Genomic DNA, 57,671 nt, shown 5'->3' with positions numbered 1-57,671 from the left:
CGCGGTGTTGGCGATCAGGCACAGGCCGGCGGCGTACAGCGGGTTGAAGCCCAGGCCCACCAGCAGGGCGGCGGTGATCGCCACTGGCGCGCCAAAGCCGGCAGCCCCTTCAAGGAAGGCACCGAAGCAGAAACCGATCAGCAGCACCTGCAGGCGCTGGTCGTCGGTGATCGACAGCACCGAGCTGCGGATGATTTCGAACTGGCCACTTTTCACGGTCAGTTTGTAGAGGAATACAGCGGCGACAATGATCCAGGCGATGGGCCACAGACCGTAGGCAAATCCATAGCCAGCGGCAGCGAAGGCCATGTCGGCGGGCATCTTGAAGGCGAAGATCGCCACCAGGATCGACAGGGCCAGGGTGATACTCCCGGCGACGTGTCCTTTGAGACGGAACACGGCCAGAGCCAGGAAGAAGAACACGATCGGGATAACGGCGGCGAGGGCGGACAGGCCGAGGCTGCCAAGCGGGCTATAGAGCTGTTGCCAGGTTTGCATAATGGGGTGGCCCCTAATTGTTGTTGGTCAGGCACTGCTAGCGTCTTGGTTAATTGGTAAGACCAATTTACAATCGCTGTTGGCTAGGGTAAAAGCCTTGTGCTCGGTGTGTCAATTTGCCGCCCTAAAACTTTTGTCGAATGCGCTATGGCGCGGGCATCTGATCGGTGCAAATGGCCGTGTTCTGACAGGTGTTGGCGCGCCATGAATAGGCCAGAATAGAGCCCCCCGGCGAAGGGTCGGGAGGGTGGAGAGTGAGTTATGGGGTTTGATCAGATACGCCAGCGCCGTTTGTCCGACGATATCGTCGAGCGTCTGGAAGGGATGATTCTTGAAGGCACCTTGACGGCCGGCGAGCGGCTGCCGGCCGAGCGCGCCCTGGCCGAGCAGTTTGGTGTCTCCCGGCCCTCACTGCGCGAGGCGATCCAGAAGCTCACGGCCAAGGGGCTGCTGATCAGCCGCCAGGGTGGCGGCAACTATGTGGTGGAATCCCTGGGCTCGACCTTCAGCGATCCTCTGCTGCACCTGTTGGAAAACAACACCGATGCCCAGCGCGACCTGCTGGAGTTCCGGCATACGCTGGAAGCGTCCTGCGCCTATTACGCGGCGCTGCGGGCGACGGCAGTGGATCGTGAGCGGCTGACTCAAGCCTTCGAGGAGTTGCAGGATTGTTATTCCCGCTCCGACGATGTCAGTCGTGCCGAGGAGGGTGCGGCGGATGCCAAGTTCCACTTGGCGATTGCCGAGGCCAGCCACAACGCCGTGCTGCTGCACACCATTCGCGGGCTGTTCGACCTGCTCAAGCGCAACGTGGTGACCAACATCGGCGGCATGTACAAGCAGCGTACGGAAACCCGCGACATGCTGATCAGCCAGCACCGCGACCTGTACCAGGCAATTATCGAAGGGCGGGCCGAAGAGGCGCGGGAAATCTCCAGCCGGCACATTCTCTATGTGCAGGAAGTGCTCGAAGAAGTGCGTCAGGAAGTGCAGCGAGTGGCGCGGGCCGAACGGCGCAAGGGCATGTAATGCAAATCGCCGGCAAGCCGGCTCCTACCTGGGTGTTGTAGGAGCCGGCTTGCCGGCGAAAACGACCTCAAGGCAGGAAGATCAGTCTTCCTTGCCCTTGGTGCGCACCGCACGCTGCAGTTCGCGATCGGAATCGCGCTCGCGTTCGGTATGACGCTTGTCGTATTCCTTCTTGCCCTTGCCCAGTGCGATCTCACACTTGACCAGGTGCTTGCTCCAGTAGAGCGAAAGGCATACGCAGGCATAACCCTTCTGTTGCACGGCGGCAAACAGCTTTTCCAGCTCGCGCTGGTTGAGCAGCAGCTTGCGCGAGCGCGTAGGGTCGGCAATGACGTGGGTGCTGGCGGTGGTCAATGGCGTGAAGTGGCTGCCGAGCAACCAGGCTTCACCATCCTTGAGCAGCACATAACTGTCCACCAGCTGTGCCTTGCCTGCACGCAGACTCTTTACTTCCCAGCCGGCCAGGACCATGCCAGCCTCGAACCGATGTTCGATGAAGTAATCGTGACGCGCCTTTTTATTTTGCGCGATGGTCCCTGTTGGGTGTTTCTTCTGTTTAGCCATAGGGGCGGCATTATAGGGAGTTGCGCGCGCGTCGGCTACGGTGACGCAGCGTGCTTGAGCAGGTTGATTGAATCCCGGACAATGCGCGCTCTTTTTTTTCGGTTGGGCGTGTTAACGATGTCGACAGACAGGGTCTCTGTCCACGGCGGCTGGGCAAGCCGCTGGGTCTTTATACTCGCTGCAACTGGTTCGGCCGTGGGCCTGGGGAGTATCTGGAAATTCCCCTACATGGTCGGCGTCTATGGTGGTGGTGCCTTTGTCCTGGTGTTTCTGGCGTGTATTGCGCTGATCGGGTTGCCGGTGATGCTGGCAGAAACCCTGATTGGCCGCCGCGCGCGGCAAAGCCCGGCGAATGCCCTGAAGGTGCTGGCCCTGGAGGCCGGGCATTCGGCCAGGTGGTCCTGGGGCGCCTTTGCCGGAATGATCACGGCGCTGCTGATTCTCTCCTTCTATAGCGTGGTGGGTGGTTGGTCCCTGGACTACATCATCGACATGGGGCGCGGCGATTTTCAGGGTGTCACGGCGGATCAGGTCGGCGCCTATTTTTCCGCGGTGACGGCCGACCCCTGGCGCCTGACCCTGTGGCACACGCTGTTCATGCTGTTGTCGGCGCTGGTGATTGCCAAGGGTGTGGTGGCCGGGCTTGAGCGCAGCCTGCGGGTCATGATGCCGCTGCTGTTCGTGATGCTGCTGGTGCTGCTGGGCTACAGCATGACCACCGGGCACTTCATGCGGGGCCTGCACTTCATGTTCGACTTCAGCCTGGAGCGTTTGCTCGACGGGCTGTTGCCAGCCATGGGGCACGCGTTCTTTTCCCTCAGCGTGGGAGTGGGCTCGATCATGATCTACGGCGCCTACATGCCCAAGCATTCGTCCCTTGCCGGCACCGTGGTCGGGGTGGCGCTGCTGGATACCTTCGTTTCGCTGGTGGCTGGGATGGCCCTGTTCCCCATTGTATTTGCCGCCGGGCTGAACCCCAGCGAAGGGCCGGGGCTGATGTTCATCAGCCTGCCGTTTGCCTTCGGGAATGTGGCGTTCGGCCAGCTTATGGGCGTAGTGTTCTTTATCCTGGTGGCGATCGCTGCCTGGAGTTCGGCCATTTCCTTGTTGGAGCCGATGGTGGCTTATCTCGTCGAGAGGACTAAAATCCGCCGCGGCTGGGTGACATTCTGGCTGGCGTTCAGTTGCTGGTTCGTGGGATTGGGAACGGTGTTCTCTTTCAACATCTGGCAACAGGCCAAATTTTTCGTGAACGAAGGCGGCGTTTTTCATCTCTACCAATGGGGCGCGGCCGGCGGTCTGGACTTCTTTGGTGTGATCGACTTTTTCACCTCGCGGATCATGTTGCCTCTTGGCGGTTTGTGCTTCGTGGTATTTGCAGGTTGGGTGATGGGCCGTGAGGCAGTTCGTGATGAGCTGTCGTTACGTAGCCCGCTGTTGTTCGCTCTGGCCTTGTTTTTGATGCGCTATGTGGCGCCCGTCGGCATTCTTGTGGTGTTTGCCGCCCAGTTGTGGAAATGAAGCTCACATGACGACCCATATTCAACGTTCGGCCCTTCTGCCCTATCCGGCGCAGTTCCTTTACGACCTGGTCAATGACGTGGCCCGGTACCCGGAGTTTCTGCCCTGGTGCTCGTCGGCCGAGGTGCTGGAAAGCAGCGAAGAGCGGATGCGCGCGAGCCTGGCGGTGGCCAAGGGCGGCATGAGCCAGCGCTTCGTTACCTGCAACAATCTGGTGCCGGGGCAGTCGATCGAGATGAATCTGGAGGAGGGGCCATTCAATCAGTTGCATGGCGTGTGGGTGTTCAAGCCGCTGGGCGAGAAGGCCTGCAAGATCAGCCTTGATCTGTCTTTCGATTATGCGGGGCCTTTGGTTCGAGCGACCTTGGGGCCGCTGTTCAACCAGGCGGCGAATACCCTGGTGGACGCTTTCTGCCAGCGGGCCAAGCAGTTGCATGGCTGAGCCGATGATTTCGATTGAGGTGGCCTACGCGGCTGTCGATCGCCAGGCGTTGATCAGTGTGCAGGTGCCCCAGGGGTCGACGCTGCGTGCAGCCTTGCAGGCTTCAGCCATCGGGCAGCAGTTTCCCGAACTGGATCTGGCGGCTTGTCCGGTGGGGATCTTCGGCAAGCAGGTCAGTGACCCTGAACAGCATGTGATTCAGGCGGGGGATCGGATTGAGGTCTATCGCCCATTGCTGGCCGATCCGAAAGAGGTTCGGCGTCTGCGGGCGGCGAAAGCGGCCGAGGCACGCAAGCGCGAATCGTGATTGATGGTGACAGGCAATAAAAAGCCCGGGCATGCCCGGGCTTTTTTATTTCGCCACAAATTATTCCGGCGAAGTATCCAGTGGTTCAGGCGTAGGAACTGGCACGGTTTTCACGCCATCCACGTCCTTCTGGATCTGGTCGAGCAGCGAGCCAGGCTTGGCTGGTTTCTCGGCTTTTGGTTTCTCGACGTTCTCGGCAGGCGCTGTCACGGTGTTGGCGCTGTCCTTGCCCAGCAGGGCTTCGTCGCGGCTTACACCTGGCATGAAGTCACCGGCCAAGCTGACCAACTGGTCGTTGCCGTTGAAGATCAGGCTCACGCGTTCCTGTTGGCGTTCACCACCACCAGGCTGCAGGCTGTAGAGATAATCCCAGCGATCGGCATGGAACGTGTCGGTCAACAGAGGGTTGCCCATGATAAACCGTACTTGCCGTCGGGTCATTCCGGGGCGCAACTGGTCTATCATGTCCTGCGTGACGACATTGCCCTGCTGGATGTCGATTTTGTAAACCCCGGGGAATGAACAACCGGCGAGTGCGAGCAGTCCCACGAAGGTGAAACTGGTTAGCAAGAGCTTGGTGTTTTGCATCGGTGGGCGACTTCCACTATCTTGGCTGGGACAACGTAAACCCCGATCATACCCGCATTAAGAGAAGCTGCGAAGCAGCATCGGCGAGAAAGCTGACCATGGTTGAAAATAGCGAACTACGTAAAGCCGGCCTCAAAGTGACTCTGCCACGAGTCAAAATTCTACAAATGCTCGATTCCACCGAGCAGCGGCACATGAGCGCTGAGGATGTCTACAAGGCGCTGATGGAAGCTGGTGAGGATGTGGGTCTGGCCACGGTTTACCGTGTACTGACTCAATTCGAAGCAGCCGGACTGGTGGTACGCCATAATTTTGATGGCGGTCACGCTGTATTCGAGCTGGCGGATGGCGGTCACCACGACCATATGGTCAACGTGGAGTCTGGTGAAGTGATCGAATTCTTCGACGAAGAAATCGAAAAGCTTCAGAAGGCGATTGTCGAAAAGCACGGTTTCGAGTTGGTGGATCACAATCTTGTGCTGTACGTGCGCAAGAAGAAGTAAGCCCCTCACGCGGCGTTTATCGTCGTGAAACGATCGAAGGCGACCCTAGGGTCGCCTTCGTGTTTTGTGCCTATATAAAAGAAGCGCTGAAGGTTCAGGCCTTGGCGGTCACCACCATTTTCTTGGCGTGGGCCAGAGACTCCTTGGTCAGGTCGATGCCGCCGAGCATCCGCGCCACCTCCTCGACCCTCTCATTCTTGCCCAGCTTGGATACTGCGGTATGAGTGGCATCGCTGCCGCGCACCTTGTGCACGAACAGATGCTGATGCCCCTGGGCGGCGACTTGCGGCAGGTGTGTCACGGTCAATACCTGGCCGCGTTCGCCGAGGCGGCGCAGCAGCTGGCCGACGATCTCGGCTGTCGGGCCGCCAATCCCCACGTCGACTTCGTCGAATACCAATGTGGGAACCCGCGAGGTCTGCGCGGTGATGACCTGGATCGCCAGGCTGATACGTGACAGCTCACCGCCGGACGCGACTTTCGCCAGGGCCTTGAGGGGTTGCCCAGGGTTGGCACTGACCAGCAGTTCCACCTGCTCCAGGCCGTTGGGCAGCAGTTCATCGCTGCTGTTGGCGCGCAGCTCGATGGTGAAGCGCCCTCCGGGCATGCCCAGGCGCTGGATCTCCTGCTCCACTGCGCTGGCCAGGCTGGTCGCGGCCTGCTGGCGCAACTGGCTCAGTTCCTGGGCTTTTTCCTGATAATGACGAGCGAAGGATTGCAGCTCTTCGCCCAGCCGTTCGATGGATTCGTCATTGGCGTCCAGAGTCTCTATTTCATCCAGCAGGGTTTGCTGCATGGCGGCGAGTTCGAAGGGCTGGATGCGATGCTTGCGCGCCAGGGTATAGATGGCGTCGAGGCGTTCTTCGAGTTGTTGCAGGCGTGCCGGATCAGCGTCGAAGTGGTCAAGGAAACGATTCAACTCGCCCACGGCTTCTTCGACCTGGATCTGCGCGCTGGCCAGCAGGTTGGTGGCCTCGCCCAGGGAACCCGAGGAGTTGCCGATGCTCGACAGGCGGTTGAGGCTGACAGTCAGGGCGTTCAGGACATTGCCTGAATCACTTTCGCTGCATTGCTCCACCACCTGGCGGCAGATGCCCAGCAGGGTTTCGGCATTGGTCAGGTTCTTGTGCTCCTGCTCCAGCTGCTCGAGTTCATTTTCCCCGAGCCCCAGGTTTTCCAGTTCTTCGAGCTGGTAGCTGAGCAGTTGATGGCGAGCGCGCTGCTCGTCGCCGGAGTTGGACAGGCGCTCCAGCTCCTGGCGGGTCTGGCGCCAGCGCTGCGCAGCCAGTTGCACCTGGCGCGCCAGGTCGGTTGCGCCGGCGTACTCATCCAGCAGGCGCCTATGGGTATCGGTCTTGAGCAGCGACTGGTGTTCATGCTGGCTGTGGATATCGATCAGCAGTTCGCCCAGGGCTTTCAAGTCTCCGAGCGGGCAGGGCGTACCGTTGATATAGCCGCGGGAACGTCCTTCTGCCGTGATGACCCGACGCAGGATGCACGGGCCGTCGGTGTCCAGGTCACGCTCGGCCAGCCAGGCGTGGGCCTCGGGGATATCCGCCAGATCGAAGGTGGCGAGGATATCGGCCTTGTCGGCTCCGGGGCGTACCACGCCGCTGTCGGCACGATCACCCAGGGTCAGGCCGAGCGCGTCGAGCATGATCGACTTGCCGGCACCGGTCTCGCCGGTAATGACGCTCATCCCGCGATCGAGTTCCAGATCCAGGTGTTCGACGATGGCGTAATTGTGTACGGACAGGTGCACCAGCATTAAGGCCGCTCCCAAACTAGATGTCTGGTTATTTATACAGTGTTTTGTTTCGGGCTGACAATGCTTTCCCTTAGCTCGATTTGCTTGGTCGTTCTGGCTTTTTAGTGCGCTCGGTAATGTCCACATACAGGATTTATCGGGTCGGAACGACTTTTGCTGTGGCTGCGGACTTGAACCTTGAAAATGCGACCCCATATAGCTGGGCAGAAGAGTGAGCCCGGCTCACAGACGATATTGAAAGGAGAATTTCATGGCTGACGAACAGACGCTGGATACGCAAAATCTAGACGCCAATCAGGCTCCCGAGGCATCGGGTGATGACCTGGCGGCTCGTGTACAAGTGCTCGAAGAGCAACTGGCTGGCGCGCAGGATCAGGCTTTGCGTGTTGCTGCCGATCTGCAGAACGTCCGCCGCCGCGCCGAGCAGGACGTGGAGAAAGCTCACAAATTCGCGCTGGAGAAGTTTGCCGGCGACCTGCTGCCGGTGATCGACAGCCTGGAGCGTGGCCTGGAGCTGTCCAACCCGGACGACGAAAGCATCCGCCCGATGCGTGAAGGCATCGAGCTGACCTTGAAGATGTTCCACGACACCCTCAAGCGTTATCAGCTGGAAGCCATCGATCCACACGGCGAACCCTTCAACGCTGAACAGCATCAGGCCATGGCCATGCAGGAAAGCGCGGATGTCGAGCCGAACAGTGTTCTGAAAGTGTTCCAGAAGGGCTACCAGCTCAACGGTCGCCTGCTGCGCCCGGCCATGGTCGTGGTCAGCAAGGCCCCTGCACCGGTTTCGCCTTCGATTGACGAAAAGGCTTGAAAACGGCTGTAGAGCCCCCATTTATCAGTCAAGCGTTTAAGTGCTACCGCAGTTTGCCACCACAGCTGCGGCATCCAAATCCAAAGTTTCGGGAGAGTTAACATGGGCAAGATTATCGGTATTGACTTGGGGACCACCAACTCGTGCGTCTCCATTCTTGAAAACGGCAACGTAAAAGTTATCGAAAACGCTGAAGGCGCGCGTACCACGCCGTCCATCATCGCGTACGCCAACGATGGCGAAATCCTGGTAGGTCAGTCGGCCAAGCGTCAGGCTGTCACCAACCCGCACAACACCTTGTACGCAGTAAAGCGTCTGATCGGTCGTCGCTTCGACGAAGAAGTTGTGCAGAAAGACATCCAGATGGTCCCTTACAAGATCGTCAAGGCTGACAACAACGACGCCTGGGTTGAAGTGAACGGCCAGAAAATGGCTCCGCCACAGATCTCGGCTGAAATCCTCAAGAAAATGAAGAAGACCGCCGAAGACTACCTCGGCGAAGCCGTGACCGAAGCGGTCATCACTGTTCCGGCCTACTTCAACGACAGCCAGCGCCAGGCGACCAAAGACGCCGGCCGCATCGCAGGCCTGGACGTCAAACGTATCATCAACGAACCAACCGCAGCCGCTCTGGCCTACGGTATGGACAAGGCCAAGGGCGATCACACCGTGATCGTTTACGACCTGGGTGGTGGTACTTTCGACGTTTCGGTGATCGAAATCGCTGAAGTCGATGGCGAGCACCAGTTCGAAGTGCTGGCCACCAACGGTGACACCTTCCTCGGTGGTGAAGACTTCGACATCCGCTTGATCGACTACCTGGTTGATGAGTTCAAGAAAGAAAGCGGCATGAACCTCAAGGGTGACCCGCTGGCCATGCAGCGCCTGAAAGAAGCTGCCGAGAAAGCCAAGATCGAGCTGTCCTCGAGCCAGCAGACCGACGTCAACCTGCCGTACATCACTGCAGATGCCACCGGTCCTAAGCACCTGAACGTGAAGATCTCCCGCGCCAAGCTGGAGTCGCTGGTTGAAGACCTGGTTCAGCGCACCATCGAGCCTTGCCGTATCGCGCTCAAAGACGCCGGTATCGACGTGGGTTCGATCAACGACGTGATCCTGGTCGGCGGCCAGACCCGTATGCCGCTGGTACAGAAGACCGTAACCGACTTCTTCGGTAAGGAAGCGCGCAAGGACGTCAACCCGGACGAAGCTGTTGCCATGGGTGCTGCCATCCAGGGTGCGGTACTGGCCGGCGACGTGAAAGACGTACTGCTGCTGGACGTCAGCCCGCTGACCCTGGGTATCGAAACCATGGGTGGCGTGATGACCGCGCTGATCGAGAAAAACACCACGATTCCTACCAAGAAATCCCAAGTGTTCTCGACTGCCGACGACAACCAGGGCGCAGTGACCATTCACGTACTGCAGGGCGAGCGCAAGCAAGCCGCGCAGAACAAGTCCCTGGGCAAGTTCGACCTGGCCGACATTCCACCAGCTCCACGTGGCGTGCCGCAGATCGAAGTGACCTTCGACATCGACGCCAACGGCATCCTGCACGTAGGTGCGAAGGACAAGGCTACCGGCAAGACTCAGTCGATCGTGATCAAGGCCAACTCGGGTCTGTCGGATGAAGAGATCCAGCAGATGATCCGTGACGCTGAAGCCAACTCGGAAGAGGATCGCAAGTTCGAAGAGCTGGCCACCGCCCGTAACCAGGGTGATGCGCTGGTGCATTCGACTCGCAAGATGGTGGCTGACGCCGGTGACAAAGTGACCGCGGAAGAGAAAACCGCAATCGAAGCTGCCGTGGTTGCCCTGGAAGCTGCCGTCAAGGGCGACGACAAGGCCGCCATTGACGCCAAGGTTGAAGAGCTGTCGAAAGTCTCGGCCCCGGTTGCCCAGAAGATGTACGCCGAACAGGCCCAGCCTGCAGAAGGCGCGGCACCGCACGCCGAGTCCGCTGAAAAAGCCGACGATGTCGTCGATGCCGAGTTCGAAGAAGTAAAAGACCACAAGTAATGGCTTGTTGGTCGGCCGGTTGACTGCCTTTGGGCGGTGACTGGTAGGATGTCGCCGCGCGGGAGCTTGCTCCCGCGTTGGCGTGTCTGGAGTCAGCGAAATTTTGACGGCGTACAAGCTCCGTTTGTGCGCTGGCGGTCGGGTCGGAGAAGCTCCTGCTTTCCGGCTGTGATGACCGCAATGGTCGGCCCGCAACCGGGTTGGCTTTCCAAGACCAGGATCGTTGAATTGACGTGAGTTGGGTCCGGGCCTGTATTGGGGCTCAGCGAGTTTGGCAGAGCTCAGGAGGGTTTGCCGGACGTCCTTAAGAGTGCAAAGACTTATGGCAAAGCGTGACTATTACGAAGTGTTGGGTGTGGAGCGTGGCTCCAGCGATGCGGAGCTGAAAAAGGCTTACCGTCGCTTGGCGATGAAGCATCACCCGGATCGTAATCCCGGCGACAAAGCGTCGGAAGACATGTTCAAGGAGGCCAACGAGGCCTACGAAGTACTGTCCGATTCCAGCAAGCGTGCCGCGTATGACCAGTACGGCCACGCTGGTGTCGACCCGAGCATGGGTGGCGGGGGTGCCGGCTTCGGCGGGCAGAACTTCTCCGATATCTTCGGTGACGTGTTCAGTGATTTCTTCGGTGGCGGTCGCGGCGGTTCCCGTGGCGGTGCGCAGCGCGGCAGCGACCTGCGTTACACCCTGGAGTTGAACCTGGAAGAAGCGGTGCGTGGCACCACGGTGAATATCCGTGTGCCGACACTGGTCAACTGCAAGCCATGCGATGGTTCGGGCGCCAAGAAAGGGTCTTCCCCTGTCACTTGTCCGACCTGTGGCGGTATTGGTCAGGTGCGCATGCAGCAGGGCTTCTTCTCGGTGCAGCAGACCTGCCCGCGCTGCCATGGCCAGGGCAAGATCATTTCCGATCCGTGCGATTCCTGCCACGGCGAAGGTCGGGTCGAAGAGTACAAGACGCTGTCGGTGAAAGTGCCGGCAGGTGTCGATACCGGCGACCGTATTCGCCTGTCCGGCGAAGGCGAGGCGGGGACCCAGGGTGGCCCGACTGGCGACCTGTATGTGGTGATCAATGTGCGTGAGCACGCGATCTTCCAGCGCGACGGCAAGCACCTGTTCTGTGAGGTGCCCATCAGCTTCGTAGATGCGGCGTTGGGTGGCGAGCTGGAGATTCCGACCCTGGATGGTCGGGTCAAGCTGAAGATTCCCGAAGGAACTCAGACCGGCAAGCAGTTCCGGATTCGTGGCAAGGGCGTTGCTCCCGTGCGTGGCGGCGGTGCCGGCGACCTGATGTGCCGGGTTGCGGTGGAGACGCCAGTGAACCTGAGTCGTCGTCAGCGCGAGCTGCTGGAAGAGTTGCGTGGTTCGCTGGACGACGACAATTCTCACTCGCCGAAAACCACCGGCTGGTTCGAGGGCGTCAAGCGCTTCTTCGGCGACCTGTAAGGAGTAACGCATGCGACGTATAGCAGTGATGGGCGCCGCGGGGCGCATGGGCAAGACCCTGGTCGAGGCCGTGCAACTGCGTTCGCCGCTCTCCGGGCTGACCGCGGCGATCGTGCGTCCGGGCAGTTCTCTGGTGGGGGCGGATGCGGGTGAGCTGGCATCCCTGGGGCGTCTTGGCGTGCCGATGTCCGACAGTCTGGAGAAGGTGGTTGATGAGTTCGATGTGCTGATCGACTTCACCTTGCCGGAAGTGATGCTCAAGAACCTGGCGTTCTGCCGCAAGGCAGGCAAGGCCATGGTGATCGGTACCACCGGCCTGGGTGCCAGGGAAAAGCAATTGCTGGCCGAGGCGGGCAAGGAGATTCCGATCGTCTTCGCTGCCAACTTCAGTGTTGGGGTCAACCTGTCGCTGAAGCTGCTGGATATGGCGGCTCGGGTGCTGGGTGACGATGCGGATATCGAGATCATCGAGGCGCATCACCGACACAAGATCGATGCGCCATCGGGCACCGCCCTGCGCATGGGTGAGGTGATCGCCAGCGCCCTGGGGCGTGATCTGCAGCAGGTCGCGGTTTATGGTCGTGAAGGCCATACAGGCGCCCGTGAGCGTGAAACCATCGGCTTCGCCACGGTTCGTGGTGGCGATGTGGTGGGGGATCACACCGTGCTGTTTGCCACAGAGGGCGAGCGCCTGGAGATTACCCACAAGGCCTCCAGTCGCATGACCTTCGCCAAGGGAGCGGTGCGTGCCGCGCTGTGGCTGGACGGGCGCGAGGCTGGTCTTTACGACATGCAGGATGTGCTGGATCTGCGTTGAGATGCATCTGATGCAGGGTTGAAGCGCGATGCTTGGACCCTGCTTCAAACCGCCAAGCGATGACCTGTCGCATTCCTCTGCCTTTAAGGCTCATTAGCGGTGGACCAAAAAAGCCTTTTTCTGTAAGCTACAGCTTTAGTGTGTCCACTAAAAGCGCGCAGATAATTCGACGAAGAAGCGGGGTGACGTGTCTATACGTCATTCCGCTTTTTTGCAACCTGCGATCGCCCTTTCAGGCTCTATTTACGGGAGGTCTTCTTGACTAAGCCAGCCATACTCGCCCTTGCTGATGGCAGCATTTTTCGCGGCGAAGCCATTGGAGCCGACGGTCAAACCGTTGGTGAGGTGGTGTTCAACACCGCAATGACCGGCTATCAGGAAATCCTTACCGATCCTTCCTACGCCCAACAGATCGTTACCCTGACTTACCCTCACATCGGCAACACCGGCACCACGCCGGAAGATGCCGAGTCCGACCGTGTGTGGTCGGCCGGCCTGGTCATCCGTGACCTGCCGCTGGTAGCCAGCAACTGGCGTAACACTCTGTCCCTGTCCGATTACCTGAAAGCCAACAGCGTGGTGGCGATCGCCGGTATCGACACCCGTCGCCTGACCCGCATCCTGCGTGAGAAAGGTGCACAGAACGGCTGCATCATGGCCGGTGACAACATTTCCGAAGAAGCGGCGATCGCTGCAGCGCGCGGCTTCCCTGGCCTCAAAGGCATGGACCTGGCGAAAGTCGTCAGCACCAAGGAAAGCTACGAGTGGCGTTCGACTGTCTGGGATCTGAAGACCGACAGCCACGCCACCATCGAGGCTTCCGAGCTGCCGTATCACGTGGTTGCCTACGACTACGGGGTCAAGCTGAATATCCTGCGCATGCTGGTGGAGCGCGGTTGCCGCGTCACCGTGGTGCCTGCCCAGACCCCGGCAAGCGATGTGCTGGCTCTCAAGCCTGACGGTGTGTTCCTGTCCAACGGCCCAGGTGACCCCGAGCCTTGCGACTACGCCATCAAGGCGATCAAGGAAATCCTCGAAACCGAGATTCCGGTGTTCGGCATCTGCCTGGGTCACCAACTGCTGGCCCTGGCCTCTGGTGCCAAGACCCTGAAAATGGGCCACGGCCACCACGGCGCCAACCACCCGGTGCAGGACCTGGACAGCGGCGTGGTCATGATCACCAGCCAGAACCACGGTTTTGCGGTGGATGAAGCCACGCTGCCGGGCAACGTCCGGGCGATCCACAAGTCGCTGTTCGACGGCACCCTGCAGGGTATCGAGCGCACCGACAAGAGCGCGTTCAGCTTCCAGGGCCACCCGGAAGCCAGCCCGGGCCCGAACGATGTGGCGCCGCTGTTCGACCGCTTCATCAACGAGATGGCCAAGCGACGCTAAACGCTCGCCTTGAAAGTGTAGCGAGCAGCGCTTGAGGGCGGCCCCGGCAAATCCGGCGGAACCCCTCAGGCGCCTCAGAGAATGTTCAAGACGGCTTGCCGACTGACCTGCGGATTTGAGTGACAACCCATGCCAAAACGTACAGACATTAAAAGCATCCTGATTCTTGGCGCTGGCCCGATCGTGATCGGCCAGGCCTGCGAATTCGACTACTCCGGCGCCCAGGCTTGCAAGGCCCTGCGCGAAGAGGGCTACCGGGTCATCCTGGTGAACTCCAACCCGGCCACCATCATGACCGACCCGGCCATGGCCGACGCCACCTACATCGAGCCGATCAAGTGGCAGACCGTTGCCAAGATCATCGAGAAAGAGCGTCCGGACGCGCTGCTGCCGACCATGGGCGGCCAGACTGCGCTGAACTGCGCCCTGGACCTGGAACGTGAAGGCGTCCTGGAGAAGTTCGGCGTAGAGATGATCGGCGCCAACGCCGACACCATCGACAAGGCTGAAGACCGTTCGCGCTTCGACGCTGCCATGAAGTCAATCGGCCTGGCGTGCCCGCGCTCCGGTATTGCCCACAGCATGGAAGAGGCCAATGCGGTCCTCGACAAGCTGGGCTTCCCTTGCATCATCCGTCCATCCTTCACCATGGGTGGCACCGGTGGTGGCATCGCCTACAACCGTGAAGAGTTCGAAGAGATCTGCGCCCGCGGTTTGGACCTGTCGCCGACCAAGGAACTGCTGATCGACGAATCCCTGATCGGCTGGAAAGAGTACGAGATGGAGGTGGTCCGCGATAAGAAGGACAACTGCATCATCGTCTGCTCCATCGAGAACTTCGACCCGATGGGCGTGCACACCGGTGACTCCATCACCGTGGCTCCGGCGCAGACCCTGACCGACAAGGAATACCAGATCCTGCGTAACGCCTCCCTGGCGGTGCTGCGCGAGATCGGTGTGGAAACTGGCGGTTCCAACGTGCAGTTCGGTATCTGCCCGAACACAGGCCGCATGGTCGTGATCGAGATGAACCCGCGGGTGTCCCGTTCCTCGGCGCTGGCTTCGAAAGCCACCGGTTTCCCGATCGCCAAGGTCGCGGCCAAGCTGGCTGTCGGCTACACCCTGGACGAGCTGTCCAACGATATTACCGGCGGCAAGACCCCGGCGTCCTTCGAGCCGTCCATCGACTACGTCGTGACCAAGCTGCCACGCTTCGCCTTCGAGAAGTTCTCCAAGGCCGACGCGCGCCTGACCACCCAGATGAAGTCGGTGGGTGAGGTCATGGCCATCGGTCGGACCTTCCAGGAATCCCTGCAGAAAGCCCTGCGCGGTCTGGAAGTGGGCGTTTGCGGCCTGGATCCCAAGCTCGACCTGAGCAATCCGGAAAGCATGAACGTGCTCAAGCGCGAGTTGACCGTGCCCGGCGCCGAGCGTATCTGGTACGTGGCTGATGCCTTCCGTGCCGGCATGACCGTTGAGCAGATCTTCGGCATGAACATGATCGATCCTTGGTTCCTGGTGCAGATCGAAGACCTGATCAAGGAAGAAGAGAAGGTCAAGACCCTGGGCCTGTCGGCCATCGACCGCGACCTGATGTTCCGCCTCAAGCGCAAAGGCTTCTCCGACCAGCGTCTGGCCAAGTTGCTGGGCGTGACCGAGAAGAACCTGCGCACACATCGTCAGAAGCTGGAAGTGTTCCCGGTCTACAAGCGCGTCGACACCTGCGCCGCCGAGTTCGCCACCGACACTGCGTACCTGTACTCGACTTATGAAGAAGAGTGCGAAGCCGCACCTTCGACCCGCGACAAGATCATGATCCTGGGTGGCGGTCCAAACCGTATCGGCCAGGGCATCGAGTTCGACTACTGCTGCGTACACGCCGCCCTGGCGCTGCGCGACGATGGTTACGAAACCATCATGGTCAACTGCAACCCGGAAACCGTTTCCACCGACTACGACACTTCGGATCGCCTGTACTTCGAGCCAGTGACCCTGGAAGACGTGCTGGAAATCGTCCGTGTCGAGAAGCCAAAAGGCGTGATCGTGCAGTACGGCGGCCAGACTCCGCTGAAACTGGCTCGTGCCCTGGAAGCCGCCGGCGTGCCGATCATCGGCACCAGCCCAGACGCTATCGACCGCGCCGAAGACCGTGAGCGCTTCCAGCAGATGGTCGAACGCCTGAACCTGCGTCAGCCACCAAACGCTACCGTGCGCAGCGAAGACGAAGCGATTCGTGCCGCCGCCAAGATCGGTTACCCGCTGGTGGTGCGTCCGTCCTACGTGCTGGGCGGCCGGGCGATGGAAATCGTCTACGAGGAAGATGAACTCAAGCGCTACTTGCGCGAAGCGGTGCAAGTGTCCAACGACAGCCCGGTGCTGCTGGATCACTTCCTCAACTGCGCCATTGAAATGGACGTGGATGCGGTCTGCGACGGCACCGACGTAGTGATCGGCGCCATCATGCAGCACATCGAGCAGGCTGGCGTTCACTCCGGTGACTCTGCGTGCTCGCTGCCGCCGTACTCGCTGCCGGCGCACATCCAGGACGAGATGCGCGAACAGGTCAAGAAAATGGCCCTGGAACTGGGTGTGGTTGGCCTGATGAACGTGCAGCTGGCCCTGCAGGGCGATCAGATCTACGTCATCGAAGTGAACCCGCGTGCTTCCCGGACCGTGCCGTTCGTTTCCAAGTGCATCGGTGTCTCCCTGGCGATGATCGCTGCTCGTGTGATGGCCGGTAAGACCCTGAAAGAGCTGGGCTTCACCAAGGAAATCATTCCGAATTTCTACAGCGTCAAGGAAGCGGTATTCCCGTTTGCCAAGTTCCCGGGCGTCGACCCGATCCTCGGCCCAGAGATGAAGTCCACCGGCGAGGTGATGGGCGTGGGCGACACCTTCGGCGAAGCCTTTGCCAAGGCCCAGATGGGTGCCAGCGAAGTGCTGCCGACCGGCGGTACTGCGTTCATCAGCGTGCGCGACGATGACAAGCCTCTGGTTGCAGGCGTGGCCCGTGATCTGATCAACTTGGGCTTCGAAGTGGTCGCTACTGCGGGCACCGCCAAGCTGATCGAGGCGGCCGGTCTGAAGGTGCGTCGTGTGAACAAGGTGACTGAAGGTCGTCCGCATGTGGTCGATATGATCAAGAACGACGAAGTCACTCTGATCATCAACACCACTGAAGGCCGTCAGTCGATTGCTGACTCTTATTCCATTCGTCGTAACGCCTTGCAGCACAAGATCTACTGCACCACCACCATTGCTGCTGGCGAAGCTATCTGTGAAGCGTTGAAGTTCGGTCCGGAAAAGACCGTGCGTCGCTTGCAGGATCTACACGCAGGATTGAAGGCATGAATAAATACCCAATGACCGTCCAGGGCGCGCGCGCCCTGGAAGAAGAGCATGCTCACCTGACCAAGGTCGTGCGTCCGAAGCTCAGCCAGGACATCGGTACGGCCCGCGAGTTGGGTGACCTGAAGGAAAACGCCGAATACCATGCCGCTCGCGAACAGCAGGGCATGGTAGAAGCGCGGATCCGCGATATTGAAGGCCGCCTGCAGAACTCGGTGGTCATCGATGTCACGACCATTCCTCATACCGGCAAGGTGATCTTTGGCACCACGGTAGAAATCGCCAACGTCGAAACTGACGAAAGCGTCACCTACCAGATCGTGGGTGAGGATGAGGCTGACATCAAACTCGGTAAAATTTCCGTCGGCTCGCCGATCGCTCGCGCCTTGATTGCCAAGGAAGAGGGTGATGTGGTGGCGGTCAAAACGCCTGGTGGCGTTATCGAGTACGAGATTGTCGAAGTCCGTCACATCTGAAAGAAGGCGCCCGCTGCACGCGGGCGCCATGCTTTGGCAGCTGGCCCAGATGTTGTGGGTCGGCGGCTTGTGGTTGTTGCATCTCGGCTTGCTGCCCGCCCTGGGGCAGATTGGCCTTGCCCCCTTGCTGATCGAAGAAATCTCGTCGCTGCTCAGTGCGTTGCTGGTAGGTTTTTCGGCGGCGTGCCTGGTCCTGCAGATACTGGTATTGATCCAGTCCGAAGGGCTGAGGAGCTTGTGGCGGGATATTCGGGGGCAACTGCTATTGATGGCGATGTATGCGTGTGCGATGTATTTCGTCGTACGCATCTTGTTGCCTGAAGCTCAGCGCTGGCAGTTGTTCAGCTATCTGGTCCTGGGTTTTTCCGGGCTGGTACTGGTGTTGCAGCCAGTGCCGGGATGGGGTGGCAGGGTGCGCCAGGCACACCCTTGACCCGAGTCGACGTCAGTGGAAACGATGGACGTTCGACAATTGCTTGTTTACCTTGGCGTTCTTGCGGTAGATCAGCGCCATCTTGCCGATGACCTGCACCAGATCCGCTTTGCCGGCCTTGCACAATTGGGCAATGGCTTCCAGGCGCGACTCGCGCTCGAGGATGTTGAGCTTGATCTTGATCAGCTCGTGATCGCTCAAGGCGCGTTCAAGTTCGGCTAATACACCTTCGGTCAAACCGTTGTCAGCCACAGTCAATACTGGTTTCAGATGGTGGCCAATGGATTTGTACTGTTTCTTCTGCTCTTGAGTGAGCGGCATAATCTGACCCCTGCGTCTGATCTTGTAAAAAGCGGCGGCCAGTTTACCCGAGCGAGTCCGGGACCGCCCAGTTAATCACGACCCGTTTTATTTTGAGGTGGCCCGTGGCCCGTTCCAAAACTAGCCATAACTGGCTGAAAGAGCACTTCAACGACCCATTCGTCAAAATGGCGCAAAAAGATGGGTACCGTTCCCGTGCCAGCTACAAACTGCTGGAGATCCAGGAAAAGGACCGCCTTATCCGTCCTGGCATGAGTGTGATCGACCTGGGGGCCGCCCCGGGTGGCTGGTCGCAGGTGACCAGTCGTCTGATTGGTGGCCAGGGGCGCCTGATTGCCTCGGACATCCTGGAAATGGACAGCATTCCCGATGTGACCTTTATTCAAGGGGACTTCACTGAGGATGCAGTACTGGCGCAGATCCTCGAGGCGGTCGGAAATTCTGAAGTTGACCTTGTGATTTCCGATATGGCCCCCAATATGAGTGGGTTAGCAGCCGTGGATATGCCGCGAGCGATGTTCCTGTGTGAGTTGGCGCTGGATCTTGCTGGTCGGGTCTTGCGTCCAGGTGGTGATTTTCTGATCAAGATCTTCCAGGGTGAAGGCTTCGATGAGTACCACAAGAGCGTGCGGCAGATGTTCGAGAAAGTGCAGATGCGCAAACCGTCATCATCTCGTGACCGTTCTCGGGAGCAATACTTGCTGGGTCGCGGCTTCCGTGGTCGTAGTGAGTAAGTAAGAGTTTTGACTGGGGTGATAGGATTTTCGTATTTCGCCCCGTCAGATTAAGCGCATATTGTGTAGTCTAAGTTTCACATAGGGTTACAGACAGCGCCTGCCAGAGCTGTAGGTAATGTAGTAAGTTAGGCCGGTGAATATCATGCGAAGCGCGCGCCAGTAGCGGAGCTTGCTTCAGAGGGTAGTTAATTGAACGACATGGCAAAGAATCTGATCCTGTGGTTGATCATCGCCGCCGTCTTGGTGACGGTGATGAACAACTTCTCCAGCCCTAACGAGCCGCAGACCCTCAACTATTCCGACTTCATCCAGCAAGTTAAGGATGGCAAGGTCGAGCGCGTAGCGGTTGATGGCTACGTGATTACCGGCAAGCGCAACGATGGCGACAGCTTCAAGACCATTCGTCCTGCCATTCAGGACAATGGCCTGATCGGCGACCTGGTGGACAACCACGTGGTGGTCGAAGGCAAGCAGCCTGAACAGCAAAGCATCTGGACTCAACTGCTGGTGGCCAGCTTCCCGATCCTGGTGATCATCGCGGTGTTCATGTTCTTCATGCGCCAGATGCAGGGTGGTGCCGGAGGCAAGGGCGGGCCGATGAGTTTCGGCAAGAGCAAGGCGCGCTTGCTGTCTGAAGATCAGGTGAAAACTACCTTGGCTGACGTTGCCGGTTGCGACGAGGCCAAGGAAGAAGTAGGTGAGTTGGTTGAATTCCTCCGTGACCCAGGCAAGTTCCAGCGTCTGGGCGGTCGTATTCCTCGCGGCGTGTTGATGGTGGGCCCACCAGGTACCGGTAAGACGTTGCTGGCCAAAGCCATCGCTGGTGAAGCCAAGGTGCCTTTCTTCACCATTTCCGGTTCCGACTTCGTCGAGATGTTCGTCGGGGTGGGTGCCAGCCGCGTCCGTGACATGTTCGAGCAAGCCAAGAAGCATGCTCCTTGCATCATCTTCATCGACGAGATCGACGCCGTCGGTCGTCACCGTGGCGCCGGCATGGGCGGCGGTCATGATGAGCGTGAGCAGACCCTCAACCAGTTGCTGGTTGAGATGGATGGCTTCGAAATGAACGACGGCATTATCGTGATCGCCGCGACCAACCGTCCTGACGTACTGGACCCGGCCTTGCTGCGTCCGGGCCGTTTCGACCGTCAGGTCGTGGTTGGCCTGCCGGACATTCGCGGTCGCGAACAGATTCTCAAGGTGCACATGCGTAAAGTGCCAATGGGCGACGACGTTGCACCTGCGGTAATCGCCCGCGGTACCCCGGGTTTCTCCGGTGCCGACCTGGCGAACCTGGTCAACGAGGCCTCGCTGTTTGCGGCGCGTACCGGCAAGCGCATCGTTGAAATGAAGGAATTCGAACTGGCCAAGGACAAGATCATGATGGGCGCGGAGCGCAAATCCATGGTCATGTCCGAAAAAGAGAAGCAGAACACGGCTTATCACGAAGCTGGCCACGCCATTGTTGGTCGTGTCGTGCCCGAGCATGACCCGGTCTACAAGGTGTCGATCATTCCTCGCGGCCGGGCCTTGGGTGTCACCATGTTCCTGCCGGAAGAAGATCGCTACAGCCTCTCCAAGCGTGCCCTGATCAGCCAGATCTGCTCGCTCTACGGCGGTCGTATCGCTGAAGAAATGACCCTTGGCTTCGACGGCGTGACCACCGGCGCCTCCAACGACATCATGCGTGCCAGCCAGATCGCGCGGAACATGGTGACCAAATGGGGTCTTTCCGAGAAGCTTGGTCCGCTGATGTATGCCGAAGAAGAGGGTGAGGTGTTCCTGGGGCGCAGCGCGGGTAGCCAGCATGCGAGCCTGTCTGCGGAAACGGCGAAACTGATCGACTCCGAGGTGCGTAGCATCATCGATCAGTGCTACGGCACCGCCAAGCAGATCCTGACGGACAACCGCGACAAGCTGGACGCCATGGCAGACGCCCTGATGAAGTACGAAACCATCGACGCTGATCAGATCGACGACATCATGGCAGGGCGTACTCCACGCGAACCTCGTGATTGGGAGGGAGGCTCGGGTACTCCTCCTCCAGTAGTGCAGAATGAGCGTCCGGAAACACCCATTGGCGGCCCAGCAGCCGACCACTAAGGTTTTAAATGACTTCTGTTCCTTCCTCCACCCGGTTGCCTTGCGGCAACCGGGTTCTTGATTTGGCCCGTGCGCATGTCATGGGCATCTTGAATGTAACTCCCGACTCCTTCTCTGATGGTGGCCGCTTCAGCCAGCTTGATCTGGCTTTGCAGCATGCCGAGGCCATGGTTGCGGCCGGTGCTACGCTGATTGATGTCGGTGGCGAATCCACTCGCCCGGGTGCCCGTGCGGTATCGCCGCTGGAGGAGTTGGAGCGAGTCGCGCCTGTGGTCGAGCGCATCCACCGTGAGTTGGATGTGATCATTTCTGTTGATACCTCGACGCCGGCGGTGATGCGTGAAACCGCTCGCCTCGGCGCAGGGCTGATCAATGACGTTCGTTCATTGCGCCGGGAGGGGGCCCTGGATGCGGCGGCGGCCACTGGCTTGCCGGTATGTCTGATGCACATGCTGGGTGAGCCCGGTGATATGCAGGACAACCCGCATTATCAGGACGTGACCCGAGAGGTTGCCGAGTTCCTGGTTGAGCGCATGGCCCAGTGTGCGTCAGTGGGCATCGGTCCAGAGCGGATTGTGCTCGATCCGGGCTTTGGCTTTGCCAAGACCCTGCAACACAACCTGAGCCTGTTCAAGCATATGGATGCCTTGCATGCCCTTGGGCGCCCGTTGTTGGTTGGGGTGTCGCGCAAGAGCATGATTGGCCAGGCCTTGAATCGCCCCGTAGGTGAGCGATTGCACGGCAGTCTGGCACTAGCGGCCCTGGCAGTGTCCAAGGGCGCGAAAATTATCCGTGTCCATGATGTCGCCGAGACCGTGGATGTGGTGCGAATGATTGCGGCAGTGGAATCCGCCGAATAAGAATGATGGAGTACTTATGACTAAAAAATACTTTGGCACCGACGGCATCCGCGGCCGTGTAGGCGAATTCCCTATCACTCCTGATTTCATGCTAAAGCTCGGCTGGGCCGCTGGCATGGCTTTTCGCAGCATGGGCGCCTGCCGCGTGCTGGTGGGCAAGGACACGCGTATCTCCGGGTACATGTTCGAGTCTGCACTGGAGGCCGGGTTGTCTGCAGCTGGTGCCGATGTGATGCTCCTGGGGCCGATGCCGACTCCGGCCATTGCTTACCTGACGCGTACCTTCCATGCGGAGGCGGGCATCGTTATCAGTGCCTCGCACAATCCCCATGATGACAACGGCATCAAGTTCTTCTCGGGCGAAGGCACCAAGCTGCCTGACGAGGTCGAGCTGATGATCGAGGAGTTGCTGGATGCGCCGATGACCGTGGTCGAGTCGAGCAAGCTCGGCAAGGTGTCGCGGATCAACGACGCTTCAGGGCGTTATATCGAATTCTGCAAAAGCAGCGTGCCTTCCAGCACCAGCTTCGCTGGTTTGAAAGTTGTTCTCGACTGCGCTCATGGTGCGACCTACAAGGTGGCACCAAGCGTGTTCCGCGAGTTGGGCGCGCAGGTCACTGTGCTGTCCGCGCAGCCCAATGGTTTGAACATCAACGAGAACTGCGGCTCGACCCACATGGGCCAATTGCAGGCGGCTGTCCTGGCCGAGCATGCGGACCTGGGTATTGCCTTTGATGGCGACGGTGACCGGGTGCTGATGGTCGATCAGACTGGCGCGATCGTGGATGGTGACGAGTTGCTGTTCATCATCGCTCGCGACCTGCATGAGCGTGACAAGCTGCAAGGCGGCGTGGTCGGAACGCTCATGAGCAACCTGGGGCTGGAGCTGGCCCTGGCGGACTTGGGCATCCCCTTTGTCCGGGCCAACGTCGGTGACCGCTATGTGATCGCCGAGCTGCTGGAGCGCAATTGGCTGGTAGGTGGCGAAAACTCCGGGCACATCGTGTGCTTCCGTCATGCTACTACCGGGGATGCGATCATTGCCGCGCTGCAGGTGCTGATGGCGCTCAAGGCTCGTGGTGAAAGCCTGGCCCAGTCCCGTCAGGGGCTGCGCAAGTGTCCTCAGGTGCTGGTCAATGTGCGCTTTGGCGGCGGTGAGAACCCGGTCGAGCATCCTGCGGTGAAAGAGGCTTGCGAGCGTGTCACGGCCGCTATGGCTGGGCGTGGTCGGGTTCTGTTGCGCAAGTCGGGTACTGAGCCTCTGGTGCGCGTGATGGTTGAAGGCGACGACGAAGCTCAGGTTCGCGCTTACGCCGAAGAGCTGGCGAAACTGGTTGCTGAAGTTTCTGCCTGATTTCGGCTTGCCAGTGTTGTTTTGGTTGGGTAACATCTGCGCCCACTTTGACCGACGAGGTACAGCATGCGTCGCCCTATGGTAGCTGGTAACTGGAAGATGCACGGTACCCGCGCCAGCGTCGCTGAGCTGATCAACGGCCTTCGTCATCTGGCCTTGCCAAGCGGTGTTGATGTCGCGGTATTCCCGCCTTGCTTGTATATCAATCAAGTGATTGATGGCTTGAAGGGTAAGTCGATTCAGGTCGGCGCGCAGAACTCTGCGGTGGAATCCATGCAAGGTGCATTGACGGGCGAGATCGCCCCGAGTCAGTTGGTGGATGCAGGTTGTTCCCTGGTGCTGGTTGGTCACTCCGAGCGCCGCCTGATCATGGGTGAGCGTGACGCGACTCTCAATCGCAAGTTCGCAGCGGCGCAGGCCTGTGGCTTGAAGCCGGTTCTGTGTGTAGGGGAGACCCTCGAGCAGCGCGAAGCCGGGAAGACTCTAGAGGTTGTCGGGCGTCAGCTGGGCAGCATCATCGAAGAGTTGGGTGTTGGTGCGTTCGCCAATGCTGTTATCGCTTACGAGCCGGTCTGGGCCATTGGTACCGGGCTGACTGCGACACCGCAACAGGCGCAGGATGTGCACGCAGCTATCCGCGCGCAGTTGGCGGCAGAAAATTCTGAAGTGGCACGAGGTGTGCGGCTTCTATACGGCGGCAGCGTGAAGGCGGCCAATGCGGTCGAACTGTTCGGCATGCCGGATATCGATGGGGGGCTCATTGGTGGAGCTTCCCTGAATGCAGATGAGTTCGGTGCGATCTGTCGCGCCGCGGGAAACTGAAAAAATGCTGGAAACAGTCGTAGTCGTTTTTCATCTGCTGGGTGCCCTGGGCGTAGTTGCTCTGGTTTTGCTGCAGCAGGGTAAAGGTGCGGATGCTGGCGCGTCTTTCGGTGCAGGTGCTTCAAATACTGTGTTCGGAAGCCAAGGTTCCTCTACCTTTCTTAGTAAGTTTACTGCTATACTTGCCGCCGGTTTCTTCATAACCAGCTTGGGGTTAGGTTACTTTGCTAAAGAGAAAGCTCACCAGCTGACTCAAGTAGGTTTGCCAGATCCAGCAGTGCTTGAAGTACCAAAGCAAAAACCGGCTTCTGATGATGTCCCGGTGCTCCAAGAGCAAAAGTCGGCCAACAGCGCGACTGACGTACCTCCAGCTCCAGAGCAGAAGTAAGAAGAGTTTCACGCAGTAACGTAGTCTATGCCGAGGTGGTGGAATTGGTAGACACGCAACCTTGAGGTGGTTGTGCCCATAGGGTGTAGGGGTTCGAGTCCCCTTCTCGGTACCAATTATCAGGAGAGCCCGCTGTTGCGGGCTTTCTTGTAGGTGGAAGGTTACATTGACCCAAAAAGGGATCAGTCGTATACTTCCGCCCCAGCTTTGTCGCGGGGTGGAGCAGTCTGGTAGCTCGTCGGGCTCATAACCCGAAGGTCGTCGGTTCAAATCCGGCCCCCGCAACCAGTTTTAGCGGAGCCCCTTTTCAGGGGCTTTTTGTTAGCTGGACACTTTACAACGCCGCTATTCAACGGCGTTTCCGGGATGGGCGCTTCGCCCATTTTTTATTTGCACAAGCATGCACGAGGGGGTTCAGGTGTCGAGCAAGCTAGAACAGTTGCAGGCCTTGTTGGCCCCGGTGGTCGTGGCCCTTGGCTATGAATGCTGGGGTATTGAGTTTTCGGCTCAGGGTCGCCACTCATTGTTGCGCGTTTATATCGATAAAGAAGGCGGCGTGCTGGTGGACGATTGCGCCATCGTCAGCCGTCAGATCAGTGGTGTTCTCGACGTAGAAGATCCGATCTCCGTTGAATACACCCTTGAAGTTTCCTCTCCTGGCATGGAACGCCCACTGTTCACTCTTGAACAGTTTGCCAAGTATGTCGGTGAGCAAGTGAAGATCAAACTGCGCTCGCCCTTCGAAGGTCGGCGTAATTTTCAGGGCCTTCTCCGCGGGGTGGAGGAACAGGATGTCGTGGTGCAAGTGGATGACCATGAGTTCCTGTTGCCGATCGATATGATCGACAAGGCCAACATAATTCCCAGTTTTGACTGAGACGCGGATCCCGCGGATCCAATGGCTTGCGAAAGGCGAGGCGTACGATGAGCAAAGAAGTACTGCTGGTTGTTGAGTCGGTATCCAATGAAAAGGGTGTACCGGCAAGCGTAATTTTTGAAGCGCTGGAGCTGGCCCTGGCCACTGCTACCAAGAAGCGTTTTGAGGACGAAGTAGACCTGCGTGTGGAAATCAATCGCCACACCGGTTCCTACGAAACTTTCCGTCGCTGGACGGTGGTCGAAGAGGCCGACCTGGATGATCCAGCGGTCGAGACCTGGTTGAGCAAGGCTCGCGAAACCCATCCCGACGCCAAAGTCGGTGATGTGATCGAAGAAAAGATCGAATCCATCGAGTTCGGCCGCATCGCTGCCCAGACCGCCAAGCAGGTCATCGTGCAGAAGGTTCGCGAAGCCGAGCGCGCACAGGTAGTTGATGCCTATCGCGAGCGCCTGGGGGAAATCATCTCCGGCACCGTGAAAAAAGTGACACGTGACAACGTGATCGTCGACCTGGGTAACAACGCCGAGGCGTTGCTGGCCCGTGAAGACATCATCTCCCGTGAGACTTTCCGGGTTGGCGTGCGCCTGCGCGCGCTGCTCAAGGAAATCCGCACCGAGAACCGCGGCCCGCAGCTGATCCTGTCGCGTACCGCGCCGGAAATGCTGATCGAGCTGTTCCGTATCGAAGTGCCGGAAATTGCCGAAGGCCTGATCGAAGTAATGGCCGCCTCCCGTGATCCGGGTTCGCGGGCCAAGATCGCAGTTCGCTCCAAGGACAAGCGCATCGACCCGCAGGGCGCGTGCATTGGTATGCGCGGTTCGCGCGTCCAGGCCGTTTCCGGTGAGTTGGGTGGCGAGCGTGTGGATATCGTTCTGTGGGATGAGAACCCGGCGCAGTTCGTGATCAACGCCATGTCGCCGGCCGAAGTCGCGGCAATTATCGTCGACGAAGATGCCCATGCCATGGACATCGCCGTTGGCGCAGACAATCTGGCTCAAGCCATCGGTCGTGGTGGTCAGAACGTGCGTCTGGCCAGCCAACTGACTGGCTGGACCCTGAACGTGATGACCGAATCGGACATCCAGGCCAAGCAGCAAGCAGAAACCGGCGACATCCTGCGCAATTTCATCGACGAGCTGGAAGTCGATGAAGAACTGGCACAGGTTCTGGTTGATGAAGGCTTCACCAGCCTGGAAGAGATTGCCTACGTACCGCTGGAAGAAATGCTCAACATCGACGGCTTTGACGAAGACATCGTCAACGAGCTTCGCGCTCGGGCCAAGGATCGCTTGTTGACTAAAGCCATCGCTACTGAGGAAAAGCTGGCAGACGCCCATCCGGCCGAAGACCTGCTCTCGCTTGAGGGTATGGACAAGGATTTGGCGATGGAACTGGCGGTGCGCGGCGTAATTACCCGCGAAGACCTGGCCGAGCAGTCTATTGACGACCTGCTCGACATCGACGGCATTGACGATGATCGTGCCGGCAAGTTGATCATGGCCGCCCGAGCCCACTGGTTCGAGTAATTAGGCGCGGCCTGAGGAGAGAAGTGCATGACGCAAGTCACGGTGAAACAACTGGCCGATGAGGTCAAAACACCGGTAGAGCGCCTGCTGCAGCAGATGCGTGAGGCAGGTCTGCCGCACACCGCCGCCGAGGAACATGTGAGCGACAGTGAGAAGCAGTCGTTGCTGACTCACCTGAAAAGCAGCCACAAGGCGAAAGTGGAAGAACCACGCAAAATTACTTTGCAGCGCAAGACCACCAGCACCCTGCGGGTTGCTGGCAGCAAGAGCATCAGCGTTGAAGTGCGCAAGAAGAAAGTCTTCGTACAGCGCAGCCCGGAAGAAATCGAAGCCGAGCGTCAACGCGAACTGGAAGAACGTCGCGCAGTAGAAAATGCTGCTCGTCAGAAGGCTGAAGAAGAAGCCAAGCGTCGCGCCGAAGAAGAAGCGCGTCGCCAGCCTGCTCCGGTTGCCGAGCCGGTTGCTGCGCAAGCAGCAGCTCCTGCTCCAGCGCCTGTAGTCGAGCCTGTGCAGGAAGCTCCGGTGGCCACTGCGGCTCCAGCAGCTGACGCGCGCAAGAAAGACGAACAGCGCCGTCCGGACAAGACCCGCAACGACGACAACCGTCGTGGCGGCGATGGCGAGCGCAAAAATGCTCCGCATCGTGCTTCGGTCAAGGAAAAGGCGCCAGCTCCGCGCGTTGCCCCACGTACCACCGACGAAGAAAGCGATGGCTTCCGTCGTGGTGGTCGCGGCAAGGCCAAGCTGAAGAAGCGCAATGCTCACGGTTTCCAGAGCCCAACCGGGCCAGTGGTACGTGACGTGCAGATCGGCGAGACCATCACTGTGGGCGAACTGGCCCAGCAGATGTCGGTCAAGGCTGCCGAAGTCATCAAGTTCATGTTCAAGCTGGGTACTCCAGCCACCATCAACCAGGTTCTGGACCAGGAAACTGCCCAGCTGGTTGCTGAAGAACTGGGCCACAAAGTGACCCTGGTCAGCGATACCGCCCTGGAAGATTCCCTGGCCGAGTCCCTGAAGTTCGAAGGTGAAGCGGTTGCCCGTGCGCCGGTCGTGACCGTAATGGGCCACGTTGACCACGGTAAGACCTCGTTGCTGGACTACATCCGTCGCGCCAAAGTGGCCGCGGGCGAGGCCGGCGGCATCACCCAGCACATCGGTGCCTACCACGTAGAAACCGAGCGCGGCATGGTCACCTTCCTCGACACCCCTGGTCACGCCGCGTTTACCGCCATGCGTGCCCGTGGTGCCAAGGCCACCGACATCGTGATCCTGGTGGTTGCAGCGGACGACGGCGTGATGCCGCAGACCGTTGAAGCCGTTCAGCACGCACAAGCTGCCGGCGTTCCGCTGGTGGTTGCGGTGAACAAGATCGACAAGCCGGGCGCCGACCTGGACCGTATCCGCAGTGAGCTTTCGGTTCACGGCGTGACGTCGGAAGACTGGGGTGGTGATACTCCATTCGTACCGGTCTCCGCGAAAATGGGTACCGGTGTCGACGACCTGCTGGAAGCTGTTCTGCTGCAGGCCGAAGTCCTAGAACTCAAGGCGACTCCTTCGGCCCCGGGCCGTGGTGTCGTGGTCGAGTCCCGCCTCGACAAGGGCCGCGGCCCGGTAGCTACCGTGCTGGTTCAGGACGGTACGCTGCGTCAAGGCGACATGGTGCTGGTCGGCTCGAACTATGGCCGCGTGCGCGCCATGCTCGACGAGAACGGCAAGCCAATCAAGGAAGCCGGTCCTTCCATTCCGGTCGAGATCCTCGGCCTGGACGGTACTCCGGACGCTGGCGACGAGATGAGCGTGGTTGCCGACGAGAAGAAAGCCCGTGAAGTGGCGCTGTTCCGTCAAGGCAAGTTCCGCGAGGTCAAGCTGGCCCGTGCTCACGCCGGCAAGCTGGAAAACATCTTCGAAAGCATGGGCCAGGAAGAGAAGAAGACGCTCAACATCGTCCTCAAATCCGACGTCCGTGGTTCGCTGGAAGCTCTGCAAGGCGCTCTGAACGGCCTGGGCAACGACGAAGTGCAAGTGCGCGTAGTGGGTGGCGGCGTCGGTGGTATCACCGAAAGCGACGCCAACCTGGCACTGGCCTCCAACGCTGTACTGTTCGGCTTCAACGTGCGTGCCGATGCCGGCGCACGGAAGATCGTCGAGCAGGAAGGTCTGGATATGCGTTACTACAACGTGATCTACGACATCATCGAAGACGTCAAGAAAGCCCTGACCGGTATGCTGGGCAGCGACGTTCGGGAGAACATCCTGGGTGTTGCCGAAGTTCGCGACGTGTTCCGCTCGCCGAAGTTTGGCGCGATCGCCGGTTGCATGGTCATCGAAGGTGTCGTGCACCGTAACCGTCCAATCCGCGTACTGCGTGAAGACATCGTTATCTTCGAAGGCGAGCTGGAATCCCTGCGCCGCTTCAAGGATGACGCCTCTGAAGTACGTGCCGGCATGGAATGCGGTATCGGCGTGAAGAGCTACAACGACGTCAAAGTCGGCGACAAGATCGAAGTCTTCGAGAAGGTCCAGGTTGCTCGCAGCCTCTGACTCGCGCACTTCAAGAGCCCTGATGGCCGCTCGCATGCAAATGCACGGCGCCCTCGGCGGCCTCTAAACGCAACGCCCGGTCTGGCTTCTGCCAGGCCGGGCGTTTGCCGCTTTCAGACCACACGGGTTTCACCGTGAGGCAGTAACAGGTAACAAGACATGGCAAAAGAATACAGCCGTACCCAACGTATCGGTGATCAGATGCAGCGCGAACTGGCGCAACTGATCCGTCGTGAAGTCAAGGATCCACGCGTCGGACTGGTGACCATCACCGCCGTGGAAGTCAGCCGCGACGTCGGCCACGCGAAGATCTTCATCACCGTGATGGGCCAGGAAAACGCCGAGCAGATCGCCCAGAGCATCAAGGTGCTGAACTCGGCGGCAGGTTTCCTGCGCATGCAATTGGCCAAGGAAATGAAGCTGCGCAGCGTGCCGCAACTGCACTTCCATTACGACGAGAGCGTGGCCCGCGGGGCGCACCTGTCGGCCCTGATCGAGCGTGCCGTGGCTGAAGACAGCCAGCATGGCGACGCGCCTGCCCCTGAAGACGCCAAGGAGTAAGCGGTGGCTCAGGTCAAGCGTATCCGTCGTAACGTCAGCGGCATCATCCTCCTGGACAAGCCGCTGGGCTTCACCTCCAACGCGGCGCTGCAGAAGGTCCGTTGGCTGCTCAACGCCGAGAAGGCCGGCCACACCGGTAGCCTCGACCCCCTGGCCACCGGCGTTTTGCCGCTGTGCTTTGGCGAGGCCACCAAGTTCTCGCAATACCTGCTCGATTCCGACAAGGGTTACGAAACCCTGGCTCAGTTGGGCAAGACCACCACCACCGCGGACGCTGAAGGCGAAGTTTTGCAGACCCGCGAAGTGACCGTTGGTCGTGCCGATATCGAGGCGGTATTGCCGGAGTTTCGTGGCGAAATCAAGCAGATACCGCCGATGTACTCGGCCCTCAAGCGCGATGGCCAGCCACTCTACAAACTGGCTCGTGCAGGGGAAGTGGTGGAGCGTGAACCGCGTTCTGTTACTATTGCGCGCTTGGAATTGCTCGCCTTCGAAGGTGACACTGCTCGCCTGGCGGTGGACTGCAGCAAAGGCACCTATATCCGCACCCTGGTGGAAGATATCGGTGAAAAGCTCGGCTGTGGTGCCTACGTTGCAGAACTGCGACGGACCCAGGCCGGACCTTTCAGCCTGGCCCAGACGGTCACCCTGGAAGAGCTTGAAGCAGTGCACGCCGAAGGCGGCAACGAAGCGGTAGACCGCTTCCTGATGCCATCGGACAGCGGTCTGCTGGATTGGCCGCTGCTGCAGTTCTCGGAGCACAGCGCGTTCTACTGGCTCAACGGCCAGCCGGTACGTGCCCCGGATGCACCGAAGTTCGGCATGGTGCGGGTACAGGATCACAACGGTCGCTTCATCGGTATCGGTGAAGTGAGCGAAGACGGGCGCATCGCGCCGCGTCGACTGATTCGGTCAGAATGACCGGACGAGGGTGGCTGTTAACAGGCACGGTCACTACTCATTTATAGATACAGGGATTTGTCCCTGGCCTGTTGAAACTGTTCTTGAACAGTTTCCTGATATAAGGATTGCCCACATGGCACTCAGCGTTGAAGAAAAAGCTCAGATCGTAACCGACTACCAGCAAGCTGTTGGTGACACTGGTTCGCCAGAAGTGCAAGTTGCACTGCTGACCGCCAACATCAACAAACTGCAAGGTCACTTCAAAGCCAACGGTAAAGACCACCACTCCCGTCGTGGCCTGATCCGCATGGTAAACCAGCGTCGTAAGCTGCTGGACTACCTGAAAGGCAAGGACCTGAGCCGTTACAGCACCCTGATCGGTCGTCTGGGTCTGCGTCGCTAATCAGCGATTGCGCTATGAGGTTGGTTGTTTGCCATGCGTCAGCGGTTTTTCCGCCGGCGTATGGCAGGCTTCCAGCCTCAAGTTTTATCTGCTGCACTGTTTTACCTGGACAATAAAGGCTGGGCCGATTCCCCGCATTGCCCAAGAATTTCGCAAGAAGCAAGTTTCCCCAAGAGCCACAAAGAAGGTAGGACACCGTGAACCCGGTAATCAAAAAATTCCAGTTCGGTCAGTCGACCGTAACCCTCGAGACTGGCCGTATCGCCCGTCAGGCCTCCGGCGCAGTATTGGTCACCGTTGACGACGACGTCAGCGTATTGGTGACCGTGGTTGGCGCCAAGCAAGCCGATCCAGGCAAGGGCTTCTTCCCTCTGTCTGTTCACTACCAGGAAAAGACTTACGCTGCCGGTAAGATCCCTGGCGGTTTCTTCAAGCGCGAAGGCCGTCCTTCCGAGAAAGAAACCCTGACCTCGCGTCTGATCGACCGTCCGATCCGCCCTCTGTTCCCAGAAGGCTTCATGAACGAAGTGCAGGTTGTCTGCACCGTGGTTTCCACCAGCAAGAAGACCGATCCGGACATCGCTGCGATGATCGGTACCTCGGCTGCCCTGGCGATCTCCGGCATTCCTTTCGACGGCCCGATCGGCGCCGCTCGTGTGGCTTTCCACGAAAGCACCGGCTACCTGCTGAACCCGACCTACGAGCAACTGGCTGCTTCGAGCCTGGACATGGTCGTGGCCGGTACCGAAGAAGCCGTACTGATGGTTGAATCGGAAGCCAAAGAGCTGACCGAAGACCAGATGCTGGGCGCTGTACTGTTCGCCCACGACGAATTCCAGTCGGTGATCAAGGCTGTCAAAGAGCTGGCCGCCGAAGCTGCCAAGCCTACCTGGGACTGGGCTGCTGCCCCAGAAGCCACCGAACTGCTGGGCGCTATCCGTGCCGAGTTCGGCGAAGCCATCTCCCAGGCTTACACCATCACCGTCAAGGCCGACCGTTACGCTCGCCTGGGCGAGCTGAAAGACCAGGTCGTCGCCAAGCTCTCCGGTGAAGAAGGCCAGCCTTCGGCGTCCGACGTCAAAGCCGCTTTCGGCGAGATCGAATACCGCACCGTTCGCGAAAACATCGTCAACGGCAAGCCGCGTATCGACGGCCGCGACACCCGCACCGTACGTCCGCTGAACATCGAAGTCGGCGTACTGCCCAAGACTCACGGTTCGGCCCTGTTCACCCGTGGCGAAACCCAGGCCCTGGTGGTTGCGACCCTGGGTACTGCCCGTGACGCACAGCTGCTGGACACCCTGGAAGGCGAAAAGAAAGACCCCTTCATGCTGCACTACAACTTCCCTCCGTTCTCGGTGGGCGAGTGTGGTCGCATGGGCGGCGCTGGTCGTCGTGAAATCGGTCACGGCCGTCTGGCCCGTCGTTCGGTCCAGGCCATGCTGCCAGCCGCCGACGTGTTCCCTTACACCATCCGCGTAGTATCGGAAATCACCGAGTCCAACGGTTCCAGCTCCATGGCTTCCGTGTGCGGTGCTTCCCTGGCGCTGATGGACGCTGGTGTACCAATGAAGGCGCCGGTTGCCGGTATCGCCATGGGCCTGGTCAAGGAAGGCGAGAAGTTCGCAGTCCTGACCGACATCCTGGGTGACGAAGACCACCTGGGCGACATGGACTTCAAGGTAGCCGGTACCGCCAAAGGCGTCACCGCGCTGCAGATGGACATCAAGATCAAGGGCATCACCGAAGAGATCATGGAGATCGCCCTGGGCCAGGCCCTGGAAGCTCGCCTGAACATCCTCGGTCAGATGAACCAGATCATCGGTCAGTCCCGTACCGAGCTGTCGGCCAACGCTCCGACCATGATCGCGATGAAGATCGACACCGACAAGATCCGTGACGTCATCGGTAAAGGCGGCGCCACCATCCGCGCGATCTGTGAAGAAACCAAGGCTTCGATCGACATCGAAGACGACGGCTCGATCAAGATCTTCGGCGAAACCAAGGAAGCTGCAGAGGCCGCGCGTCAGCGCGTTCTGGGCATCACCGCGGAAGCCGAGATCGGCAAGATCTACGTCGGCAAGGTTGAGCGCATCGTCGACTTCGGCGCTTTCGTCAACATCCTGCCGGGCAAGGACGGTCTGGTGCACATCTCCATGCTGAGCGACGCTCGCGTTGAGAAAGTCACCGACATCCTGAAAGAAGGCCAGGAAGTGGAAGTGCTGGTACTGGACGTGGACAACCGCGGCCGTATCAAGCTGTCCATCAAAGACGTGGCAGCAGCCAAGGCTTCGGGCGTTTAATCCCCCTTTAGCCTCACGCTGAACAAGCAGACGCCCCGACTGGTTCGGGGCGTTTTGCTATCTGCAATAAAAGCCGCTCGGTTGCCGGCCCGGGGCGCTGGTGCTAGGTTTTAGCCCACGCCGGTGTAGCTCAGTCGGTAGAGCAGCGCACTCGTAACGCGAAGGTCGCAGGTTCGATTCCTGTCTCCGGCACCACATTTCGGGTTGAGAGCAGTTTATGGCTGTCTAAACCCACCCTCCCAACAAAGTTCGCCAGGCTTTGAATAAGCGCCCTTGAAAGGCGGGAAACTACGGAGCACCCGCAAAAGTGTGCTGTGGAAGTTTCAGAGGTTCCCGGTGCTATTCAATTGGCGCTCCTATAGTTGTTTGTGGACGTGCGCCTCATTGTTTATGCGGATTTAGCAGCCAGAGAGACTTCTATCAACGAAGACTTTCCACGCCTGTACTCAGCATCCTGTACCGAGTTTTAAGCGGTTTGCTCGGGGTTATCTGGTTTCGGTGTTTTTGTGTCTGGACGAGGTTAGTGCCCAGTTGTTCACACCTGTGCGGGTCATGAACCGGGTGGTAGCAGCCAGGGGCATTGCGCATAATGACGCCCGAAAATCATGGAGTGACCGGTGTGAAGAAGTGGAAGCTGGCTTTGGCCGGCATAGTGTCGCTGTCCCTTGCAGCCTGTGAGAAAGGACCCTCTTATGAGTTTGAGGGGGAATATTTTGCCGCTGAAGGCGAAGACTGCACGACACCAACGAATACCAAAGACCTGGAGCAATATTTCTTAAGAATAACCAAGCAGGTACAGGGTGGAAGTGTGTTGTATTCCGCTGAGTTTCCTGCTGCTTCAAGGGCACGGCTGCCTGTTGTCAGCGCGCAAAGCGTTTCACCAGGCGATGATAATGAACTGACTTTCAATTTCACTGAGACCAAGGTGCCGGAGAGTCGTCCAGAGAGTCCGACATTGAATTTCGTAGTCACTGTCATCCCTAATCAAAACAAGGAAGGGTATCTATGGCTGACTAGAGCCGGGATCCTCATAGCCAAGGATGGAGAAGTAAAGGAGTTCGATATTCTCGATAATCTAAGAAGGCTTATCGATGTCGGGCAGACAGGAGCTTGCTTGAGAAAAGGAACAGCTACGGCTGTGGGGTCCTAGCTCCGTAACCTGGTGAAACACCGGCATGAAATATCGCTGCGGCTGCATTTGCGAAATCTCGTTCTCTGAGGGTTCTGCCGGGCTGGCGTCTGCCGATGGCTTGGAAAACCCGGAGTTTTTCTCCAATGGGTGCATCAGGTCATATAAATCGTGGACCAAAGGTCCTATATTCGGTCCCTGTCTGAGTACCAGCATGCTGTTTTCAGATGATCCAGAATGGTTCTGAAGGCCAGATAAATCGAAGTTCACAACGGTTTTTTGCGGCAGAGAGATCCCAACGATCCAGATCCATCTTCCATTCCCACGATCAGAGAGAACGAGATGATTCCTAAAGAGGCAAGAATCGACGTAGCGCTTGAAAGGTACCTGGCTGCCACGCCTTCCTTGCAAGAGGAAATCAGCGCCCTGAGCCCGGAAGAGCAGAAGCAGCAGGCGCAGTGGGCGTTCGAGGACGAGGCGGAATCCCGCGGCATAGAGCCATGGGAACTGGTGCTCGATCTGGTGGCAGAAACACCGGAGGAACTGAAGGCCATGCGCCTGGAGGTGCATCAGGAAGTTGCTGAAGCGCTGGGCATGGACCTGGAGGACTATCTGCAGCTCAACGAGATCGACGGTTGAGCACGACGCCAGCCTGAACCAGGCTGGCGTTTTTCATGGCTCAGAGGCTCAAGCGCATGGACAGGTCCAGCGCTTTCACGTCCTTGGTCATGGCACCGATGGAAATGTAATCCACCCCGGTCTCGGCGATCGGGCGCAAGGTGCTTTCGTTGATCCCGCCACTGGCTTCCAGCTTGGACTTGCCGGCGTTCAGGCGCACGGCCTCGCGCATGTCGTCCAGGCTCAGTTCGTCGAGCATGATGATGTCGGCCCCGGCGGCCAGGGCCTCCTTCAGTTCCTCCAGGCTTTCCACTTCCACTTCCACCGGCTTGCCCGGGGCGATCCTGTGGGCGGCGCTGATGGCCTGGGCGATACCGCCGCAGGCAGCGATATGGTTTTCCTTGATCAGGAAGGCGTCATACAGGCCGATGCGGTGGTTGTGGCAACCGCCGCAGGTGACCGCGTACTTCTGTGCCAGGCGCAGCCCCGGCAGGGTCTTGCGGGTATCCAGCAGCTTGACCTGGGTATCGGCGACAAAGTCCGCCAGGTACCGCGCGCGGGTGGCCACGCCGGACAGCAGTTGCAGAAAGTTCAGGGCACTGCGCTCGCCGGTGAGCAGCGAGCGGGCTGGGCCTTCGAGGTGGAAAAGCACCTGGTTGGGCACCACCCGCTCACCGTCGGCCACTTGCCAGTGCACAGCGACCCGCGGGTCCAGCTGGCGAAAGACCGCATCGACCCAGGCGGTGCCGGCGACTACTGCGGCTTCGCGGGTAATGATGGTGGCCTTGGCCAGACGTTCGGCCGGGATCAGTTGCGCGGTGATGTCGCCGCTGCCGATGTCTTCCAGCAACGCACGGCGCACGTTGGCTTCGATTTCGGCGGTCAGGTCGGCGAGGCGTAGATTCGGCATAACGGGCTCCACAAACAAAGTGCGCCGATTATAGGGCCAGGGGATCAGCGAACCCAAGGTGGCAAATGCCTGCAAGGCATTGGCGAACCTGTCCTGGATGGCTTTGTCTGATGAATAGGAGTGACTTTTCTTGAGTCGCTAGGGGTTATTTCGGAGGAGGCCACAGAGTCTGCTGGCGCAAGAGGGGACTTTTACAAGATAATATGACTTGTAATTGACGTCATAGCTTTGACGTGTCTTTGGCTTCCCCCTAAATGAAGTGCAGTGGAGTGCATGCGCCTCCGCTGAGAGCCGGCTGTGAGCGTCGTCGGCTTGACTGAATCTTGATCTCGAACCGAAGAAACACCTTTCCAGGAGGCTTGGATGCACAACGACGGGAATGTAGTGCCTTTGCACAAGGCCGCTACAGATCAGGCGACCGCTTCGCCGCTTGCCCGCCTGCCTGTGATTCTGCTTCAGGTCCGAGACAAGGCCGCCCAGCAATTGCGCCACGGCTTGCAGGAACTGTTCGATAACGCTGATGACACCCTGTTCGAAATGGCCGATCGGGCCCGCAACAACGTCGAGCAAAACACCCTCTTCGAAGCCATGCGCGACCTGCGGCTGAAGCGCAAGAGCATCGAGCGCGGTTTCCTGGAGGCGTTCTTCCAGGCTTTTGCCTGCCTGGTGCAGTATGACCCGGCCCTGGCCATTCCCCATGCCGTGGTCTACGACCCATCACTGGATCCGTCCCACGATGACCTGGAAAAGACCGTCGCGGTGGATGCCATGGTGGCCAAGGTGCTCAACCGTGATGGCTTCGCCCTGGGGCAGTTGACGGAGCGCCTGAGTGTGCTGCTGGGACGGCGCCTGGTGGATGGGGACAACCCCCTGGGGCCGGCGCTGCTCTGCGAGTATTTCCTCCAGGCCGGGCGCAGCCTGGGGGTGGAAATCAAGGTCAAGCTGATCATCCTCAAGTTGTTCGAGCGTTATGTGCTCAGCGATGCCGAACAACTCTATGCCGAAGCCAACCAACTGCTGATCGCCACCGGGATCCTGCCGGAACTGATGCCTGCTCCGGCCCGCCGGGCGGCCGATCGAGCCCAGGCCGAGGCCCGTGCGTCAGCGACCGAGGGGGGCACGGCGAAATCCAGCCAGTCGCAGCTCGACGAGAGCGTGCAGGAAGTTTTCGCCGCCCTGCAGACCCTGCTGTTTCATGTGCGTGGCAGCGTGGCGCCGACCCTGGAAGCCAGCGCCGAAACCCAGCCGATTTCCACCCGCGACCTCATGCGCCTGCTATCGCACCTGCAGCAATACGTGCCGGCGCCCAGCGCCCAGGACGATTTCGACCTGCGCAACCAGTTGGAACAATTGCTCACCCGGGTCAGCGTCAAGAGCGGCAAATCCCGGGTGGTGGATGTGGCCGATGAAGACGTGATCAACCTGATCGCCATGCTCTTCGAATGCATTCTCGATGACCGCAACCTGCCGGACTCGCTCAAGGCGCTGATTGGCCGCCTGCAGATTCCCATGCTCAAGGTGGCGGTGCTGGACAAGAGTTTCTTCAGCCGCGGCAATCACCCGGCCCGGCGCCTGCTCAATGAGATCGCCGCTGCAGCCATGGGCTGGGGCGGTTGCGATGACCACCAGCGCGACAGTCTGTACCTGCGGATCGAGCAAGTGGTGCAACGCCTGCTCAGCGAGTTCAGCGATGACCCGGCGATCTTCTCCGAGCTGCTGGCGGACTTCCTGGCCTTCACTGCCGACGAGCGGCGTCGCGCCGAGTTGCTGGAGCAGCGTACCCGTGACGCCGAGGAAGGGCGGGCCAGAGCCGAGCTGGCCCGGCGCCGGGTAGAGCAGGCCCTGAATGACGCCCTGCTGGGCAAGGTGTTGCCGCAGAAGGTGGTGGATTTTGTCCGCGAAGCCTGGAGCCAGGTGATGCTGCTCAGTTGCCTCAAGCACGGCGACGACTCGCCAGAGTGGCAAACTGCGGAGCAGACCCTGCTGGAGCTGATCTGGAGCGTGCAGCGCCATGAACAGCCGGATACTGCCATGCGCTTGCTGGCGCTGGTGCCGGGGTTGCTCAAGGGCCTGCGCGAGGGTTTGAGCGCGGCGGCTTTCGATCCTTTCGCTACCAGCGAGTTCTTCAGCCAGCTGGAGCTCCTGCACTTGCAGGCATTCGAGCGCGAGGCTCAGGCCCCGCAACTGCAGGGTGCCGTCCTGGAAGCAGACCCTGCACACATGATCGTGGTGGCCGAAGAGATTGTCCTGCCCAGTGCTGAAGAGGGCCCGCTGGAAGTCGCGCCGCTGGCGTTGCCGGCCAACGACCCCAGCGTGCAATGGGTGGACCAACTGCGGCTTGGGGCCTGGGTCGAATTCCTGGAGGACGAGGACAACACCCTGCGCTGCAAACTGGCGGCGATTGTTCCCCATCCGGTGGCCAAATACGTGTTCGTCAACCGCACCGGCATGAAGGTGCTGGAGCGTACGCGCATGGGCCTGGCCCTGGAGTTCCAGCGTGGCGCAGTGCGCGCCCTGGATGACACCCTGCTGTTCGACCGCGCCCTGGAATCGGTGATCGGCAACCTGCAGCGACTCAATCACGGCAAGTGATCGCAACCCGAGGGGATAACGCGGCATACTGGGCCACCCAAGGCTTTAGTTGAAGGAATCGGTATGCGGCTGGACCCTGCCACGGGGTGGTGTCATGGCGTACGGCATTGCCCGTCACCCAATTTCAATGAACGTCCGGCGGGCGAGATTTCCCTGCTGGTGATTCACAACATCAGCCTGCCGCCGGGGCAGTTCGGCACCGGCAAGGTGCAGGAATTCTTCCAGAATCGCCTTGATGTCACAGAGCATCCCTATTTTGCCGGGATCGCCGATCTGCGTGTTTCTGCGCATTTTCTGATTGAGCGTGACGGCGCCGTCACCCAATTCGTTTCCTGCCTGGATCGGGCCTGGCATGCCGGTGTCTCGAGTTTCCAGGGGCGTGAGACGTGCAACGACTTTTCCCTGGGCATCGAACTGGAAGGCACCGATGATCAGCCTTTCAGCGATGCTCAATATCACTCGTTGATCAGCCTGAGCAGGCAACTGCGGCGGGCCTTCAGCGACATCACGCCACAACGGATCTGCGGGCATAGCGACATCGCGCCCGGGCGCAAGACCGACCCGGGCCCGGGATTCGACTGGGTACGCTTTCGTGCCGCCTTGGAGAAGGGGGAAGGACAATGAGTTTTCTGGTGTTGCTGTTGGCGGTGTGGATCGAGAAGTTCTCGGCCCTGCGCCAGCGGGTACAGCGTGATGGCTGGTGGCTGGGGGAACTGGCGCGGCTGGAGTCGAGCCCGCGTATGGCCGGGCATCCGTGGTGGCTGCTGATCGTCATGGTGTTGCTGCCGGTGGCGCTGCTCGGGCTGTTGCTGCTGGTGCTGGAGCCCATCGCTTATGGCTTGCTGGCGCTGCCGGTGCACCTGCTGGTGGTGATCTACGCCCTGGGTCGCGGCGATCTGCTGGGTGAGCTGGGCCCGTTCCGTGACGCCTGGCGGCGTGAGGATCTGCAAGCGGCAGCCCATGTCGCAGAACGTGACCTGGGCATCTGCGCCGAAAATGGCGAACAACTGCTGGAGCGAGTGCAGGGCCACCTGCTGTGGCAGGCCTTCCAGAGTTTCTTCGCGGTGATCTTCTGGTACTTCCTGCTGGGGCCGGTAGCGGCCCTGAGCTATCGCCTGTTGGCTCTCGCCGCCGAACATGGCAAGAACCCCGCCCTGGTCGAACGCGCGGGGCAGTTGCGACATGCCTTCGACTGGTTGCCGGTGCGCCTGCTGGCGGCGAGTTTTGCCCTGGTGGGCAACTTTGTCGCAGTCGGGCGGGTGATGCTCCACGAGTTGCTCAACTGGCATATCGGTGCCGCGCAGTTGGTGGAAAAGGTTGGCCTGGTGGCCGCGGAAATCCCGCCGCCGGAAGTCGGGCCCGAAGGTATCAACAGCCTGGATCGTATCTGGGAGCTGTTGTTGCGGGCGGCGGTGCTCTGGTACGCCGGCTTTGCCCTGTGGACCGTCCTGGCCTGAGGTGAGCAAGGGCTGGCCCCAACCGCCCACCGAGGGTTTTCTGGCGCAGCGCATCGCAGAGAGTGCGACGGCTGCGCCGTCGATCGGGAGCAAGCTCCCTCGCCACAGCCCGCGAGCGTCCCCTGGATGCCGCGCTGGCGGTTAACTTTAAGTTACAAAACCTCCCACGAAATTGAGCTATACAGACGGAGCGCCGAATAGTGGCTATCTGCTGCCTTCGCCTGCCTGCCAATAACAATAAAAGAAAAGGGAGACTTCTTTGTGAAGAGCTTGCTCTATCCCGCTGTCGCGCTGATGAACCGCCTGAGCTTCGGCATGAAGTTCAGCCTGATCAGCGTGCTGTTCTTTCTACCCATGCTGGTGACCAACTTCTATCTGGTGCGCGACTCCTACCGCGAATTCCAGGGCACCCGGGTCGAACTGCAAAGCCTCGACCTGCTGGGCAGCAGCCTGGCCCTGCGCCGAGACCTGGAAACCCTCAATAACCTGGTGCAGATCAACGCCAGCCTCGGTCAGTCCGGCAAGGCAGGGGACCTGGAAGGCAAGATTGTGGCCCTGGAGAAATCCGTGCTGGAACGCCTGCAGGCCTTGCAGGCGGTAACCACGGACCCACAGCAGGTGGAGGTCTTCAACGCCAAGCGCGATGAACTGGTTGCCGCCTTCAAGACCCAGCAAGTGGAAAGCTCGCTGCTGAACAAAAGCGGCCTGATCGGCAAGTTGCTGGGCAGCGCGCAGTTGTTCAGCCAGATCATCGCCAGCCAGTCGGGCCTGAGCCGCGATGGCCAGGGTGACATTCGCCAGCTCAGCGAGCTGATCACCAGCGTCACCCCGCAGGTTACCCAGATCCTCGGTGAAGGCCGGGCCATGGGCGCCTACTCCCTGGGCCAGGGGTTCCTCAATTCCTCGTCCAGCACGCGTTTCGACGAATTGCTGGTACAGATCGAAAAGCTCCAGGCCGAATACGGGCTCAAGTTGCAGGATGCCCTAGGGTCCAGCCGCGCTGCCCACGATGCTCTCGACACGCTGGCCACGACCAGCAAGGGCAGCCTCAAGCAGGCCAGCGAGCTGTTCGAGGAGCAGGTGGTGATGGCCGATACCCTGGATGCGCCCTGGCAGGCCTTCTACGACCAGGTCAGCGGGCTGATGGCGCAGACCTACCAGCTCAATGAAGGCACCTTGAAATTCCTGGATGTCGAGTTGCAAAAGCGCCTGGAGCAGAACCGTCGCCACATGGTGCTGCTGGTGGCGGCCCTGGCCCTGGTGTTTCTCTCCATCGTCTACCTGTACGGCGGTTTCTACGCTTCCACCCGCACCACTCTGCGGCGCCTGGGCGCGATGATGGACAAGGTAGCGGCGGGGGACATGACCGTCAGCTTCACCGCCCACAGCCGCGACGAACTGGGGGAACTGGGCAGTGTGTTCAACGGCACCGTGCTGAAAATCCACGACCTGATCGAGCGGGTTGGCCACACCGTCAGTGAGGTGGAGCGCCAGGCCGGGCAAGTGCAGAGTGTATCGGCCCAGAGCAATCAGGCCGTGGCTGGCCAGCGCACCCAGATCGAGCAAGTGGCCACGGCGATGAACCAGATGTCCGCCACCTCCCAGGAAGTGGCTCGCAGCGCCGCGGCGGCGGTCAGCAGCGCCCACAGCGTGAACGACGAAACCATCAGCGGCCGCGGGCTGGTGGAGTCCCAGCAGGGCAGCATTGCCCGGCTCGCCAGCGAGATCGACCAGTCGGTGCTGGTGATCAACCAGCTGGCCAGCGACAGCCAGTCCATCAGCCGGGTGCTGGAGGTGATCAAGAGCATCGCCGAGCAGACCAACCTGCTGGCCCTCAATGCGGCCATCGAGGCCGCGCGCGCCGGTGAGCAGGGCCGTGGCTTTGCGGTGGTCGCCGATGAGGTACGGACCCTGGCCAAGCGTACCCAGCAGTCCACCGAGGAAATCGAGGACATGATCGGCAAGCTGCATGGCGGCGTCAGCGCGGCGGTCAAGGCCATGGGCAGCAGCCACGCCATGGCCAACGGCACGGTGGACCAGTCGGAGAAGGTCCAGCAGGCGCTGGAAAATATCCTTGGGGCGGTAGGCATGATCGTCGACCAGAACCAGCAAATCGCCGCGGCCGTGGAGCAGCAGACCGCGGTGGCCCACGACATCGACCAGAACATCGTCGAGATCAATCGTGCCGGTGAGCGCACTGCCGAGGGCGCGCACCAGACCGAGGATGCCAGCCGGCAGCTGTCGGTCCAGGTGGTGCAACTGAAGCAATTGATCGGCGCTTTCCGCGTCTGAGCAACGTGCTCCCGCTCTTGGCGAGGCCCCGGAAACCAGGGGCTTCGCTGCTTTGCATACAATCGGTAGTAAATGAATGCTTTGTTTGTCGCGTGTTTCCTGTTTTCCTGCGCGTCTGATTTTTCAGCCCCGGTGATCCCGCAGGCTGTTCGACCAGTTGGCCATGTGCCTTGCATGGCCCTGAGGAAATACGTTGATGACTGCCACTTCTGGAATCCAGGGCCGCTGCGCCCATTGCCAGACCCTCCTTGAACTCGAACCCTGGCAACTCAATGCCATGGCGTTGCACGAACCCTTCAACTGCCACCATTGCCACAAACCGCTGAAGCTCAGTTGCCCCCAGCAGATCAAGCGCCTCAAGTCCCTGGGGTCGTTGGCCACCCTGCGCGCGACCCTGATCGTGCTGTGTGCCACGGTGCTACTGGTGACCCTGGTGCTGGAGTGGGTCGGGCTGGTGAGCCTGGGCCAGCAACTGAGCGTTTCCACGCTGATGCTGGCGAGCTACCTGCTGGTGATGGGGATTGCCCGTCGGCGCCAGCGCCGGCCACTGCTGCTACAGGCCGGCTGAAGACCAGCCGAACAGTTCGCAGGCGTTGCGGGTGCTGGCGCTGGCCAGTTGCTCGGAGGTGATGCCGATGATCTCTGCCAGGGCGGCGCAGATGGCCGGCAAATGCTGCGGGCTGTTGCGCTGGCTGGGGAACATCGCCGGGGCCATGTCCGGTGAATCGGTTTCCAGCACCACGGACTCCAGGGGCAACCCGGCGATCACCTTGCGCAAGCGCAGGGCCTGGGGCCAGGTAGCGGCGCCGCCCAAGCCCAGCTTGAAACCGAGCTTGAGGTATTCCCGGGCTTCCTCGCGGCTGCCGGCGAAGGCGTGGATGATGCCGCCGCGCTTGAGCTTGAAGCGCTTCAAGGTGGCGATCACCGCCGCGTGGCTGCGCCGCACGTGTAGCAGGGCGGGCAAGTGAAAGTCCGCTGCCAGCTGCAACTGGGCTTCGAACAGCGATTGCTGGCGTTCGCGGTCCAGTTGTTCAAGAAAGTAATCCAGGCCGATCTCGCCCACCGCGCACAGCTGCGGATGCCCCGCCAGGCGTGTCAGCCAGTCGCCCAGTTGCTTGAGGTCGGCGGGTTGATGAGCGTCCAGATAGACCGGGTGCAGGCCAAAGGCCGCGTATAACCTGGCATCGTTCTGCACCAGGTCCCAGACCCGCTGCCAATTGGCCTGATAGACCCCCAGCACCACCATTCGCGAGACTCCCTGGGCGCGGCTGTCCGCCAGCAGCGCCTCACGGTCGTCGTCGAAATCCGGAAAATCCAGATGGGTGTGGCTGTCGATCAGCTCCATGCTTCAAGCCTGTCGGATACGCTGTTTGAAGGTCCGCGCGATGGCCTGAACGCCAGGCTGGTAATGCGCTTCTTCAATCGCCGCCAAGGCCAGTTGCAGGGCTTTTTCGGCGATCAGTTGATGCTGCTGGGCCATGGCGTTGACCGGCAGCGGCAGGAAATCCAGCAACTGGGTATCGCCAAAGGTGCCCAGGCGCAGCGGCCGGGATTTGAGCGGGAAGTCGTGCAAGGCATCGAATACCCCTTGCAGCAGGACATAGGAGGTGGTCACCAGGGCATCCGGCAGATGACCCAGGCGCTGCAGCAGCTCTTCCATCAGCTGGCGGCCGCAATCACGACTGAAGGCTTCGCCGTGCTCGATCAGCACCTCGCCGCCGAAACCCTCGAGGGCCTGGCGGAAACCGGCGGCACGCTCCTGGCTGATGCTCAGTTCCGGGCGCGCACCGATCAGTACGATCTGCTTGGGCTCAGGCTCAAGCAGGCTCTGGGTCAGGTGCAGGCTGGCTTGCAGGTCATCGCTGATCACCGAGCAGAACAGCTCGGGCGGCATCACCCGGTCGATGGCGATGATCGGCAGGCCCTGGGCCTGCAACTGCTGGTAGCTGTCGTCTTCCGGCGGCAGGCAGCTGGCGACGAATAGCGCGTCGCAACGCCGGGCGCGGAACAGCTGGAGCAATTGTCGCTCGCTGTCCGGAGCGTCGTCGGAGCTGGCGATCAGCAGCTGATACCCTCGGGCCCGGGCGCCTTGCTCCAGCAGCTTGGCGATGCGTGCGTAGCTGGGGTTCTCCAGGTCCGGGAGAATGAAACCCAAGGTACGGGTGTGCCGGCTGCGCAAGCCGGCCGCCTGGGGGTTGGGCGTAAAGCCGTGTTCTTCCACCACCGCCCGCACCCGTTCCACGGTGGCGTTGCTGATGCGTTGTTGTTCGGCCTTGCCGTTGATGACGTAACTGGCGGTGGTCACAGACACACCGGCCAGGCGAGCGATATCACTGAGTTTCAACCCGGGATTTCCTTGTTTTTGGTGCTTGCCCCGATATTTTCGCCAATCCTACCTGATCTGGGCAGGCGACCAACGTCGGAACCGGCAATCGACCAGAAGGACTTCAAGCGCTCGAGATTATGGAGTAACGTACCAAACTTGCTAGATTAAACGTTTCAGCAAGCGTATTTTCTAGGCCCAAGCCCGAACGGAAAACGCCCCTGCCAGGCACCGAGTCCCGTTTGTGGCAGTAAAGACGCCTACGCTGCTTACTTAAAACAATACCTAGCGCCGCCCCCTGCCGCGCTAAATAGGAGAAGCCATGCTCGAGCTCACTGTAGAGCAGATATCCATGGGCCAGTCGGCTGTGGATAAGTCCGCGGCGTTGCACTTGCTGGCCGGCAAACTGGTGGCGGACGGCCTGGTGGCCGAGGGTTACCTGGCTGGTCTCCAGGCCCGCGAAGCCCAGGGCTCGACCTTTCTTGGCCAAGGCATCGCCATTCCCCACGGCACCCCGGAAACCCGCGACCAGGTCTTTGCCACCGGTGTGCGCCTGCTGCAGTTTCCCGACGGCGTGGATTGGGGCGACGGGCAGATCGTCTACCTGGCCATCGGCATCGCGGCCAAATCCGACGAGCATTTGCGACTCCTGCAACTCCTGACCCGCGCCCTGGGTGAAACCGACCTGGGCCAGGCCCTGCGTCGCGCCAGCTCTCCCCAGGCCCTGCTCAAGTTGTTGCAGGGCGCACCCCAGGAACTGGCGCTGGACGCACAGATGATCGGCCTCGGTGTGGCGGCGGAAGATTTCGAAGAGCTGGTCTGGCGCGGCGCTCGCCTGCTGCGCCAGGCCGAGTGCGTGAGCAACGGCTTTGCCGCGGTGCTGCAACAGGTGGAGGCGCTGCCCCTGGGTGACGGCCTGTGGTGGCTGCACAGCGAGCAGACCGTGCTGCGCCCGGGGCTGGCGTTCGTCACCCCGGACAAACCCATCCGCTACCTGGGCCAGCCCCTCAGCGGCCTGTTCTGCCTGGCCAGCCTGGGGGAAGCCCACCAGGCCCTGCTGGAGCGCCTGTGTGCGCTGCTGATCGAAGGCCGTGGCCAGGAATTGGGCCGCGCCACCAGCAGCCGCGCAGTCCTGGAAGTGCTCGGTGGCGAGTTGCCGGCGGACTGGCCCAGCGCCCGCATCGCCCTGGCCAACGCCCACGGCCTGCATGCGCGCCCGGCCAAGGTGCTGGCGCAACTGGCAAAGAACTTTGAAGGCGAGATCCGCATCCGCATCGTCGATGGCAAGGATTCTGCGGTCTCGGTCAAAAGCCTGAGCAAGCTGCTGAGCCTAGGGGCGCGGCGCGGCCAGGTACTGGAACTGATCGCTGAACCCAGCATTGCCGCCGATGCCTTGCCCGCGTTACTGGCAGCCATCGAAGAGGGCCTGGGCGAAGAGGTCGAGCCATTGCCGGCTGTCAGCACGCCTCGGCAAGAGCCACAAGAGGTCGTCGAGCCGCTCAGCGCCCCGACCTCCGGCAGCCTGATCCAGGCCATCGCCGCTGCGCCCGGAATCGCCATCGGCCCGGCCCATATCCAGGTCCAGCAAAGTATCGATTACCCACTGCGGGGCGAGTCCACCGCCATCGAGCGCCAGCGCTTGCAGCAGGCCCTGGCCGAGGTCCGCGAGGACATCCAGGGGCTGATCCAGCGCAGCCAGGCCAAGGCCATCCGCGAAATCTTCATCACCCATCAGGAAATGCTCGACGACCCCGAACTGAGCGATGAAGTGGACACCCGCCTCAAGCAGGGCGAAAGCGCCGAAGCGGCGTGGATGACCGTGATCGAAAGTGCTGCCAAACAGCAGGAAGCCCTGCAGGACGCCTTGCTCGCCGAGCGCGCCGCCGACCTGCGGGACATCGGCCGCCGGGTGCTGGCGCAACTGTGCGGCATTGAAACCCCGGCCGAGCCGGACCAGCCCTACATCCTGGTGATGGATGAAGTAGGCCCTTCGGACGTCGCGCGCCTCGATCCGACCCGGGTCGCCGGTATTCTCACCGCCCGCGGCGGCGCCACCGCCCACAGCGCCATCGTCGCCCGGGCCCTGGGGATTCCGGCCCTGGTGGGCGCGGGGGCCAGCGTGCTGCTGATCAAGTCCGGTACGCCCTTGTTGCTGGACGGCCAACGCGGGCGCCTGCATGTCGACGCTGATAGCACGACCTTGCAACGGGCGGCCGAAGAGCGCGACAACCGCGAGCAACGGCTCAAGGCGGCCGCCGAGCAACGTCATCAGGCGGCCCATACCACCGATGGTCACGCGGTCGAGGTGTTCGCCAATATCGGTGAAAGCGCCGGTGTCGCGGCCGCCGTGGAAAACGGCGCCGAAGGCATCGGCCTGCTGCGCACCGAACTGATCTTCATGGCCCATCCCCAGGCCCCGGACGAAGCCACCCAGGAAGCCGAATACCGCCGCGTGCTCGACGGCCTCGCCGGGCGTCCGCTGGTGGTGCGCACCCTGGACGTGGGCGGCGACAAACCGCTGCCTTACTGGCCGATCGCCAAGGAGGAAAACCCCTTCCTCGGCGTGCGCGGCATCCGCCTGACCCTGCAGCGGCCACTGATCATGGAAGCGCAATTGCGCGCCCTGTTGCGCTCGGCGGACAACCGCCCGCTGCGGATCATGTTCCCCATGGTCGGCAGCGTCGAAGAATGGCGTCAGGCCCGGGACATGACCGAGCGCCTGCGCCGGGAAATCCCGGTGGCCGACCTGCAACTGGGGATCATGATCGAAGTGCCGTCCGCCGCCCTGCTGGCGCCGGTGCTGGCCAAGGAAGTGGACTTCTTCAGCATCGGCACCAACGACCTGACCCAATACACCCTGGCCATCGATCGTGGCCACCCGACCCTTTCCGCCCAGGCCGACGGCCTGCACCCGGCGGTGCTGCAACTGATCGACATCACCGTGCGTGCCGCCCACGCCCACGGCAAGTGGGTCGGGGTCTGCGGCGAGCTGGCGGCCGACCCACTGGCGGTGCCGGTGCTGGTGGGCCTGGGGGTGGATGAACTCAGTGTTTCCGGACGCAGCATCGCCGAGGTCAAGGCGCGGATCCGTGAACTGCGCCTGGCCCAGGTACAAACCCTTGCTCAACAGGCCCTGGCCGTCGGCAGCGCCAACGAAGTGCGCGCCCTAGTGGAGGCCATGTAATGGCGAAGATTCTCACCCTGACCCTCAACCCGGCGCTGGACCTGACGGTGCAGCTGGCGCGCCTGGACGCAGGGCAGGTCAACCGCAGCGACGCCATGTACACCCACGCCGCTGGCAAGGGCGTGAACGTGGCCCAGGTGCTGGCCGACCTCGGCCATCAACTGACCGTCAGCGGCTTTCTCGGGGAAAACAATCCGCAGGCCTTCGACCTGTTGTTTGCCCAGCGCGGGTTTGTCGACGCCTTTATCCGTGTGCCCGGGGACACTCGCAGCAACATCAAGCTGGCCGAAGGCGACGGGCGCATTACCGATATCAACGGCCCAGGGCCCGAGGTCAGTGAAGCTGCGCAACAGGCCCTGCTTGAACGCCTGGAACAGATCGCTCCCGGGCATGACGCGGTGGTGGTGGCCGGCAGCCTGCCGCGTGGGGTCAGCCCCGAATGGTTCCAGGCCCTGCTGCTGCGTTTGAAAAACCTCGGTCTTAAAGTCGCCCTCGACACCAGCGGCGCTGCCTTGCGCGCCGGCCTGGCGGCAGGCCCCTGGCTGGTCAAGCCCAACACCGAAGAGCTGGCGGACGCCCTGGGCAGCCCGGTGGTTTCAGTGGCCGGGCAGGCCGAGGCTGCGCGCCAGTTGCGCGCCCAGGGCGTCGAGCATGTGGTGGTGTCCCACGGCGCCGAGGGGGTCAACTGGTTCAGCGCCGCGCCGTCCCTGCAGGCCTTGCCGCCCAAGGTCCGCGTGGTCAGCACCGTAGGCGCCGGCGACTCGCTGCTCGCGGGCATGCTCCACGGCCTGCTCAGCGCCCAGCCGTTTGAACAGACCCTGCGCACCGCCACGGCGATTGCCGCCATGGCCGTGACCCAGATCGGTTTCGGCATCAGCGACAGGGTGCAACTGGCCCGGCTGGAGCAGGGGGTGCGCGTGCATCCCCTCCTAGAACAATAAGAGGGTTGCCCATGAAGTTAGCCATAGTTACCGCCTGCCCCAACGGCATGGTCACCAGCGTGCTCTGCGCCCGCCTGCTGGACGCCGCGGCGCAGCGCCAGGGCTGGAGCACCAGCGTCGAAGTGCACGATGAAGCGCACCCGGAACGCCAACTCTCGGCGGCCACCATTGAGGCCGCCGAGTGGGTGCTGGTGGTCAGCACCGGGCCTGTGGATATGTCGCGTTTTGTCGGCAAGCGGGTGTACCGCAGCAGCCCGTCCCAGGCCCTGCAGGATGTCGATGCAGTGCTGCGTCGCGGTGCCGAAGAGGCCCAGGTCCATGTCGCCACCGAGGCCAGTGCCGAGCCGGTGCTCGAAACAGGCAAACGCGCCCCGCGGCTGGTAGCGATCACTGCCTGCCCGACTGGCGTGGCTCACACCTTCATGGCCGCCGAGGCCCTGCAGCAAACCGCCAAGCGCCTGGGCTACGACCTGCAAGTGGAAACCCAGGGCTCGGTGGGCGCGCGCAATCCGCTGAGCGCCCAAGCCATTGCCGAGGCCGACGTGGTGCTGCTGGCGGCGGACATCGAAGTGCCCACCGAGCGTTTTGCCGGCAAGCGCATTTATCGCTGCGGCACCGGCGTGGCCCTGAAACAGTCCGAGGCGACCCTGAACAAGGCCCTGGCCGAGGGCCGGCTGGAGTCCTCCGCAGGAGGCGCCCAGGCACCGGCCAAACAGGAAAAGACCGGGGTCTACAAACACTTGCTGACCGGGGTGTCGTTCATGCTGCCGATGGTGGTGGCGGGTGGCCTGATGATTGCCCTGTCCTTCGTCTTCGGCATCACTGCGTTCAAGGAAGAGGGCACCCTGGCCGCGGCGTTGATGCAGATTGGCGGCGAGACCGCCTTCAAGCTGATGGTGCCGCTGCTGGCGGGTTATATCGCCTACTCCATCGCCGACCGACCAGGCCTGGCGCCGGGAATGATCGGCGGCATGCTCGCCAGCACCCTGGGTGCGGGTTTTATCGGCGGCATCGTCGCCGGCTTCCTCGCCGGCTATGCGGCCAAGGCGATCAATAAATATGCGCGCTTGCCGCAAAGCCTGGAGGCGCTGAAACCTATCCTGATCATCCCGCTGCTGGCCAGCCTGTTCACCGGGCTGGTGATGATCTACGTGGTGGGCAAACCCGTGGCGGGCATGCTCGAAGCCCTGACCCATTTCCTCGACAGCATGGGCACCACCAACGCGATTCTGCTGGGGGTACTGCTGGGCGGCATGATGTGCGTCGACCTGGGCGGGCCGATCAACAAGGCGGCCTATGCGTTCTCGGTAGGGCTGCTGGCGTCCCAGAGCTATGCACCGATGGCCGCGACCATGGCGGCGGGCATGGTACCGCCCATTGGCCTGGGCATTGCTACCTTCATTGCCCGACGCAAATTTGCCCAGACCGAACGCGAAGCCGGCAAGGCCGCCCTGGTATTGGGCCTGTGCTTTATCTCCGAAGGGGCGATTCCGTTTGCCGCCAAGGACCCGTTGCGAGTGATCCCGGCGAGCATCGCCGGCGGCGCCCTGACCGGGGCTTTGTCGATGTACTTCGGCTGCAAACTGATGGCGCCCCACGGCGGCCTGTTCGTCATGCTGATCCCGAATGCCATCAACCATGCGTTGCTGTACCTGCTGGCGATTGTCGCGGGCAGCCTGCTGACGGCGGTTGTCTATGCGCTGGTGAAACGGCCAGAGACCGTCGAACTGGCCCTGGAACCGGCCAAGGCGGCCTGACCTCCACGGCACATCCGTTGCGGCGCAATCCCGCAACGGCACCCGTTGTAGACGCTGCCGCAGGTTGAGAACGACCTATCTGCAATACGGCCTTCAGCTCCTTGTCACACCCCCTTCATCCCCACTGTCTAAGGTGTGCTTTTTGACCATTGTCAGGGAGTCACCATGAGCGAGTTCAACCTCGGCCGTCGTCGGATCATGCAAATCGCCGGGGCGGGGCTGTTGATGCCGAGCCTGGCGCCGGCGGTGATTGCTTCGGTCAAGGATCGGCCGCAGCTCACCGACGGGGTGCAGTCCGGGGATCTGCTGGGGGATAAGGCGATGATCTGGAGCCGCAGCGATCGTCCGGCGCGGATGGTGGTGGAGTGGGACACGCGAAGCATGTTCAGCAACCCCCGGCGCTCTGTTTCGCCCCTGGCCGATGCCCGCACCGATTTCACGGCGCGGGTGGAGTTGACCGGGCTGCCGGCCAATCAGGCGATCTTCTATCGGGTGACCTTCGAGGACGCCCAGTCCGGCGCGGCCAGCGAGCCCTGGTTCGGCCATTTGCGCAGTGCGCCTTCGCAACGCCGGGACATCCGTTTTGTCTGGAGCGGCGACACGGTAGGGCAGGGCTTCGGCATCAACCCGGATATCGGCGGCATGCGCATCTACGAGGCAATGCGCCTGCGCCTGCCGGACTTCTTTATCCACAGCGGCGACACCATCTACGCCGACGGCCCGGTGCCGGCGCAGTTGACCGTGGAAGACGGGCGCATCTGGCGCAACCTCACCACCGAGGCCAAGAGCAAAGTGGCCGAGACCCTCGACGAATACCGGGGCAACTACCGCTACAACCTGATGGACGAAAACCTGCGCCGCTTCAACGCCGAGGTGCCGCAGATCTGGCAGTGGGACGACCACGAGGTGGTCAATAACTGGTCGCCGAGCAAGCAGCTGGACGAACGTTACGTGGTCAAGGACATTCAGACCCTGGTGGGCCGCGCGCGCCAGGCCTGGCTGGAGTATTCGCCCATGCGCCGGCAGAGCGCCGATGGCGGCGGGCGGATCTACCGCAAGCTCAGCTATGGGCCGTTGCTGGATGTGTTCGTGCTGGACATGCGCAGCTATCGCGGCCCCAACGATGACAACCTCGGCGGCGAGAAACCTTTCCTCGGCCGCGAGCAACTCGATTGGCTGAAGCGTGAGCTCAAGGACTCCTCGGCCCAGTGGAAAGTGGTGGCGGCGGACATGCCCATTGGCCTGGGCGTGCCCGATGGCGAAGTCAGCCCCGGGGTGGCGCGCTGGGAGGCGATCGCCAACGGCGACCCGGGCCCGGCCCAGGGCCGCGAGCTGGAGATTGCCGAGCTGCTGGCGTATTTGCGCAAGCATCAGGTGCGCAACCATGTGTGGCTGACGGCGGACGTGCACTACTGCGCGGCCCACCACTACCACCCGGATCGGGCGGCGTTCCAGGATTTCGAGCCGTTCTGGGAATTTGTCGCCGGCCCCCTGAACGCGGGGAGTTTCGGGCCCAATGTGCTGGACAAGACCTTCGGCCCGGAAGTGGTGTTCCAGAAGGCGCCGCCAGCGCAGAACACTTCACCCTTTGCCGGCTTCCAGTTCTTTGGCGAAGTGCAGATCGATGGCCAGACGGCAGAGCTGAAGGTAATCCTGCGGGACCTGGATGGCGTGGCGGTGTACGAGCACAACCTGCAACCGGCGTAACCATCCCCGCCAACGTCCCGTCCCGTAGGAGCCGGCTTGCCAGCGAATAGGGCCCATGAGCCTTGCGCCGTTCTGAAGGGCGCCTTCGCTGGCAAGCCAGCTCCTACGGAGGGTGCGGCACGATTGATGTAGGAGCCGGCTTGCCGGCGAAGAGGCCCTTGCGCCTTGCGCTGTTCTGAAGGGCGCCTTCGCTGGCAAGCCAGCTCCTACGGAGGGGGCAGCAGGATTGGTGCAGGAGCCGGCTTGCCGGCGAAGCGTCTGACGCCTCAGTAAACGTCGCGGCGGTAGCGACCCTGCTCAATCAGGCGTTCGACGTGGTCTGCGCCCAGTACCTCGATGAGCACCTGATCCACCCCCGACGCCATGCCCTGCAAGCTGCCGCAGATGTAGAGCGCGGCGCCATCGTCCAGCCATTTTTTCAGCTCGTCCGCCGCCTGGCGCAGGCGGTCCTGGACGTAGACCTTCTCGGCCTGGTCCCGGGAGAACGCCAGGTCCAGGCGGCTCAGGTCGCCCCGGGTGCGCCATTCCTGCAGTTCATCCTTGAAGTAGAAATCATGCTCGGCATTGCGCTCGCCAAAGATCAGCCAGTTGCGTTGCTGGCCCTCGGCGATCCGCGCCTTGAGCAGGCTGCGCAAGCCCGCCAGCCCGGTGCCGTTGCCCAGCAGAATCAGTGGGCAAGGTTCGGCCGGCAGGTGGAAGCCGCTGTTGCGCCGCACCCGCAGGCTGATGCTCGAACCCACCGCAGCATGCTCGGTGAGCCAGCCGGAACCGATCCCCAGGCTGCCGTCGGCGTGGCGTTCCTGGCGTACCAGCAGCTCCAGGCAACCGTCGGCGGCAATCGAGGCGATGGAGTATTCGCGCATGCTCAGGGGCACCAGGGCATCCACCAGGGCCTGGGCGTGCAGGCCCACCAGGTGGGTGCGGTTTTCTGGTAGCTGGCGGCTGCCCAGGGCCTGTTCCAGGCTCTCTTCCAGGCCGTCGAGCTGGACCCTGGCCTCGCCGGAAAGCCCCAGGCCGTCGAGGAAGTATTCGACCATCCACGGGCTGTTGCGCGGCATGACTTCCACCAGGTCGCCAGCCAGCCAGCTGCTGGCGCTGGGGGCCAGCAGTTGCAGCAGGTAGACTCCGGAGCCGCTGCTGTCGGGGTTGAGCAGGGTGCGGCTCTTCAGGGTCCAGTTGTCGAAGGCCGGGGCCTGCCACAGGTCTACCGGGGCATGGCCGGTGAGCTGGCCCAGTTGCTGCTGCCAGTGGCGCAGGGCGTAGCTGTCGCCGCTGTCCACCTCGATGGGGGCGAACAGGGTGCTGCCGCCCTGGTTCGACAGCCAGCCGTGCAGGCGTCGGGCAAAGCCGCAGAAGTGCTGGTACTGGCGGTCGCCCAGGCCGAGCACGGCGTATTGCAGGCCTTGCAGCGACAGCTCGCGGCCCAGCAGCTTGCGCTCGAAGCCGCGGGCGCTGTCCGGTGCTTCGCCGTCGCCAAAGGTGCTGACCACGAACAGCGCGCGCTGGGCGTCACGCAGGTCCTGTTCGCTGAGATTGCTCAGCGGCTGGACCTTGGTCGCCACCCCGGCAGCCTGCAATTGCCCGGCGGTCTGCCAGGCCAGTTGCTCGGCGAAACCGCTCTGGCTAGCGAAGCCGATCAGCCACGCCGAGCCGTCGGGGGCGGTACTTTCCAGGCCCTGGCGGGCCTGCTTGATCTGGCGCTTCTTGCGTCGGCGATCCAGGTACAGCAGCCAGCCGGTGACGAAGAACAGCGGCATGGTCAAGGAGGCCAGGGTCAGCAGGATGCGCCCCACCAGGCCGAAGTAGCTGCCCACGTGCAGCGCGTAGACGCTGGTGAGCAACTGCGACTTGAGGCTCTTGTCGGCGTAGCGGTCATGACGGCTGATCACCCCGGTGGCCGGGTCCAGGGTCAGTTGGTTCAGCGCCCGTTCGTGGGGGGAGGTCTTGAGCAGGTAGAACACCGTCACCGGCTGCCCGGCCACGGCAGGCATACGGATGTTGTAGGCATTGAGGTCCTTGCCGGCGGCGCTGTAGATGCTGCTCCACATGGCGTTGTAGTCCGCCACCGGGGCCGGGCCCTTGGGCGGCGGGCCACCACGGCCGCCACGCTGGCGCTCGCTGTGTGGCGCATCGGAGAGCAGCTTGGTCAGGCCCTCCCGGTACCAGTCGTAGGACCAGTACAGGCCGGTGAGGGCGAACAGCAGGTAGAACAGCAGGCACCAGGTGCCGAACACGGCGTGCAGGTCCCAGTTGAAGCCGCGGCCTTTCTTGGCCCAGTCCAGGGTCAGCCACACCCGCCAGTTGCCGACCTGGCGCGGCCAGCGCAGGTACAGCCCGGACAGGCAGAAGAAGATCAGGATCAGGGTGCAGGCGCCGGTGATCTGCCGGCCGGTGTCGCCGATGGCCAGGAAGCGGTGCAATTGCAGCATGAGGCCGAAGAAGTCCTGGCCGATGGCGTCGCCCATGAACTCGCCGGTATAGGGGTCGAAGTAGCGCATCTGGCCACGGCGTTCCCCCGGCGGCGGGGTGAAGAACACCCGCGCGGCGTTGCCGCTGTCGGTCTCGACCCAGAGCATGGACACCGTCTTGCCTTCGGCGGCCTGGATTTTTTCCACCAGTTCGGCGGGCGGCAGTACCCCGGCGGGGAGCTTGTCGACTTGCAGCACCGATGGATTGAGGGCGCGCAGGATTTCGTCCTGGAACGACACGGTCGCCCCGGTGATGCCCATCAGGGCCAGGATCAGCCCCGCGCTGATGCCGAAGAACCAGTGCAGCTGGAACAGGGTTTTCTTCAACACGTCACTCGCCTTGTTCGTCCAGAGAGAGGAAACACGGCGCGCATTATGCCGTGTGTTGTCGAGAAGCATTCGTTTTTACATGCAAAAGCCCCAGGCATTGAAATGCGTGGGGCTTGGGCGCCTGTGGCCGTGGCCACAGGAAGGTCTTGCGCTGGATCAGAAGTGGAAGCTGGTGGTCAGCAGCGCGGTACGACCGGCCGCCTGGTTGGCGAAGTGCGCCGCGTAGGCCTTGTCGTAGTAGGTCTTGTCGGTCAGGTTCTGCACGTTCAACTGCAGGTCGACGTTCTTGGTCAGCTTGTAGCTGGCCATGGCGTCGTAGCGGGTGTAGGACGGCACGTACAGGCTGTTGTTGTTATCGCCCCAGACCTTGTCGACGTAGAAGGCGCCACCGCCGATGGTCAGCTTCTGGGTCAGGTTATAGGTGGTCCACAGGCTGAAGCTGTTTTTCGGCGTATTTGGCAATTCATTGCCCTTGGCCGGGTTGGCGAGGCCACTGACTTTACCGCTGCGATCACCGCTGGCGCCCGGATCGACGATGGTGCTGTCCAGGTAGCTGTAGCCGGCGAACACTTGCCACTTGTCGGTCAGCTTGCCGCTCGCAGTCAGCTCAAGGCCGTCAACTCGGGTCTTGCCGGCGTTTTCGTAGGTGTAGTTGCTGCTCAGGACCCGGGTGTTTTCCTTTTCGGTACGGAAGATCGCACCGGTCAGTGCCAGGCGGTCGTTGAACAGGTCCCACTTGGTGCCGATCTCGTAGTTGACGGTTTCCTCGGGCTTCATGTCGCTGACGATGCTGGTCGGCGTGCCGGAGGTGGTGGCAAACGGGTTGGTCTCGGCGCCGTTGTCCAGGGTGCTGCCGACCGGTGTAGCCGAGGTGGCATAGGAGATATAGACGCTGCCGTTGTCCTGCGGCTTCCATACCAGGCCCAGTTGGCCTGTCACGAATTCGCTGGTGTCCTCGGCCTTGAAGGTGGTGGTGCGCGCGGTGTTCTTGGTCTTGGCCTGGGTTTCGAAGTGGTCGTAGCGCAGGCCCATGTTGACCAGCCACTGCGGGGTCAGCTCCAGAGTGTCGGCAAAGTAGATGGCCCGGGTGGTGCCTTCGGTGTCGGTGCCCGCGTAGTTGCGGCTGATGGTGCCGGCATAGGCGTCATCCGGAGTCGGATTCGACAGCGAGGTACAAACGCCAGCAGGCTGCGGCACGTTGCACTTGATATTGGCGTTGTTGGAAACGGTGTAGCCACTTTTGCTCGAGGACTCGTCGGACAGTTCGATGCCGGCGGAGAAGTTGTTCTTGAAGCCGCCCAGCACGAACTCACCATACAGATCGGTCTGGTTGGTGGTGGTGTCGGTGTTCGACACCCGGGTGTTGGCCCGGCGCCAGACGGTGCCACTGCGCACGTTGCCCTGGCTGTCGTCCGGCTGGGTCAGGATGTAGTCCTGCATGCTGGTGCCGTGACGGAAAGTGTTCTTCAGGGTCAGCGAGTCATTCAGGTCGTGCTCGATGGCGAAGGTCGCGGTGTCCACGCGGGACTTGCGGAAGTCGCGGTCGGTCAGGCCATAGAAGTTGCTGCTGTCGCCGCCGTTGACCGGTTTGTCCGGATGGGCCGCGGTGTGGGCGGTACCCATGGAATAGCCGTAGGGAATGCCCGAGTCCGGCAGGTCATCGCTTTCCAGATGGTAGTAATCGAGGAATACCCGGGTGTCGGTGCCTAGGCCGAAGGCCAGGGACGGGGCGATGCCCCAGCGGTCGTAGTTGACCTTGTCTCGTCCGGCGACGTTGCTTTCATGGCTCATCAGGTTCAGACGGCCGGCGGCGGTATCGCTGAACTGGTAGTTGCCATCCAGGGTGTAGCGCTGGGTCTGATCGGAGCCCCAGGTGAAGCCACCGTCCAGGGAGTTGCCCAGGTGCGCCTTCTTGCTCACCAGGTTGATGCTGCCGCCAGCGGCGCCACGGCCGCCCATGGCCGAGTTAGGGCCTTTGCTGACTTCGATGTTTTCAACTGCGAAGACTTCGCGGCTTTGGGCACCTGTGTCGCGGACGCCGTCCAGGTAGGTGTCACTTTGGGCGTCGAACCCCCGGATGAACGGACGGTCGCCCTGAGGGTTGCCGCCCTCACCGGCACCGAAGGTGATACCGGGCACGGTACGCAGGGCGTCCTGCAGCGAGGTGGCCGCGGTGTCCTTGAGTACTTGCTGTGGCACCACGGTCACCGAGCGTGGGGTGTTCACCAGCGGCGCGGTGTACTTTTTCGAGGAGGAGTTTTCGACCTTGTAGGACGTCTGGTCCTG

The 57,671-nt window shown here is 61.2% G+C and carries 47 protein-coding genes and 3 tRNA genes (2 of these 50 cut by a window edge); 40 read left to right on the top strand and 10 right to left on the bottom strand.

All coding sequences use genetic code 11. The features are described 5' to 3' along the window. Positions 1–498 carry the start of a lactate permease LctP family transporter gene (locus BLS75_RS16645; RefSeq protein ID WP_072451307.1) on the bottom strand. It extends 1,197 nt beyond the left edge of the window, so only the first 498 of its 1,695 coding nucleotides appear in the window; the start codon lies at positions 496–498; its stop codon lies off the left edge, out of view. A 261-nt stretch (positions 499–759) separates the two neighbouring features. Between BLS75_RS16645 and BLS75_RS16640 the strand changes: the two genes are divergently transcribed. Continuing rightward, on the top strand, positions 760–1,527 hold the full coding sequence (locus BLS75_RS16640) for an FCD domain-containing protein (RefSeq protein WP_072451306.1): 768 nt from the start codon (positions 760–762) through the stop codon (positions 1,525–1,527). An 81-nt stretch (positions 1,528–1,608) separates the two neighbouring features. On the opposite strand, the gene smpB is transcribed toward BLS75_RS16640, so the two are convergent. Continuing rightward, entirely contained in the window at positions 1,609–2,091 is a 483-nt protein-coding gene (smpB, locus tag BLS75_RS16635) for an SsrA-binding protein SmpB (RefSeq protein ID WP_011059180.1), read from the bottom strand. Positions 2,092–2,208: 117 nt separating this feature from the next. Between smpB and BLS75_RS16630 the strand changes: the two genes are divergently transcribed. The 3 genes from BLS75_RS16630 to BLS75_RS16620 are packed head-to-tail and all read left to right on the top strand — an operon-like array spanning position 2,209 to position 4,361. After that, positions 2,209–3,612 (top strand): sodium-dependent transporter, encoded by a 1,404-nt coding sequence (locus tag BLS75_RS16630; RefSeq protein ID WP_072451305.1) that lies wholly within the window; start codon positions 2,209–2,211, stop codon positions 3,610–3,612. A 7-nt stretch (positions 3,613–3,619) separates the two neighbouring features. Continuing rightward, positions 3,620–4,054 carry a type II toxin-antitoxin system RatA family toxin gene (locus BLS75_RS16625; RefSeq protein ID WP_011059182.1) on the top strand — a complete coding sequence of 145 codons (435 nt, stop codon included), beginning with the start codon at positions 3,620–3,622 and terminating at the stop codon, positions 4,052–4,054. Then, positions 4,047–4,361 carry an RnfH family protein gene (locus tag BLS75_RS16620; RefSeq protein WP_053149012.1) on the top strand — a complete coding sequence of 105 codons (315 nt, stop codon included), beginning with the start codon at positions 4,047–4,049 and terminating at the stop codon, positions 4,359–4,361. Before BLS75_RS16625 ends, BLS75_RS16620 begins: the two co-directional genes overlap by 8 nt. 60 nt (positions 4,362–4,421) lie before the next feature. Here BLS75_RS16620 and BLS75_RS16615 read toward each other — a convergent pair whose 3' ends face one another. Beyond that, positions 4,422–4,949 carry an outer membrane protein assembly factor BamE gene (locus tag BLS75_RS16615; RefSeq protein WP_011059184.1) on the bottom strand — a complete coding sequence of 176 codons (528 nt, stop codon included), beginning with the start codon at positions 4,947–4,949 and terminating at the stop codon, positions 4,422–4,424. 98 nt (positions 4,950–5,047) lie between these two features. Here BLS75_RS16615 and fur point away from each other — a divergent pair, with 98 nt between their 5' ends. Continuing rightward, a complete protein-coding gene (gene fur, locus BLS75_RS16610) occupies positions 5,048–5,452 on the top strand; it encodes a ferric iron uptake transcriptional regulator (protein WP_011059185.1) in 405 nt (134 codons plus the stop codon). A 94-nt stretch (positions 5,453–5,546) separates the two neighbouring features. Here fur and recN read toward each other — a convergent pair whose 3' ends face one another. Beyond that, positions 5,547–7,220: a DNA repair protein RecN gene (gene recN, locus BLS75_RS16605; RefSeq protein ID WP_072451304.1), complete on the bottom strand. Its 1,674-nt coding sequence runs from the start codon at positions 7,218–7,220 to the stop codon at positions 5,547–5,549. Positions 7,221–7,470: 250 nt separating this feature from the next. Between recN and grpE the strand changes: the two genes are divergently transcribed. The 8 genes from grpE to BLS75_RS16565 all read left to right on the top strand — a co-directional run bounded on the left by grpE (position 7,471) and on the right by BLS75_RS16565 (position 17,972). Next, positions 7,471–8,037, top strand: a complete 567-nt coding sequence (gene grpE / locus BLS75_RS16600; protein ID WP_011059187.1) for a nucleotide exchange factor GrpE — start codon at positions 7,471–7,473, stop codon at positions 8,035–8,037. A gap of 102 nt (positions 8,038–8,139) precedes the next feature. Then, positions 8,140–10,056, top strand: a complete 1,917-nt coding sequence (dnaK, locus tag BLS75_RS16595) for a molecular chaperone DnaK (protein ID WP_011059188.1) — start codon at positions 8,140–8,142, stop codon at positions 10,054–10,056. A 322-nt stretch (positions 10,057–10,378) separates the two neighbouring features. Further along, the gene (gene dnaJ, locus BLS75_RS16590) at positions 10,379–11,503 is read left to right on the top strand and encodes a molecular chaperone DnaJ (RefSeq protein WP_015634112.1); all 1,125 of its coding nucleotides are present in this window, start codon (positions 10,379–10,381) and stop codon (positions 11,501–11,503) included. A gap of 10 nt (positions 11,504–11,513) precedes the next feature. After that, positions 11,514–12,320: a 4-hydroxy-tetrahydrodipicolinate reductase gene (dapB, locus tag BLS75_RS16585; RefSeq protein ID WP_011059190.1), complete on the top strand. Its 807-nt coding sequence runs from the start codon at positions 11,514–11,516 to the stop codon at positions 12,318–12,320. 258 nt (positions 12,321–12,578) lie between these two features. Further along, positions 12,579–13,715 carry a glutamine-hydrolyzing carbamoyl-phosphate synthase small subunit gene (gene carA, locus BLS75_RS16580; protein WP_072451303.1) on the top strand — a complete coding sequence of 379 codons (1,137 nt, stop codon included), beginning with the start codon at positions 12,579–12,581 and terminating at the stop codon, positions 13,713–13,715. 129 nt (positions 13,716–13,844) lie between these two features. Further along, positions 13,845–17,066, top strand: coding sequence for a carbamoyl-phosphate synthase large subunit (gene carB / locus BLS75_RS16575; RefSeq protein ID WP_011059192.1), 3,222 nt, complete (start codon positions 13,845–13,847; stop codon positions 17,064–17,066). Further along, the gene (gene greA, locus BLS75_RS16570) at positions 17,063–17,539 is read left to right on the top strand and encodes a transcription elongation factor GreA (protein ID WP_011059193.1); all 477 of its coding nucleotides are present in this window, start codon (positions 17,063–17,065) and stop codon (positions 17,537–17,539) included. Before carB ends, greA begins: the two co-directional genes overlap by 4 nt. Before the next feature lie 28 nt (positions 17,540–17,567). After that, the gene (locus BLS75_RS16565) at positions 17,568–17,972 is read left to right on the top strand and encodes a hypothetical protein (protein WP_011059194.1); all 405 of its coding nucleotides are present in this window, start codon (positions 17,568–17,570) and stop codon (positions 17,970–17,972) included. Positions 17,973–17,984: 12 nt separating this feature from the next. Here the strand turns inward: BLS75_RS16565 and BLS75_RS16560 are convergent, their stop codons facing one another. Further along, positions 17,985–18,293, bottom strand: a complete 309-nt coding sequence (locus BLS75_RS16560) for a YhbY family RNA-binding protein (protein WP_015634115.1) — start codon at positions 18,291–18,293, stop codon at positions 17,985–17,987. A 104-nt stretch (positions 18,294–18,397) separates the two neighbouring features. Here BLS75_RS16560 and rlmE point away from each other — a divergent pair, with 104 nt between their 5' ends. From rlmE to BLS75_RS16470, 18 genes are all read left to right on the top strand, one after another. Then, positions 18,398–19,027 (top strand): 23S rRNA (uridine(2552)-2'-O)-methyltransferase RlmE, encoded by a 630-nt coding sequence (rlmE, locus tag BLS75_RS16555; protein ID WP_011059196.1) that lies wholly within the window; start codon positions 18,398–18,400, stop codon positions 19,025–19,027. 201 nt (positions 19,028–19,228) lie between these two features. Next, positions 19,229–21,133, top strand: coding sequence for an ATP-dependent zinc metalloprotease FtsH (gene ftsH, locus BLS75_RS16550; RefSeq protein WP_011059197.1), 1,905 nt, complete (start codon positions 19,229–19,231; stop codon positions 21,131–21,133). 8 nt (positions 21,134–21,141) lie between these two features. Next, positions 21,142–21,993 carry a dihydropteroate synthase gene (folP, locus tag BLS75_RS16545; RefSeq protein WP_041115939.1) on the top strand — a complete coding sequence of 284 codons (852 nt, stop codon included), beginning with the start codon at positions 21,142–21,144 and terminating at the stop codon, positions 21,991–21,993. Between the two features lie 16 nt (positions 21,994–22,009). Next, a complete protein-coding gene (gene glmM / locus BLS75_RS16540; protein WP_019095644.1) occupies positions 22,010–23,347 on the top strand; it encodes a phosphoglucosamine mutase in 1,338 nt (445 codons plus the stop codon). A 66-nt stretch (positions 23,348–23,413) separates the two neighbouring features. Then, entirely contained in the window at positions 23,414–24,169 is a 756-nt protein-coding gene (tpiA, locus tag BLS75_RS16535; RefSeq protein WP_011059200.1) for a triose-phosphate isomerase, read from the top strand. Positions 24,170–24,173: 4 nt separating this feature from the next. Then, positions 24,174–24,557, top strand: coding sequence for a preprotein translocase subunit SecG (gene secG, locus BLS75_RS16530; RefSeq protein ID WP_015634120.1), 384 nt, complete (start codon positions 24,174–24,176; stop codon positions 24,555–24,557). A gap of 29 nt (positions 24,558–24,586) precedes the next feature. Further along, a tRNA-Leu gene (locus tag BLS75_RS16525) sits at positions 24,587–24,672 on the top strand. Positions 24,673–24,768: 96 nt separating this feature from the next. Further along, a tRNA-Met gene (locus BLS75_RS16520) sits at positions 24,769–24,845 on the top strand. Positions 24,846–24,975: 130 nt separating this feature from the next. Continuing rightward, a complete protein-coding gene (gene rimP / locus BLS75_RS16515) occupies positions 24,976–25,434 on the top strand; it encodes a ribosome maturation factor RimP (protein WP_041120545.1) in 459 nt (152 codons plus the stop codon). 47 nt (positions 25,435–25,481) lie between these two features. Then, a complete protein-coding gene (gene nusA / locus BLS75_RS16510) occupies positions 25,482–26,963 on the top strand; it encodes a transcription termination factor NusA (RefSeq protein ID WP_011059201.1) in 1,482 nt (493 codons plus the stop codon). Positions 26,964–26,990: 27 nt separating this feature from the next. Next, entirely contained in the window at positions 26,991–29,507 is a 2,517-nt protein-coding gene (gene infB, locus BLS75_RS16505) for a translation initiation factor IF-2 (protein WP_011059202.1), read from the top strand. Between the two features lie 159 nt (positions 29,508–29,666). Beyond that, entirely contained in the window at positions 29,667–30,068 is a 402-nt protein-coding gene (gene rbfA, locus BLS75_RS16500; RefSeq protein WP_011059203.1) for a 30S ribosome-binding factor RbfA, read from the top strand. A gap of 3 nt (positions 30,069–30,071) precedes the next feature. Next, positions 30,072–30,989, top strand: a complete 918-nt coding sequence (gene truB / locus BLS75_RS16495; RefSeq protein ID WP_011059204.1) for a tRNA pseudouridine(55) synthase TruB — start codon at positions 30,072–30,074, stop codon at positions 30,987–30,989. Positions 30,990–31,104: 115 nt separating this feature from the next. Continuing rightward, a complete protein-coding gene (gene rpsO, locus BLS75_RS16490) occupies positions 31,105–31,374 on the top strand; it encodes a 30S ribosomal protein S15 (protein ID WP_011059205.1) in 270 nt (89 codons plus the stop codon). Positions 31,375–31,571: 197 nt separating this feature from the next. Then, entirely contained in the window at positions 31,572–33,677 is a 2,106-nt protein-coding gene (pnp, locus tag BLS75_RS16485) for a polyribonucleotide nucleotidyltransferase (RefSeq protein ID WP_015634122.1), read from the top strand. Between the two features lie 119 nt (positions 33,678–33,796). Continuing rightward, a tRNA-Thr gene (locus BLS75_RS16480) sits at positions 33,797–33,872 on the top strand. 424 nt (positions 33,873–34,296) lie between these two features. Further along, on the top strand, positions 34,297–34,827 hold the full coding sequence (locus BLS75_RS16475) for a hypothetical protein (RefSeq protein ID WP_072451302.1): 531 nt from the start codon (positions 34,297–34,299) through the stop codon (positions 34,825–34,827). Positions 34,828–35,148: 321 nt separating this feature from the next. Then, positions 35,149–35,445, top strand: coding sequence for a DUF6388 family protein (locus BLS75_RS16470; RefSeq protein ID WP_015634123.1), 297 nt, complete (start codon positions 35,149–35,151; stop codon positions 35,443–35,445). A 40-nt stretch (positions 35,446–35,485) separates the two neighbouring features. Here the strand turns inward: BLS75_RS16470 and nadC are convergent, their stop codons facing one another. Then, entirely contained in the window at positions 35,486–36,334 is an 849-nt protein-coding gene (gene nadC / locus BLS75_RS16465) for a carboxylating nicotinate-nucleotide diphosphorylase (RefSeq protein WP_072451301.1), read from the bottom strand. Positions 36,335–36,697: 363 nt separating this feature from the next. Between nadC and BLS75_RS16460 the strand changes: the two genes are divergently transcribed. From BLS75_RS16460 to BLS75_RS16440, 5 genes are all read left to right on the top strand, one after another. Continuing rightward, positions 36,698–38,926, top strand: a complete 2,229-nt coding sequence (locus BLS75_RS16460; RefSeq protein WP_053149016.1) for a DUF1631 domain-containing protein — start codon at positions 36,698–36,700, stop codon at positions 38,924–38,926. Positions 38,927–38,989: 63 nt separating this feature from the next. Further along, positions 38,990–39,550 carry a 1,6-anhydro-N-acetylmuramyl-L-alanine amidase AmpD gene (ampD, locus tag BLS75_RS16455; RefSeq protein ID WP_072451300.1) on the top strand — a complete coding sequence of 187 codons (561 nt, stop codon included), beginning with the start codon at positions 38,990–38,992 and terminating at the stop codon, positions 39,548–39,550. Beyond that, entirely contained in the window at positions 39,547–40,383 is an 837-nt protein-coding gene (ampE, locus tag BLS75_RS16450) for a regulatory signaling modulator protein AmpE (protein WP_011059211.1), read from the top strand. Before ampD ends, ampE begins: the two co-directional genes overlap by 4 nt. Positions 40,384–40,644: 261 nt before the next feature. Further along, the gene (locus tag BLS75_RS16445) at positions 40,645–42,675 is read left to right on the top strand and encodes a methyl-accepting chemotaxis protein (RefSeq protein WP_072451299.1); all 2,031 of its coding nucleotides are present in this window, start codon (positions 40,645–40,647) and stop codon (positions 42,673–42,675) included. A 196-nt stretch (positions 42,676–42,871) separates the two neighbouring features. After that, the gene (locus BLS75_RS16440; RefSeq protein ID WP_072451298.1) at positions 42,872–43,243 is read left to right on the top strand and encodes a hypothetical protein; all 372 of its coding nucleotides are present in this window, start codon (positions 42,872–42,874) and stop codon (positions 43,241–43,243) included. On the opposite strand, the gene BLS75_RS16435 is transcribed toward BLS75_RS16440, so the two are convergent. Next, positions 43,229–44,020, bottom strand: coding sequence for a TatD family hydrolase (locus tag BLS75_RS16435; protein ID WP_072451297.1), 792 nt, complete (start codon positions 44,018–44,020; stop codon positions 43,229–43,231). The two genes, BLS75_RS16440 and BLS75_RS16435, sit on opposite strands and share 15 nt — an antisense overlap. 3 nt (positions 44,021–44,023) lie before the next feature. Beyond that, on the bottom strand, positions 44,024–45,019 hold the full coding sequence (gene cra / locus BLS75_RS16430; protein ID WP_072451296.1) for a catabolite repressor/activator: 996 nt from the start codon (positions 45,017–45,019) through the stop codon (positions 44,024–44,026). A gap of 301 nt (positions 45,020–45,320) precedes the next feature. On the opposite strand from cra, the gene ptsP reads away from it, so the two are divergent. The 4 genes from ptsP (at position 45,321) to BLS75_RS16410 (ending at position 52,587) form a co-directional block, all read left to right on the top strand. Next, positions 45,321–48,182 carry a phosphoenolpyruvate--protein phosphotransferase gene (ptsP, locus tag BLS75_RS16425; protein ID WP_072451295.1) on the top strand — a complete coding sequence of 954 codons (2,862 nt, stop codon included), beginning with the start codon at positions 45,321–45,323 and terminating at the stop codon, positions 48,180–48,182. Then, on the top strand, positions 48,182–49,123 hold the full coding sequence (gene pfkB, locus BLS75_RS16420; RefSeq protein WP_072451294.1) for a 1-phosphofructokinase: 942 nt from the start codon (positions 48,182–48,184) through the stop codon (positions 49,121–49,123). Before ptsP ends, pfkB begins: the two co-directional genes overlap by 1 nt. Positions 49,124–49,134: 11 nt before the next feature. Further along, on the top strand, positions 49,135–50,880 hold the full coding sequence (locus BLS75_RS16415) for a PTS fructose-like transporter subunit IIB (protein ID WP_083533714.1): 1,746 nt from the start codon (positions 49,135–49,137) through the stop codon (positions 50,878–50,880). A 165-nt stretch (positions 50,881–51,045) separates the two neighbouring features. Beyond that, positions 51,046–52,587 (top strand): alkaline phosphatase D family protein, encoded by a 1,542-nt coding sequence (locus BLS75_RS16410; RefSeq protein WP_072451293.1) that lies wholly within the window; start codon positions 51,046–51,048, stop codon positions 52,585–52,587. Positions 52,588–52,853: 266 nt separating this feature from the next. Here BLS75_RS16410 and BLS75_RS16405 read toward each other — a convergent pair whose 3' ends face one another. After that, positions 52,854–55,385, bottom strand: a complete 2,532-nt coding sequence (locus BLS75_RS16405) for a PepSY domain-containing protein (RefSeq protein ID WP_072451292.1) — start codon at positions 55,383–55,385, stop codon at positions 52,854–52,856. Between the two features lie 156 nt (positions 55,386–55,541). Then, positions 55,542–57,671 carry the 3' portion of a TonB-dependent receptor gene (locus tag BLS75_RS16400; protein WP_065364619.1) on the bottom strand. 177 nt of this gene lie beyond the right edge of the window, so only the last 2,130 of its 2,307 coding nucleotides appear in the window; its start codon lies off the right edge, out of view — the gene reads right to left on this strand; it ends in the stop codon at positions 55,542–55,544.

Origin of the sequence: Pseudomonas sp. NFPP12 (assembly GCF_900103205.1) — a bacterium.
Lineage (GTDB): Bacteria > Pseudomonadota > Gammaproteobacteria > Pseudomonadales > Pseudomonadaceae > Aquipseudomonas > Aquipseudomonas protegens.
The sequence above is the reverse complement of the archived record's forward strand: the minus strand, read 5'-3'. Positions and strand labels throughout refer to the sequence as shown.

Bases quoted from the DNA above. Each gene is read 5' to 3' on its own strand.
- ampD (WP_072451300.1), top strand. From the start codon at position 38,990: ATGCGGCTGGACCCTGCCACGGGGTGGTGTCATGGCGTACGGCATTGC.
- dapB (WP_011059190.1), top strand. From the start codon at position 11,514: ATGCGACGTATAGCAGTGATGGGCGCCGCGGGGCGCATGGGCAAGACC.
- BLS75_RS16565 (WP_011059194.1), top strand. From the start codon at position 17,568: ATGCTTTGGCAGCTGGCCCAGATGTTGTGGGTCGGCGGCTTGTGGTTG.
- BLS75_RS16620 (WP_053149012.1), top strand. From the start codon at position 4,047: ATGGCTGAGCCGATGATTTCGATTGAGGTGGCCTACGCGGCTGTCGAT.
- BLS75_RS16625 (WP_011059182.1), top strand. From the start codon at position 3,620: ATGACGACCCATATTCAACGTTCGGCCCTTCTGCCCTATCCGGCGCAG.
- fur (WP_011059185.1), top strand. From the start codon at position 5,048: ATGGTTGAAAATAGCGAACTACGTAAAGCCGGCCTCAAAGTGACTCTG.
- recN (WP_072451304.1), bottom strand. From the start codon at position 7,220: ATGCTGGTGCACCTGTCCGTACACAATTACGCCATCGTCGAACACCTG.
- secG (WP_015634120.1), top strand. From the start codon at position 24,174: ATGCTGGAAACAGTCGTAGTCGTTTTTCATCTGCTGGGTGCCCTGGGC.
- BLS75_RS16615 (WP_011059184.1), bottom strand. From the start codon at position 4,949: ATGCAAAACACCAAGCTCTTGCTAACCAGTTTCACCTTCGTGGGACTG.
- nadC (WP_072451301.1), bottom strand. From the start codon at position 36,334: ATGCCGAATCTACGCCTCGCCGACCTGACCGCCGAAATCGAAGCCAAC.
- pfkB (WP_072451294.1), top strand. From the start codon at position 48,182: ATGGCGAAGATTCTCACCCTGACCCTCAACCCGGCGCTGGACCTGACG.
- ftsH (WP_011059197.1), top strand. From the start codon at position 19,229: ATGGCAAAGAATCTGATCCTGTGGTTGATCATCGCCGCCGTCTTGGTG.
- BLS75_RS16410 (WP_072451293.1), top strand. From the start codon at position 51,046: ATGAGCGAGTTCAACCTCGGCCGTCGTCGGATCATGCAAATCGCCGGG.
- dnaK (WP_011059188.1), top strand. From the start codon at position 8,140: ATGGGCAAGATTATCGGTATTGACTTGGGGACCACCAACTCGTGCGTC.
- glmM (WP_019095644.1), top strand. From the start codon at position 22,010: ATGACTAAAAAATACTTTGGCACCGACGGCATCCGCGGCCGTGTAGGC.
- rpsO (WP_011059205.1), top strand. From the start codon at position 31,105: ATGGCACTCAGCGTTGAAGAAAAAGCTCAGATCGTAACCGACTACCAG.
- BLS75_RS16640 (WP_072451306.1), top strand. From the start codon at position 760: ATGGGGTTTGATCAGATACGCCAGCGCCGTTTGTCCGACGATATCGTC.
- grpE (WP_011059187.1), top strand. From the start codon at position 7,471: ATGGCTGACGAACAGACGCTGGATACGCAAAATCTAGACGCCAATCAG.
- BLS75_RS16560 (WP_015634115.1), bottom strand. From the start codon at position 18,293: ATGCCGCTCACTCAAGAGCAGAAGAAACAGTACAAATCCATTGGCCAC.
- BLS75_RS16415 (WP_083533714.1), top strand. From the start codon at position 49,135: ATGAAGTTAGCCATAGTTACCGCCTGCCCCAACGGCATGGTCACCAGC.
- BLS75_RS16470 (WP_015634123.1), top strand. From the start codon at position 35,149: ATGATTCCTAAAGAGGCAAGAATCGACGTAGCGCTTGAAAGGTACCTG.
- ampE (WP_011059211.1), top strand. From the start codon at position 39,547: ATGAGTTTTCTGGTGTTGCTGTTGGCGGTGTGGATCGAGAAGTTCTCG.
- rbfA (WP_011059203.1), top strand. From the start codon at position 29,667: ATGGCAAAAGAATACAGCCGTACCCAACGTATCGGTGATCAGATGCAG.
- dnaJ (WP_015634112.1), top strand. From the start codon at position 10,379: ATGGCAAAGCGTGACTATTACGAAGTGTTGGGTGTGGAGCGTGGCTCC.
- BLS75_RS16630 (WP_072451305.1), top strand. From the start codon at position 2,209: ATGTCGACAGACAGGGTCTCTGTCCACGGCGGCTGGGCAAGCCGCTGG.
- folP (WP_041115939.1), top strand. From the start codon at position 21,142: ATGACTTCTGTTCCTTCCTCCACCCGGTTGCCTTGCGGCAACCGGGTT.
- tpiA (WP_011059200.1), top strand. From the start codon at position 23,414: ATGCGTCGCCCTATGGTAGCTGGTAACTGGAAGATGCACGGTACCCGC.
- ptsP (WP_072451295.1), top strand. From the start codon at position 45,321: ATGCTCGAGCTCACTGTAGAGCAGATATCCATGGGCCAGTCGGCTGTG.
- carB (WP_011059192.1), top strand. From the start codon at position 13,845: ATGCCAAAACGTACAGACATTAAAAGCATCCTGATTCTTGGCGCTGGC.
- nusA (WP_011059201.1), top strand. From the start codon at position 25,482: ATGAGCAAAGAAGTACTGCTGGTTGTTGAGTCGGTATCCAATGAAAAG.
- greA (WP_011059193.1), top strand. From the start codon at position 17,063: ATGAATAAATACCCAATGACCGTCCAGGGCGCGCGCGCCCTGGAAGAA.
- infB (WP_011059202.1), top strand. From the start codon at position 26,991: ATGACGCAAGTCACGGTGAAACAACTGGCCGATGAGGTCAAAACACCG.
- smpB (WP_011059180.1), bottom strand. From the start codon at position 2,091: ATGGCTAAACAGAAGAAACACCCAACAGGGACCATCGCGCAAAATAAA.
- BLS75_RS16435 (WP_072451297.1), bottom strand. From the start codon at position 44,020: ATGGAGCTGATCGACAGCCACACCCATCTGGATTTTCCGGATTTCGAC.
- BLS75_RS16460 (WP_053149016.1), top strand. From the start codon at position 36,698: ATGCACAACGACGGGAATGTAGTGCCTTTGCACAAGGCCGCTACAGAT.
- BLS75_RS16440 (WP_072451298.1), top strand. From the start codon at position 42,872: ATGACTGCCACTTCTGGAATCCAGGGCCGCTGCGCCCATTGCCAGACC.